The organism is Mucilaginibacter sp. (genome assembly GCF_041088075.1).
Classification (GTDB): domain Bacteria; phylum Bacteroidota; class Bacteroidia; order Sphingobacteriales; family Sphingobacteriaceae; genus Mucilaginibacter_A.
The window spans coordinates 1-46150 of record NZ_JBGCVY010000029.1; the positions used below are offsets into that span (position 1 = coordinate 1).

Consider the following 46150-nt stretch of genomic DNA (forward strand, 5'->3'; position numbering starts at 1 on the left):
TTCTTTTGCTTCCATGGGAGGAAGAATAATAATTCTTTCCTTTTCAAGGAGATTATCTAAGTATGTTTTTGGAGATTCTGTAGCTTCTATCATAAGCTAATAAATTTAGTAATAATCCCATCTTCGTCAACTATATATCCAAAATAATCTAATAAAAACTTAAAAGTAATTTCTTTTTCGATTGTTGTTGCAGATTGGATGATTGCATAAACATTCATTTTACCAGTAGAACTATCCCAATAGTTCTTTTTCATAACTTGATGTCTACCACATAGTGCTTGCCACTGTTCTGAATTAGTTAAATCCGATTCAGGGTTTATTGAATGAGGCGTTTTATGATCTGGAGTTAATTTAACTTTTCCTCCTCCAATAGGATCAGTTTCGCCTTCTTTTAATAGACATAGTTTTCCGTCTTCTTTCCATTCACAGCAAAAGTTTGCTTTAGTTAAGACTTCCTGCCAAGCTAATTTAGTTGGACTTACTCTTTTACCGGCTTGTACTCTTTTATCAGAAGAAGTCATCAGATATTCTTCGACTCTTAACCAACCCCTATTCCTCCAAGAAAGAATAGTATATCCTTCATCTGTTCTTAATTCTGATAATCTTTGGTGCCAATTTTCCGGTTGTTTACCAGTAACAGGGTCTATTGCAACTTCGAGAATCTGTTCTCGTGTTATAATTTTACCTATATTATCAAGGAATAAAGCTTCTATTCGTTGTTTAATTGAAGATTGATTATACTTCTTTTCAACCTTTCCATAAACCTTGTCAAAATGATTTTTTTCGTTTGCTTTACTCATTGATACTTCTTTTATCAATCCAATTTCAGCACCGCCATAAACGCCGATTGCGGGATTTCCACATTACCAACCTGGCGCATCCGTTTTTTACCTTTTTTCTGCTTTTCCAACAATTTCCGTTTACGGGAAATATCGCCGCCGTAACATTTTGCAGTTACATCTTTTCGTAAAGCTTTTACGGTTTCGCGGGCGATGATTTTGGCGCCGATAGAAGCCTGAACAATGATTTCAAACTGCTGGCGCGGAATCAGTTCTTTCAGTTTTTCGCAAATCTTCTTGCCAAAATCATAAGAATTGCTGCGGTGGATTAAGGAAGACAAGGCATCAACCGGTTCGCCGTTTAAGCGGATATCCAAACGCACCAAATCTGATTGACGGTAACCAATTTGCGTGTAATCAAAAGAAGCATAACCTTTCGAAATCGTTTTCAGCTTATCGTAAAAATCAAAAACAATTTCGCCCATTGGCAGCTCAAAAATCAGTTCCACACGATCGGCAGTCAGGTAAGATTGATTGACAATCGTACCGCGTTTTTGGATGCAAAGCGACATCACCGGGCCAACAAACTCGGATTTGGTAATGATATTGGCTTTAATGTATGGTTCTTCCACAAAATCCAACTTGCTTGGATCGGGCAAATCAGAAGGATTATGAACGTGCAGTTCTTCACCTTTCGTAGTAAAAGCTAAGTAAGAAACGTTGGGAACAGTGGTGATTACCGTCATGTCAAACTCGCGCTCCAAGCGTTCCTGTATAATTTCCATGTGCAACATGCCCAAGAAACCGCAACGGAAACCAAAGCCTAAAGCCGCAGATGATTCCGGTTCGAAAACCAGCGAAGCATCGTTTAACTGCAGTTTGGCCATGCTTTCACGCAGCTCTTCAAACTCGTCTGTATCAACCGGGTAAATGCCCGCAAAAACCATCGGTTTTACTTCTTCAAAACCTTGTATTCCGGTTGCGCATGGGCGGTCAACGGTGGTAATTGTATCGCCCACTTTAACTTCGCGTGCTTCTTTTATGCCCGAAATTATGTAGCCTACGTCGCCGGTTTTGATGACGGCTTTTGGCAACTGGTTCAGCTTTAACGTGCCAACTTCATCTGCAAAATATTGCTTTTCGGTTGCCACAAATTTCACTTTATCGCCTTTGCGGATTTCGCCGTTCACCACTTTAAAATAAGCGATGATGCCGCGGAAAGAATTAAAAACCGAATCAAAAATTAACGCTTGCAAAGGCGCATCCGGGTCGCCAACCGGCGGCGGAACACGTTTTACAATCGCTTCCAGAATCTCGTGCACGCCCAAACCTGTTTTGCCGGATGCCGCCAGAATATCTTCGCGTTTGCAGCCGATTAAATCCACAATCTGGTCTTTCACTTCTTCGGGCATAGCGCCAGGCAAATCCATTTTGTTGAGGACCGGGATAATTTCCAGGTCATTTTCTAACGCCAGGTATAAGTTAGAAATGGTTTGCGCCTGGATGCCTTGTGACGCGTCCACAATCAGCAGCGCGCCTTCGCAGGCAGCGATGGAACGCGAAACTTCGTACGAAAAATCAACGTGGCCGGGCGTGTCAATCAAGTTCAAAACGTAGGGCTGGCCGTCCAAAATATAATCCATTTGGATGGCATGGCTTTTTATCGTGATGCCGCGTTCGCGTTCCAAATCCATATCGTCAAGCAGTTGCGCCTGCGATTCGCGTTGCGTAATGGTGTGCGTATATTCGAGCAAACGATCGGCCAGCGTACTTTTGCCGTGGTCTATATGTGCGATAATGCAGAAATTGCGGATGTGCTTCATTTGAACCGCAAAAATAGCGTTTTAAAGGCACAATTGTTGGGTATAATTTTGGCGGATTTTAACTCAGGAAAATGAAAAGTTTTACAGCAGAATTTAGGGGCGGACTGGAACATATTTTACACGAAAAATTAGGCGGTAAAAGCAGCATCCACGAAATTGTGGAAGTTACGGGTGGCAGCATCAACGAAGTTTACCGCTTGCAATCGGCGGCTGGATTTTTTATTTTAAAGCTGAACAGCGCGCAACAATTCCCCAAAATGTTTGAACTCGAGGCCGAAGGTTTGGAAGCCATCCGCAAAACAAAAACGGTTGCTGTGCCGGAAGTAATTGCAACCGGGCATTTTGCTTACCAAAGTTATTTGTTGTTAGAATACATAGAAACCGGAACGAAAACACCGGCAGCGATGCAATTATTAGGTTCGCAACTGGCGCAAATGCACCAAAATACGGCGGAAGGTTTTGGTTTTGAAAACGACAATTACATGGGTTCGTTGCCGCAATCCAACAAAAAACATTCAAGCTGGCAATCGTTTTTTATAGAAGAACGCTTAAAACCGATGGTAAAGTTAGCTTTTGATGCTTCTTTTATCGACCAAAAATTGGTGTCGGATTTTGAAAACCTGTACCAAAAGCTGGGCGGGTTTTTTGAGGAAGAAAAGCCAGCTTTAATTCATGGTGATTTGTGGGGCAGCAATTATTTGATCGGCAGCGAAGGCAAACCTTATTTAATTGATCCGGCCGTCAGTTACGGTTTTCGCGAGTTCGATCTGGCCATGACGCATCTTTTCGGAGGTTTCAGCACTGATTTTTACAAGGCTTATCAGGAAAAATTTCCTTTGCAAAAAGGCTGGCAACAACGTGTGGATTTGTGGAATCTGTATCCGTTGTTGCTGCATTTGAATTTGTTTGGAACGGGCTATTTGGGGCAGGTGAGGAGTGCGGTGAGGAAGTTTATTTAATCTTCAAAATACAACTCCAACGCTTCCTGTAAATTGGCTAAAGCTTCTTCTTTTGTTTCGCCAAAACTGGAAACTTCAACATTTAAACATTTGGCTACATAAAATTTACCTTCTTTCCAGACGATGTTTCCTAGCTCAACCGTTTTCATTGTTTTTTTATTTGAAAGTACTGATTTTACTGTAAAGTTCAAGTAATTGCTATTTCTTTTAACAAAAATAATTTTCGTTTTAATATTGTTGCTAAATTTCTTATCATTGCTTGATGCAGCAAAACCCGCAACTCGACCTCGCCAATAACTTTGTACAGCATACCAACCGCAATATTTTTTTGACGGGAAAAGCCGGAACGGGCAAAACCACGTTCTTGCACCAATTGAAAAAAACGTCGCACAAACGGATGGCCGTAGTGGCACCAACCGGTGTAGCGGCCATCAATGCTGGCGGCGTTACCATTCATTCGCTTTTTCAGTTGCCGTTCGGGCCGTACCTCCCGCAGGAAAACAAACAACAACAATACAACCGGCAGTTTAACCGCGAAAAGGTCAATCTTATCCAAAGTCTGGATTTGTTGGTAATTGACGAGATCAGCATGGTACGTGCCGATGTTTTGGATGCGATGGACGAAGTGCTGCGCCGTTACCGCAACCGTTCCAAACCTTTTGGTGGCGTGCAATTGCTGATGATCGGCGATTTGCACCAGCTTTCGCCCGTAGCGAAAAACGAAGAATGGCAATTGCTGAAACCGCATTACGATACGTTGTATTTTTTCAGCAGCAAGGCTTTAAAGCAAACGCCGCTGGTAAACATCGAACTGAAACACATTTACCGTCAGGCCGATACTGTTTTTATCGGCCTTTTAAACGCCATCCGCGAAAACCGGATTACAAAGCAGGTTTTGACAGATTTAAACCAGCGCCACATTCCTGATTTTAAGCCCAATGAGCAGGAAGGCTACATCACTTTAACCACACACAACAATTCGGCACAATATTTAAACGCCAGCAAACTGGCCGAAATCAAAGAACCGGTACACCAATTTAAAGCTGTAATTCAGGGCGAATTTCCTGAGTTTTCTTATCCGACCGTTTTGGATTTGGAACTGAAAATCGGTGCACAAGTAATGTTTGTGAAGAATGACAGTTCGCGAGAAAAGCTTTTTTACAACGGCAAAATTGGAAAAGTGGCGCGGGTGGAAGATGAAACAATTTTTGTAAAATGCCCGGGCGAAGAAGATGAAATTTTAGTGGGCCCGGTGGTTTGGCAAAACATCAAATACGCTTTAAACCCAACCACAAAAGAAGTAGAAGAAACCATCATCGGCAGTTTTACGCAATATCCGCTGCGGCTGGCCTGGGCGATAACGATCCATAAAAGCCAGGGTTTAACGTTTGAAAAAGCCATTATTGATGCGCAGGATGCTTTTGCGCATGGCCAGGTTTATGTGGCTTTAAGCAGATGTAAAACGCTGGAAGGCATGGTTTTAAGCAAGCCGCTGAAAGGGGAAAGCGTGATTACCGACCGTACGATTGCGACTTACACCATCGAAAGTGAACGCAATGTGCCGACAGAAAGTGTTTTATCGGAAGCCAAAAAAGTTTTCCAGGAAACGTTGCTGCGCGAGTTGTTTGATTTCGGACAGATCAAGTTCCGCTATTTTGCACTTTTAAAACTCGCTGAAGAAAACGACAATTTATTGGCCGGAAAATTTGCGCAAACTTTGCACGAATTGAAAGTTATAGCCGAAAAAGAAATTTACCTTATTGCCGATAAATTTCAGCAGCAATTAAACCAATTGTTGCAACAGCCGCTTTTGCCAGAAGAACACCCCGAATTGCAGGAACGCGTGAAAAAAGCCGCCGCTTATTTTGTGTCGAAGCTGGAGCAGATGCTTCTTTTACCACTAAAAAATTGGGTTGTTGAGACAGATAACAAAGCCGTCCGAAAAAGCGTGCAAGGCGCGTTAAATGCTTTAAAACAGGAAGTTGCGGTTAAATTTATGGTGATAAAAGAAGCATCTGAAAAAAGTTTTAACGCGCTGGCTTATCTTCAGCACAAAGCCAACGCGGCTATTGATTTAAGTTTGGCTTCGGAAAAAGCAGCTTCTCCACAAAACAAAACAGAAACCGAGGCGGAAAAATTAGCTTATCCTGATTTGCACAGTGCTTTGCGCAATTGGCGAAACCGTTTGGCTGAGGAAAATAACATTCCGGCTTATGTTATTTTTCACCAAAAAGCACTGGACGATTTGGTGAAATATCTGCCTTCAACTTTAAAAGAATTGGAAAGCATTAAAGGTATCGGCCCGGCCAAAGTAAAAAAATACGGCGAAGAAATTTTAAGTTATATTGATGCTTTTTGCAAAAACAAGAATATTGAAAGGCAACCGATAGACCTTACAGTTCCGAAAGAAAAAACCAAAACGGCAACCAGTCAGGTTTCTTTTGAGCTTTTCCAATCCGGTAAAACCATTGTCGAAATTGCCGCAGAACGTAATCTTGCTTTAACAACAATTGAAGGGCATTTATTGTATTTTGTTAATTTGGACGAACTGGAGCTTACACAGATTTTCCCAAAGGAAATTTTAGATCAGGTTCAGCTTTACCTTAGCACAAACAAACCAGAAAATTTAACAGAAGCTAAAAATGCTTTAGGCGATGCCGTTTCTTACAGTGCCATTCGTGCAGTTGTTAAGCAGGAAAATTATCAGTTTCCGCAGAAAGCAAGCGCTGATTAGTTTTCGCTTGCCGATGCCAAATAATCCAACTCGCTTAGATCTTTTACGCAACCAAAACCAATTACATCGGCCACCACTTTGCCGTCGGTAACTTCTACAGCGCGTTTCAATTTATCGGCGCCAAACTTTTGCTGGATAGCGTACATCGTTTTGCGCGCTTTTTCGCCCTGGTTTACATCTTCAAACAGGCTGTACATCATTTTGCCGGTGTTTACAAAATCGGTTACCATCACCCGCAAACCGCTGATTTGATCATTAAAAATCGGTGCCGATTGCGTGGTTTCTTCAAAACGCGCAATCCTTTTTTTGATCATCCGCATCAAACTGATAGCATCCTGGATCGGAATGCTGATCGAAAACCCATCGTCCCAACGGCTGTCATCTACATACTTCACCGTAAAAGCAATGTTTTTGCAATAGAAATTGTGGTGTACCATGCGCCTTTCCAGCGTACTGCAAAGCGTTAAAAACAATTGTTCGATGTACTCCGGGTTGCTTCTTTTATCGGCAGAAATTTGGCGCATCGCCTGCATCCCTTTATAATCGCTTACCGACATGCCGGTTTCCACGAAATTCAATTTGTAATGCCAGTACAAACCTTCAATACTTTTAAAAACCGCTTTCAGCCTTTCGGGCGGCGTGTAGCGCATTTGCAGCGGCGTGGCAATACCGGCGCGCTCCAAACGGTAAACCATGTTTTTGCCAATCCCAGGCAAATCCGACAGTTTTAGCGCGCCCAATTTATCATCAATATTTTGTGCGGTGATAATTTGCAAGCCATCAAAACCACCCATGTCCGAACCTAATTTGGCCAAAAAAGCGTTTGGCGCAATGCCGATGGAACAGGTGAGCCAGTCGCCAACTTCCCGCTTAATATCTTCCTTTATTTTTTGTGCGATAAAAACAGTATCGGGATAAACCATTTGGTAATTGGTGAGGTTTACGATTGCTTCATCAATACTTTTCGGGATCACTTCCGGGCAATAGTGCTTTAAAACATTGATGATTTTGGTGTGGTATTGCCGGTAACGGTTCGGGTTGCTTTCCAGCGGGATCAGTTCCGGGCAAATTTTCATCGCTTCGTTTAAACGCATCCCGGTTTTTACGCCCATTCTTTTTGCCTCCACCGAAAGCGCAATGGCAAAACCAAACTTCCCGGTGTAAACGCAAACCGCAACCGGCCTTCCGCGCAGCCAGTAATTGTCCTGCTGTTCGCACCGGGCAAAAAAGCTGTTCATATCTACAAACAGAACGCGCGGTTCGGTTTGTACTTTGATGGAGTTGAGGTTCATAGCCACAAAAATGCTAAATAAATTAGCATTTGCAAGGCTAAAACCAAATAAACTTATCCACAATTTTTAGCTTTTTTTGATTGGGAAAGTTTAAAAAGGAGGAACATGAGGTGATAGTTATCCCGGAAAATTAAGTTTTAACTGCAAATTCAAAGAGCCGTAGGCTCGGCCAATTTTGTAGGAATGGGTTTTTAACCCGTTCAAATAAAAAGTGCAAACTTCACCATGCTTCTTTTACCACCCTAAAATCATCAAACAAAAATCCGGTTGCCCGAATAATTTTCGCGGAACTCTTTCGGTGTGCAAACCTTCTTCTTTTTGAAAATCCGATTAAAGTGCGAAATGTTGTTGAAGCCGCATTTGTAGGCAATTTCGGCAATGGTTTGCGTGGTGTCAATCAGCATCCGCGAAGCATGGCCCAAACGGATCTCGTTCAAACTGTCAATAAAAGTGATGCCCGTGCGTTTTTTAATAAAGCGGCTGAAAGAAGCTTCGGGCATGTTGGCAATTTTCGCCACTTCGGCCAAACTGATTTCGCGGTTAAAATTGGTGTTCATGTATTCAAACACTTTTTCGATGCGGCGGCTGTTATAATGCGATTTTTCGTTGTTAAAAGCAGCATCCGACAACGTTTGCATGTTTTTGGAAGTGGAAAGGTCGTGCAAAATAGACAGCAGTTCGAGCACAGAATCAAAACCGCTTTTCTGGCTCAGTTCCATAATCCGTGGTTTTAGCCGTTGAATGGTGCTTTTAGAAAACAAAATGCCGCGCTGCGAACGCTCCAACATGTTACGGATAAAACTTAGCTGGTTCTTTTTCAGGAGTTTATCGTCAAAAAGGTCTCGGTGGAACTGAATTGTTACCTCGGTAATTTCTTCGCTTTCGCATTGGTGCGTAAACCAGGCATGGTATTGGTTCGGGCCGATAAAAACCAGTTCCAAATCGTCAATCACTTCGATGTGGTCGCCCACAATGCGTTTGGCGCCTTTCGCATTCAGGATCAGGTTCAGTTCGTATTCTTCGTGGTAATGGAGCGGAAAATCGAACCTTTTTTTCACCCTGGAAAACATCGTAAAACAATCGCTTTGGGTAAGCGGCGTTATTTCCCGGATAACATTTGTCTGCATGTAATATTTGCTGTAAACTTAAATCTTTAGGTTTGGCTGCTTATAAAATCTTAAAGATAACGTTAAAATAGTATTAACCATATACGGGCGCATTTTTACGATAGTTGCACCAGTTTTACATTTATCGTTATAGAATGTTAAAAAAGCATTATCAAAGCCAATGCTTAAACAATAATTTTGAACCGGATAGTGTCAGAAGAAACCCAACCAATTTAACCCCAAAACCCAATGATAAATAAACTACAAAAAGTGTTGGCTGTCAGCTTATTGTTGGCCGCAATAACCGGTTTAACCACTTTACAGGCACAAAATATTTTGCCTGTTGATAAAGCTGCCACCCAGGAAACCAAAATGTTGTACAGCAACATGCAAAAACTGGCACAGTCAAAAGTGATTTTTGGCCACCAGGACGATTTGGCTTACGGCGTGGGCTGGGCCTACGAAAAAGGCCGGTCGGACGTTAAAAGCACGGTAGGCGCTTATCCGGGGGTTTACGGTTGGGAGTTGGGGCATCTGGAATTAGACAGCGCAAAAAACCTCGACGGCGTTCCTTTCAACAACATAATTTCATACGTAAAAGAAGTATATGCGCGTGGTGGCATCAACGAGTTTAGCTGGCATTTTAACGATCCGGTTACGGGCGCAACGGCCTGGAGCACACCAACTTCAACCGTAAAACAGATTATTCCGGGCGGCGGTCATCATGCCGCCTTTGTAAAATATTTAGACAAATTTGCCGCTTTTGCCAGCCAGTTGAAAGGCCCGAAAGGCGAGATGATCCCCGTGATTTTCCGCCCGTTCCATGAGCATACCGGCAGTTGGTTTTGGTGGGGAAACAAAGAATGTACGCCCGAAGAATACATCGCATTATGGCGTTTTACCGTTGATTACCTGCGCAATACCAAAAAACTGCACAACCTACTAATCGGCTATTCTGCTGCCGGTTATACCACCGAACAAGAATATTTGGAGCGTTATCCCGGCGATGCTTATGTAGATATCATCGGTTTTGATGCGTACATGGACAAAGACGCCGATTACTTTAAAAAAGACCTGGAAAACAAGTACCAAATCCTGGAAAAAGTAGCTACCGAACACCATAAAATTTCGGCCCTGACCGAAGTGGGCTACCAGGGAATCCCTGACCCAAACTGGTGGACGCAGGTTTTGCTTCCAATTATCACCAAATACAAAACGGCGTATATACTTACCTGGCGCAATTGGAAAACCGAACATTATTTTGCGCCTTATCCCGGCCAGGTCAGCGTTGCCGATTTTAAAAAGTTTTATGCTGATCCGCACATCATTTTCCAGGATAAATTATCGCATTCCATCTACACCCAAAAACTTTAAAAACGGATGTACGATCTGAAACCTTTTGAACAGGAACTGGAAAATATCTTAAACTTTTGGATAGATTATACGCCCGACAAGCAGCACGGCGGCTTTTACGGAAAAATTGATCACGACAACAAAGTTTATCCCGAAGCGCCAAAAGGCTCGGTTTTAAATGCACGCATTTTATGGAGTTTTTCGGCGGCTTATCTTCAAAACCCAAATCCAATTTATTTGGAAATGGCGAAGCGGAGTTACGATTATATCCATGCTTCTTTTATAGATAAAAAATTCGGCGGCGTTTACTGGACGGTAGATTTTCAGGGAAACCCGTTAGATACCAAAAAGCAGGTTTACGCTTTGGCATTCACGATTTACGGCTTATCGGAATATTATAAAATCAGCAAAGATGAAAATGTGCTTCTTTTAGCACAACAAATTTTTGCTGCTATTGAAAAGTACAGCTTCGACCCAAAAAACGGCGGCTACCTCGAAGCTTTCGCACAAAATTGGGAAGAGTTGCCCGACTTGCGTTTGAGCGAAAAAGATGCCAACGAGAAAAAAACCATGAACACGCATTTGCATGTTTTGGAAGCCTACACCAATTTGTACCGCGTTTGGCCGGATGGGTTTTTGAAGCAGCAGATCCGCGGGTTGATCCATGATTTTTTGGAACACATGATCAACCCAAAAACAAACCGTTTGATTTTGTTTTTGGATGAAAACTGGCAACCAAAATCTAACATTATTTCTTACGGTCATGATATTGAAGCTTCCTGGTTATTGCTCGAAGCCGCCGAAGTGTTGGAAGACGACATGCTTCTTTTACGGGTAAAAAATAAGTGTGTTGAAATGGCGCGATCGGCTTCAACCGGTTTAGACCGGGACGGTTCCATGTATTACGAGTACGAACCGGAAAAGGGCCATTTATGCAAAGACCGCCATTGGTGGGTGCAGGCCGAAGCGATGGTTGGTTTTTTAAACGCCTGGCAATTGACCGGCGGGCAAGCTTTTTTTGAGCAGTTTGAAAGCGTTTGGAAATACATTCAAACTTATATTATTGATGCGGAGAACGGCGAGTGGGTTTGGGGAATCCGGGACGACCAAAGCTTGATGCCCGGCGAAGACAAAGCCGGCTTGTGGAAATGTCCGTACCATAATTCGCGGGCATTGCTGGAAGTGATTTATCGTTTACAAAAAGTTGCCTGATAAACTAAAAGCCTGTTTAAAATTATGTTCTTTGCTATTTTGGCTAAAGCCAATAAACCTTATACATCACCACGGCCTAAAGGCCGTGGCAACTTATAAACTCTGCTTTTTGTTCCTCGAAACAAACTTGTTCGATAATATCAAATTATCTGTTGGCAAGCTAATGTATTAAATGCTACTTTAAAAGTTGTTTAAATTTTTTTCTGGCCTTTTTTGGCTGATGCTTCTTTTACCCTATAAAAATCAGTGCCAGTATCAGCTTAAACAAATCAAAAACCAGGCAACACCAATTTTTAGGCGGTAAAAGAAGCATGGTGTAAAGCACGAAAAGATAAGTCTAAACATGTTCTTAAATTGCCACGGCCTTTAGGCCGTGGACAAAGCGCACAAACAGCGGGCTTTAGCCAAAAACTAAAATTACAAGCCGTTAAATTTGTTGGCCTAAAAGAAGCATGAAAAACCGTTCCGATAAATTGAAACAAGCCCTAACTAAATTAGTATTTTAGCTGTACCAAATTTTGTTATGGCCGATTTACCAAACCCGCGTTTTATTGCACATTTCGACCTCGATTCGTTTTTTGTAAGCGTTGAGCGGTTGAAAAACAGTGCTTTAATTGGCAAGCCGGTTATCGTTGGCGGTTCTACCGATCGCGGCGTTGTTGCGGCTTGCAGTTACGAAACCCGTGTTTTTGGTGTGCATAGCGCGATGCCGATCCGGCAGGCTCGAAAGTTATGTCCGCAGGCAATTTCTGTCCGTGGCGATTTTGAAAGCTACAGCCATTATTCCCGTTTGGTTACTTCCATTATCCGTGAACGCGTTCCGGTTTTAGAAAAAGCCAGCATTGATGAGTTTTATATGGATTTGACCGGCATGGACCGCTTTTTCGGTTGCAGCCAGTTCACCAAAGAACTGAAACAAACGGTGGTGCGGGAAACCGGTTTGCCCATTTCCTACGCGCTGGCATCCAACAAGTTGATCTCCAAAATTGCCACCAACGAAGTAAAGCCCGACGGACAAATTGAAGTAAAACACGGTCAGGAAAAGCAGTATTTATCAACTTTAAAAATTGAACGAATGCCCGGCATTGGCGAAAAAACCGCAGTTCAGCTTCGGCAAATGGGTTTTTTTACGTTGAAAGATTTAAGCGAATCCAACCCGGCGTTGATGGAAATGCGGTTTGGAAAAGGCGGCCTGGATTTGATCCGCCGCGCCAGCGGCATTGATGATTCGCCGGTAGTGCCGTATTCGGAACGCAAAAGCATCAGCACCGAAAATACGTTTGAAAGCGATGTTTTAAACGCGGATTTCCTGCTGACCGAACTGGTGCGCATGACTTCCAAAATTGCATTTTTACTTCGGCAGCAAAAAAAACTGAGTGGCTGCGTTACCGTCAAAATCCGTTATTCGGATTTCTCGACAGAAACTAAACAAACCGTAATTGCATACACGGCGGCAGACCATGTAATTTTAGCGGCGGCCAAAGAAATATTTCACAAAGCGTATAAACCCAATTTACAAGTCCGGCTGATTGGGGTGAAATTGAGCCATTTGATCCAGGGCGAATACCAGTTGGACCTGTTTTCCGGCGCAACCGAAAACCGCAAGTTGTACGATGCGATGGATCAAATCCGCAACCGTTTTGGCGAAGGTTCCGTTGTCCGCGCCATTACTTTGGATAAATTGTAGAAGTGGCTTTCACAAAAATCCCCTAATCAAAATAAAAACTAAAGGTAGGCCGATGCTTCTTTTATGCCTGCTTTTTTGGTGTCGAAATTCAGCTTAAATTCCAATTCAAAAAAAATGTTGGTAAAAGAAGCAAAAGCCTTAACCTGTTTAAAAATAGTTCGTACAAGGAAACATAACCTGGTTTTTTACAACAAGTAATTAATGCAAAAGATATGGATCCAAACCAATACTGCACGGTTTTAAATGTGGCCAACGTTATCAGCACCAACATTTTGGGCTTAACTTTTTGGGGCGCATCGGTCGAGTTTATCACCAAAGACGACCACAAATCTGTCGGCATTGTTTATTTTTTAAACAAGGACGAAGCATTGGATTTTAGGACCGGGAACAGGTTTTTGCGGTAGAAACATCAGCTTGATTGGTTCAGCAAGTACTTCTTTTACAACCCATTTTTTAGTTGATAAAAGAAGCATCCATTTTTTTACTTCTTCCAGGGCCATCGGCAGAACACAAAGCTATATTTGGTGTTGAAGCTGTAAAAAATCCCTGTTGACATGCAAAACCCAAGTTTAATTAACATTGCCGCAAAAAGTGAACATCCTTTACAAGTTAAACGTTTCGGTTACGGAACGATGCGCCTTACCGGAGAAGGCGTTTATGGCGAACCGCCCAACCGGCCCGAAGCTTTACAAATATTAAAGCAAGCCATCAGCAGTGGCATTAATTTTATTGATACGGCCGATTATTATGGCGAAGATGTTACCAACCGTTTAATTGCCGAAGCTTTGTACCCTTACCCGCAGGACTTGGTGATTTGTACCAAAGTTGGCGGTGCCCGCAAGCCGGATAAAAGCTGGGTTACCTACAACAAACCCGAAAATTTGCGCAGCAGCATTGATAAAAACCTGCAAACGTTAAAGATGGAGCAAATTACGTTGGTACATTTTAGGGTGATGCCGGGCAGCGAAGTTCCGTTTAAAGAATCCATGGATGCGATGTTTGAAATGCAAAAGGAAGGAAAAATTTTGCACGTCGGTGTAAGCAACGTAAGTCCGGAAGAATTAGAAACTGCTTTAACTATGGGCGATATTGCCACGGTTGAAAACATGTTTGGTTACGGCCAACGAACAACACAAACATCGCATTACGGAGAAAACCGTGGCGGAGAAGAAGTGTTGGCGTTGTGCGAAGAGAACGAAATACCGCTGATCCCTTACTTTTCGCTGTTTACTTCGATGCCTAAAAAGGATGAAAAAATAGCAGCCATCGCCCAAAAATATGGTGCTACGGCAGCGCAGGTTAATTTGGCCTGGTTGTTACATTACTCGCCCTGGATTTTGCCCATCCCCGGCACCTCTTCGTTAAAACATTTTGAAGAAAATTTAAAAGCAAGGGATTTAGTGCTGACTCAGGAAGATATGGATTTTTTGGGATAGCAATTTTTAGGTGTTAAAAGAAGCATTGCTTTTTGAAAAATTACAAAGCCGCATAGTGCAAACTGATGCGGCTTTTTTGTGCACTCGATAGGAATCGAACCTATATCATGAGAACCGGAATCTCACATTCTATCCATTGAACTACGAGTGCGGGGTGGCAAATATATCAATTTGAACAATGATTTCGGAATGGATTGTTTGAAAAATAGTTTTTTTGCCGAAAATTTCCAAGCATAAATTTTACGGTTTTCAGTTGTTTTCCTACTGAAAATGCTAACTTCCAACTTCTTTTAACAGTTAAAATATCAGATTGAACATGCTCAACCGTCGTAAATTTTTAACCGGTACGCTTGGTGCTTCCGGCGTACTTTTAAGTGCCAAGGTCATCGGAAAAACTGTGGTAAAAGAAGCACCGGCCGCCAATTACCCCATCGTTGTTTCCACTTGGGATTTTGGAATTCCGGCCAATCAGGAAGCCTGGAAAACCCTTTCTAAAGGTGGCCGCGCTTTGGATGCGGTGGAAGCAGGCGTTAAAATCCCGGAAGCCGACCCACACAACCATACCGTTGGCGCGGCCGGTTACCCAGACCGCGACGGCCACGTTACTTTAGACGCCTGTATCATGGACGAAAAAGGAAACTGCGGCGCTGTGGCTGCGATGGAATACATTGACCATCCAATTTCGGTTGCGCGGATGGTGATGGAAAAAACGCCGCACGTGTTGTTGGTGGGCGAAGGCGCAACACAGTTTGCGATGGAAAACGGCTTTAAAAAGAAGGTTTTGCTTACTGCAGAATCTGAAAAAGCTTGGAAAGAGTGGTTGAAAACGGCTGATTATAAACCAGAAATCAATATCGAAAACAAACTTTATTCGCCCAAAAAACTGCCTGGAAACCAATATAACCACGATACCATCGGGATGCTGGCCTTGGATGCGGCCGGAAATATTTCGGGTGCCTGCACTACAAGTGGCATGGCTTGGAAAATGCACGGCAGGGTAGGCGATAGCCCGATTATTGGTGCCGGATTGTTTGTGGACAACGAAGTCGGTGGCGCAACTTCTACCGGCGTAGGTGAGGAGGTGATCCGAAACGTGGGCAGTTTTTTGGTAGTGGAGTTGATGCGCCAGGGCTACAAACCAGAGGATGCCTGCAAAGAAGCCGTAAACCGGATCATCAAAAAGAAACCGGAACTGGCCAAAACGCTGCAAGTTGGTTTTTTGGCCATCAACAAAAAAGGCGAATATGGTGCTTATGCCATCCAAAAAGGGTTTTCTTTTGCGGTTTGCAATGCCGAAAAGCAGGATTTGCTGATCAAAGGGAAAAGCGTTTTTTAATCGGCAAAAATGGTCAAGATCGAGATTTGTGCCGGTTCGCTCCGTTCAGCTTTGAATGCCCAGCAAGGCGGTGCGTACCGCGTAGAGTTGTGCGATAATTTGAAAGAAGGCGGAACGACGCCATCTTTTGGAATGCTTCTTTTAGCAAGGAAAAATCTCAACATAAAATTATTTCCAATCATCAGGCCACGTGGCGGCGATTTCTTTTATACTGATTTGGAGTTTGAAGTGATGAAAGCTGATGTAGAACAATGCCGGGATTTGGGTTGTGATGGCGTTGTTTTTGGCATCCTGAAAAAAGACGGCAGCGTTGACGTAGAACGTTGTTTGGAACTAAAACAAGCCGCCGGAAATTTGGGTACCACTTTTCACCGGGCTTTTGACCGTTGCCGGGATCCTTTTACAGCGTTGGAAGAAATTATTGAACTGGGTTTTGAGCGCATTTTGACTTCGGGCATGGAAAATAGTGCGGTAAAAGGAGCATCGCTGATTTCAAAATTGGTTGAACAGGCAAAAGGCAGGATTTCGGTTATGCCCGGCGCTGGCATTCGCCCGGAAAATTTAAAACACTTGATCGAATTGACGGGCGCAACCGAATTTCATACTTCTGCAAAAGGCGTTTTTAAAAGTGAAATGATTTTTACAGATGTTAAAACAGGCAGTTATGAGGAAGAATTTTTGATCGAACAGACCAATGTTGATGTGGTGAAAAAGTTGGTTAAAATTGCGGGAAGCATAATTTAGATACTGTTTTTACCGGCATAAAAACAGTATGCCAATAAAATTCCTACTCCAATTTTTAGGTGATAAAAGAAGCATCAAATTTTATCCGCATCATCAGCTTTTTGAAAAAACAGTAATAAAAACAAAAAGCTCCTGGTGTTTATTCCGGGAGCTTTTTGCTTTTGTTGTTTGCTTTTATCGCTTTTTATGATGCTTCTTTTATCGGATAAAAATCAGTGGCTTTTTTTCAACCAAAATATAAACTCCAATTTTTATAGGCTAAAAGAAGCATCAGGTCTTAGTGCAGCATAATTATCTTCAACCACAATTGTTGGTTGCCTTTTATCAAATTTAAAAATAAGTTTTTCATGTGCCTGCAAAAACACAAAAGCCAGCCTGAATTTCAAGCCGGCTTTTGTGATAAATAAAAACTATTTTAAATTTTCGGTTAAACCAATTTTATTGTGCGTCCCACCAAATCCTGCCTTTGGTATCTTGGGCAGTAGTGCCATAAGCCGGGTCTTTAGTCATCATCGCCTTGATCGCGGTGCTGTAATTTGCCGAATTCTGGTTGGAGCCGGTACTTAGGTCCAAAGAATTCCTGCGCGGAAGCAATAGGTTTTGCTTGCCGTCCCATAAACTTTCTAAGTAAGCAATGGTCGAACCATCGCCAATCCTGTTTGGTTGCCCGGCACGTACATCTTCAAACTGAGGATAACCGGTACGTTTCCACATTGCCCAAGCTTCGTCTGGCTCTGTCAAAAAGTTTACCCAAGCTTGAGAGTAAATGCTTGGCAAGCCTTTGTAAGGAAGCGTAGTTGCAAAATTACCGATGGTTACAGTGGTTGCATTAGGCACATTGGTAGCAACGGCCATAGTTTTATATTGGTCAAAAGATGCCTGCACGCCCAAATTAAACCACTGCACTGCAGATTTGCCTAAACCATTGCCGCCTTTTTCTGCAATTTCTGCCATCATAAAACAAGTTTCGGCATAGGTTAAATAAGGTGTCCTCATTTTGATGGTACTGCCATCTACATAAGATTCATCGTCGTGCATCAAATCTTTGGAAGACCTGGCATCAAAACCGCCGAAACCACCGTTTTTTACAAACAACCTACTTTGAATGGCGGATAAAAAGCCCAGAGTTTGCGTGCCCGAACCACCTGAAACGGTAAAAGTTTTAAAACGGTCGCCGCCGGTAGAACCAAAGCTTGTATTGGCCGAAGCAGGAAAAGCGTGTTTGCCCCAATAACGATTGTTGGGGTTGGTTACATCATTTTCGGGTTGCAACAAAGCTGCCTGGGTTGTAGCATCGCCGGTTTGTTTTACGGTTACATAGTTCTTGTAGTTTGTACCGAAATCATTTTGGCGAACCATAAAAGCTAATCTTGGATCGTTTGTTGATTTTAGAAATTGTACAAAAGGATAAGCGGCATTGTAAGCAAACAGGATCACGTTGATGTCATCCACATTATTGTTCCAATCGCGGGTTTGATTATATCCGAAAGAACCGTCATTGGAAGAAATGACATTGCCGGCAAAGTTATTGGCCACATCTGCCAAAACACTTGCTAATTGTGCAGGATCTCGTTTTTCATAACGCTGAGCAATTTTAATACGCAAGGTGTTGGCAAAAGACAACCATTTTCCATAATCACCGCTGTAAAAAAGGTCCTGGTTGTTGATGGCAATTTGTGCTGTACTGCTTTTTAACAAAGTAGCTGCATCTTTTAATTTTTGATCGAAAGTTTTGTACAAAGTATAATCGAAATCATAAGTTGGCAACGGATATTGAACAACATTAAAGGCTTGGTTATAAGGAAGCGCGCCGAAAATATCCGCAACTTTCCAGGCTTGATAAGTATCAATAATTAAACATATTGCTTTTAAACCCTGATAAGTTGCCGACTGTCCTTCCGATAAAGAGTTAATCTTATCAATAATGCGGTGCATATCTCTTCCGTTTCCGTTAAAATAATCGTTGTAATAAGGAAAGCCGGGATTAGGCCCGATCGTTTTTGAAGGATCCCAGTAGGTGCGGGCCAAGGCAACTGCATCTGCACCTTCCGGGACAACGTATTGCATATAGGTCATGGTCGTACCGTATTTCTGAAAAGTATTATTACGGGAATTCAGGTTAAAATCAACCGTGGCGCCTGTAAACAAAAATTCAGGATTGGCATCACTTAACGTTTTAGGATTGGTATTGATATCTACCAAATCTTTTTTACAGGATTGGCTCAGCAACGTCAATGCGATTAATCCGATTATATATTTATTTGTCTTTTTCATCTTTATAAAATCTTAATGCTATAAGGAAATATTTAAACTCACAGAATAATTCCTGTAGAAAGGGACACCGCCGGTTATATACGGCCTGAAAGGGTCATTGCTTTGAAGGGATTCAGGGTTTTGGTCACCGCTCAGGGTTTTATATAAGTAAGCAATATTACGGGCAGATACACTTAAGCGGGCACCTTTTAAACCGATTTTATTAATCAAAGGTGCTGGCAACCTGTAACCTAAGCTAATTTCGCGCAGCATGATCCAGGAGTTTTTGGATACCGATTCATTTGCATTAAGATTTGTTCCGTAACCGTAAAAAGTATTGTAATACAAGGAAGCTTTCCAAGGCTCAACCAAACCTTGATTGTACGCATCCCTGAAAGTCATACCGGCAATGCTGACACCTGGTTTAAGCGGACTTGTTTGGCCTGCATCAAAAACAGCGTTAGGTATTACGCCGTCATACCTGGTTTGCCCGGTGTAAGAATCAATGCGTGCTACGCCTCCATGCGCCTGATCACGGAACTGCAAAGAGTTTAGTGTTGTTCCCTGTCCGGTTGCATAACCATAAGCTTCAGAATAAACATCACCGCCAAAGCGGCTATCAACCTGCGTAAAAAGACTGAAATTTTTGTAACGCAAAGTGGTACTGATCCCACCAACTAAATTAGGTTCTACCTTGCCTATATTGATCCGTTTTTGTGCATCCGTATAATCAGGATTGACCAGATTGTAATCCTGCATATCGTATTTTACTGCCGGATTGGTGTTGGTATAGCGGCTGCCAACTTGTATAATAGGTAAGCCAGTTGCCGGATCAATTTTTGACGATGCCCCTGTTTCTGATGTCAATACACCAAAAGCGCCGCCTTCATAGGCGTAAACATTTGCTCCATCATAGCCTCCGCTCAGTTCCCATTCTTTTATACCGTCTGCTAATTTAATAATCTTGCTTTTGTTATGCGCCATGTTTATTGCAAAGTTCAGGTTCCAGTCTTTACTACGGATTGGGGTAACGTTAACCAAAAGTTCTATACCCTGGTTCTGAATATTGCCCGCATTCAGGAAACTTCTGCTGTAACCGGTTTCGATTACGCCCGGAACATAAAGCAACTGGTTAAAAGTATTGGTTTTATAATAGGCAAAATCAACATTTACCAATTCTTTGAATAATCCAAAGTTGGTGCCCAACTCTATCGAACGCTGTTTTTGAGGCTTTAAATTCAGGTTTTGTTTAATATCTGCGTTCACTTGAATGGCACTGCCTACCGATTGATTGTTTTGGTTAATGATTGTACTTGGCGCGTAACCAATCCCGGTGGCATACGGGCCTGCAACTCCTGCATTGCCTACATAAGCCAATGAGGCCCTCAACCTTCCGCTTGACAACCAAGTTGGCAAGGATGGTTTTAAATGGTCATAAAAAGAGTACGACACGTTTACCGATGGATAAAACACAGCGTAATTATTAGCTCCCGGCACACTGGTTGGATAGGTTAAAGTAGATAGCCAATCGTTACGTCCGGTTATTTCGAGGTTTAAATATTCTTTATAATTTAAGTTTAAATCTCCGCCCAAGCCAATAGTCCGCATAGATGGCTTTTGTGCACCTGGGTAATCACTATACGGAGGTACATTGTAATTATAATAATATTGAGTAGTAAGCGTATTAACAGAGTTTCCAAGGAAGAACTGGTTCGGCACGGCCAGGCCGCCATTGGTACTTGCGCCCCAGTTTTCTGCCAAACCATTTCCGTAAATCTCATTTAATATCCTAAAATCAATGTTTAAATCGTTGTTTAAAACCTTTTTAGCCGCATGTGCCATAAACAACAAAGTATAGTCGGTAGAATAAGAACCGCCAGAATCATAATAACCTCCTACGTTATTTTTGTCGTTGCCGTAGTTTTTAGTTTCCCGAAAAGCTTTCTGAAAGTTGATGTTTGCCCGTCCCGAAAAATCTAACCAGGGAGCTACCTGTGCCTTTAATTGTGCATAGCCCAGGAAAGAATTTTCATTGTTGCTGAAATGATTTTTATCAAAAACAGAGAATGCAGATGTTACACTATTTAAGTTACCAAAAACGCCGGCACTGTTGATCGAGTTATCGGCATTTCGGTAAGTGGCTTTCCAATCATTATAATTTAGGTTACGGGGCAAATAATAAGTATTGAAAGCTAAATTTGATCCGCCGCCATAAGCATATCTTCCCTGATTATAATAGTTGGATGTTACCGTATTTGCATAGTTGATCCCGATTTCGGTAGAAAACACTTTGTTCAGTTCGCCGCCAACTTTAATGGCAAAAGCATTTCTTTTTAAGCTGTTGTTTGGCAATATCCCATCGCTTGAGTTATTGGAGTAAGATAAACGATAATTAAACTTATCGTTTGCACCGCTTAAAGCCAAGTTGTTGTTGATATAATTCCCGTTCTGATAAAATATTTTCCAGTTGTCTGGCTGCGGCGAATAAGGTGCTTTCCGGGAATGGTCATAAATTACCGGGTGCAAACTGCCGTCCATAACCGGGCCCCAACTGCCTACCGTATTGGCCTGCGAACCATCCGGGGCAAAATTACCTTCCCGGGTAAGCGCACTGCCCTGGCCGTAAACATTTTGAAAAGCCATCGGGCTTTTGTAAATGTTAGAGGTTTGGTAAGTTGAGCCGAACTCAATGCCCAAGCCCTGACCGGACCTTCCCCTTTTGGTGGTGATCACAATTGCGCCGTTTAACCCACGCGAGCCATAAAGTGAAGTAGCTGCTGCACCTTTTAATACCGTAATAGATTCATAATCATCCGGGTTTAAGTTCTTCAATTGTGAACCACTGTCCGTGTCATCTGCATTTACAATATTATTTTGAAGCACGTTTCCGTCTATTACAAAAATTGGTTGGTTATTGGCCTGGCCAGGGCTTGAACCCAAAACTTTTGCACCCCTGATCTGGATAAAAGGCGAAGTTTGGATACCCGCAGCGCTCATCACATTAATGTTTACACCTGCAACTTTACCTTGCAAACCAGTAATTGGGTTGACGGTATTGGTCCGGGTAATATCTTCGCCTTTTACTGTTGTGGCAGAATAGCCCAGGTTTTTGTCGGCTTTATTGATGCCCAAAGCCGTCGTGATTGTTATTTCCTTTAAAGCCTGCCCGTTTTCGGCCATCGTCAGGTTGATCGTGGTTCTATTGCCTACTGCCACTTCCTGTGTTTTAAAGCCGATAAAAGAAAAGCGCAAGGTGGCATCAGTGCCTACCCTAATTTCATAAGTGCCATCAGGAGAGGTGGAAACGCCGTTCTTTCCGTTAACTTCAATAATACTGACACCCGGCAAAGGTTGGCCCTGGACGTCTTTTACGGTACCGTTTACGGTTTTTCGGTTTTGGGCATACCCGAGTGAGCAGCTTAGGATTGCCAAAAAAATAAGTAATTGTTTTTTCATTTTCAGTTCATATTAGTTAAGGTTAAAAATTAAGCACGTGTTAAATAACTTCGGTTAAGGTTTATTTTGGCCTGTTTAAATTTTGTTCAATATATTTTCTATGCTTCTTTTATCACATAAAAATCATTGGCCTATTGTACTTTTTGTACCGTAAAAGCATTTAAAAATAAAAATTTACAGGCATACACGCAGCCTGGTAAATTTTATGATGGACATTTAAACACGATATTGTTTTCTATGCTTCTTGTATCACCTAAAAAAACATTAAACAAATAAAAATTTTAAACAGGCTTTAGGGCCTGTTTAAAATTTACTTAATAAGGTTTAGAATACTTCTTTTATCACCTAAAAACTGGTGAATAATTGGTTTTTAATTTATTTGTGCCAATGCAAGCACTGATTTTATAGGGGTAAAAGAAGTATTGCCTTTTTTTCATAAATAAATTCAAAATGAACCTAAAGGTTTAGTTTTTCACTTTTAAATCCCACCATAACCGGGTGCCGCCATTATCTGGCCCGTTTAATAAGGTAGCCGCTTTTGTAACCTCGGCCTTGTTGTTATTGTATTCATCCTGTGAAAAAGGAAGCCTGCGGATAAAATCAGTGGTGCTGATGGTGCCCTGGCTGTTGTTAACCACAACCGGCATCAAAACAGGGTAATTAGTCCTTCTGAATTCGGCCCAAGCCTCTTCGCCATCCGGCCACAAGCCCAGCCATTTTTGGGTAATGATGCGTTCCAGTTTTTGCTGGTACGTTGCCCCGTCGTCCCACTTAATCGTAATCTTGCTTAAATAAGGCGATCCGGCAGGTACGTTGTTGGTTGCGCTGGCAAGGTCTGTATAGGGTGCTTCTGTACTGGTTGCATCATTTGCATAATTGCCCAAACTTCCGCTAACCCCGTTAAGATCAAACGAAAGGGCAATCCCTTCATTATAAAAACCGGAAGGGGCACCGCCCATGTTCCATCCGCGTAAAGCACCTTCGGCCTTTAAGAAAGAAACTTCAGAAGCTGCCATCAATTGGATTGGTGTACTGGCATTGGTGTTGCCAAAATTTAATAAACTGGCATCTGCATATTGTGTTGTAGAAGTGATGGCAACGCCGTTACGGATACCGCGGAACTGGCCGGCACCATTAGGTTTAAAATAAACAGGAAGCCTTGGGTCGTTAAAACCTTTAAGGTAGCATTCCATTGGTGCGCCCATGTTGATGTCTGTGTATTCATAGGTGATAGACCAAAGCGAATTGGTGAAAGTAACACCGTTGTACTGGTGTACAAAAGCATTATCACTATTTGTTGTCAATAAGCCGTTCGGATCGTTTACGGCCTCTTCTCCTTTGGTTTTTGCCAAAGACGGATTGACCATGGCGATACGGATAGCCAAACGAAGTTTTAAAGAATTGGCAAATTTGAGCCACTGCTTGTAATCTCCGTTGTAAACCAAATCATAAGGCTGGAATGGCTTTACGCCCGGATTGGCTTTAACGTATTGGGTCAGCGTTTTTATGGCAAAATCAAGCTCGGTAAAAAAAGTATTGTAAATTGCTTCCTGGCTGTCATAAGGCGTGGTAAACCCGCCTTTTCCAAAAGAGTTATAAGGCATAGGGCCATAAACATCGGTAACGCGGTGCATACCTTCCACTTTAAGGATATTGGCGATGGCCAGATAATCAGGTGAAGTTGTTGCAGCTCTCTTACTTACCTGTAGCCAGTTTGACATGATATTTTGATAGCCAACATTAAAAGGTGCAGTGTTCCATCCCGGTACAAGCCCGTAATTGGTATTGTTTACCCCGCCGTTAAATGGGTCGCCGGACATCATAAAGCCGGAATAAATATCTCCGTTTAAATTCTGCTGTAGCTGGTACAAATAGTTGGTGGTGCTGAAAATAGAAAGCTGCATTGGTACCATAAACGTGCCTAAGCCTTCGCCATCAATTTTAAGCAGCGAATCTGTGGCATTATACCTGTTGGTGTTATACTTTTCAAAATCCTTGGTACAGGAAGTTTGAAATAAAACAGCACTGATGACCAATAGTACCGGCCAGTATTTTATGGGTGAATTTTTTGTTTTCATGTTATCTTTAATTTAAATCAATGGTTAAAAACGGGCACTTATTTTGAAACCAATACTGCGGATGGTAGGAAGGTTAAACACATCAAGCCCTTGCAAACCATTGGCGGTAGATAAGGCAACATCCGGGTCAAAAGGGGCATTGTTCTTTATCATCCACAAATTCCTGCCGATGACAGAAAGGCCAACATTTTTAATTTTATTGTTTAGATAAGTGCCGGGCAAGGTGTAGCCAAAAACCAATTCGCGCAAACGGATATTGGTAGCGCTGTAAACGTATTCTGAGGCAATGGCATTACGGCCGCCAACAGTTGTATAATACAATTGCGGATCTACTTTTTTGCCATTAACCACAACACCACCGTTATCACGAGCCTTACCGGATGCTTCAGAAACGCCATACTGGTCAAGCACTGCCTGTGTCAACGAAACAACCTGGCCTCCAAACCTTCCGTCTACCAAAAAGCTCAACCTAAAGTTTTTGTAATTGAACTCGTTTTGAAAACCGGCTAAAAAATTAGGGTTGTAGTTTCCTATTTTAGTATAGTCTGATGATTTTACAGGATTGCCATTGGCATCTGTTATATAGTTTCCGTTTGCATCTTTTTCTGCTGCATTGGCATACATATCACCGTAAGAGCCGCCTTTTTGTACCCGTAGGTTAAACACGTCCGAAGAAAGGTTTACATAATCTAATGAGGTATTGGCTTTGGTATAAGGATCGGTATATTCCAGTACATCCAAAACCTTGTTTCTGTTCAATGAAAAGTTTACACTTGGCCTCCAGCTAAAAGCCCCAAATTTAGCAGTATAAGCCAGGGTAGCTTCGATACCTTTGTTCATCAAATTACCACCGTTAAAATAGTAACTGCTGTAACCGGTTGATGGGCTTACGCTGATTTGATAAATTTGATTGGTACTAAAAGATTTGTACAAGTTTACGGTCAGGTTTAAATTGTCATTTAAAAAACGGCTGTCTAACCCAAGTTCGTATGATCTCGTTTTTTCTGGTTTTAACGTAGCAAACGGTGCTGCACCTATAGCATTTGTTGTTCCGTTATTGATAGCATACGTCGGGTTGGTGGCATAAGCAATCGAACTACCGTTACCTACATTGGTAATGTTTGCCCTTATTTTTGCAAATGAAATCAGTTCAGGTAGTTTAAATAGTTGGCTTAAAACAGCATTCAGCCCCACAGCCGGATAAAAGAAATGGTCTTTGTTGGTAAAAGCCAAGCTCGAATCCCAATCATTACGGCCGGTTATATCTAAAAATATTTTATTGTCATAACCTAAGGTTGCTGTACCAAATGCAGATTGTATCTGGCGCCTGTCTGCATATTGCGTTGGGTGTACACGTACATAATCAATATTGGATATCGAAAACACGTTGGCAAAATTTAACAAGTTGCCGTCTGTAACAGAACCCTGTGTTTGGTTATTTTGGAAACTGCCGCCCAAATTTGCAGTCAGTGTAAATTTATCAGATAGTTTTTTATCAAAACTTGCAATCACGTCAGCATAAGTTTGCGTTATACCGCTTGGGTTATAAGTGTACCCGCCCTTGGCACCGGTCAATGTATTAATGGTTGAGGCATAGCGTTGGGCTTCATAAACATCAGTGGTACGGTCAACTTTTAACCTTCCCTGTATGTTCAGCCAGTCGGTAATGGTGTATTTTGCACTGATGGTTCCCAGCAAACGGCTCAAACGGTCCTGATTTGTGTTGCGGTTTACAATCCAATACGGGTTTTGCGTGGCAATATCGCTGATGGTGTATGGCCAGTTTTGGGTGTTTAATTGTCTTGCCGGATCATAAACCTCGAAGTTATTTTTGTACTGGTTAAAATCAACCCCTCTTGGAAAAAGGTACAAAGGCACAATTGGATTGTAATAAAAACCCTGGTAAGGCCTGTTGTTTACATTTTGTGAAATATAATTGGCAGAAACATCTAAAGACAGTTTATTTTTAAAAAATTGGCTTGAGTTGCGTACCGTAAAATTGTACTTGTCCAGTTTGTTATTTGGGATGATACCGTTAGAGTTGGTATTTTCAAAAGAAAAATAAGTTTGATTGGTTTCTGTACCGGTTTGTACCGACAAAGCATTGATCAAAGTCCTGCCGGTATTGTAAAACGACTTAGGGTCAAACGTACTTGGGGAACTTAATTTACTGCCCCAGCTAAAAGGGGAATTTACTACTGGTTTCCCGTTCTCGTCCACCGTTGTTTCACCATAGGTATTTTGCTGCTTTGGTATCAAAAACGGGTTTTCAAAGGTTGTATTGGATGAAAAATTGACCGTTGTTTTTCCTGCCAAACCTTTTTTAGTCGTGATTAAAATTACCCCATTGGCACCCTGGCTGCCGTACAATGCTGCCGAAGATGAACCCGGAAGTACCGTAATACTTTCAACATCGTCCGGGTTAAGGTTTTCAATGGCATCGCCTCTGTCCTGTCCGCCAAACACACCACCAATTTGTCCGCTGTTGTTGCGCGGCATCGGGATACCATCAATTACATACAACGCATTGTTATCGCCGTTGATAGATTTGTTTCCACGTAAAACTACTTTGGTCGAGCCGCCAACACCGGTAGAACTCCGGGTGATTTGCGCACCGGCCACTTTACCCGATAAACTGTTCACCAAACTGGCATCCGGTACGTTCGTCAGTTCGTTGCCGCTTACTGTTTGCACGCCATAGGTTAATGACCGGGCTTCCCTTCTGATACCTAAAGCCGTTACCACAACTTCGGTCAGGTTATTCGTAGCAGGTACAAGGCGGATGGTAAGGGCAGTTTTTCCTGCAACCGGCACTTCCTGGTTTTGGTAACCGATATACGATAATACCAAAACTGCGTTTTCGGGCGCAGTAATAACAAACGCACCATTAATATCGGTTGATACACCGGCAGTTCCATTCTTCACTTTTACCGAAACACCAATTAATGGCTGGCCTTTTTCGTCTAATACTTTACCGGAAACCCTGATGTCTGCAGCCTGAGCCGTTAACCGGGTCGGTTCAACCGCAGTGGGTTTTAAAGCCGCGGGATGTGTATAAATGCCGGCTGAAGCATCCAGGTTAAAAATTAACACAGATGCAAAAGTTGCTGTTAAACATAGCTTTGGAAAGCCGTGTTTTACAGTAGTACCAAATAGGTATTTACTGATTTTCATAAATAATAGGTTTAAATTAAAAACTATGGCCTGCCCGAAAGCAGGGGACTGTTGGCAAAGTAGTATAGGTTATCTTGAGGATGAGGTTCGCCCCTCAGGATTATAAGTAGTTTTTTTTCATCATATGCAATTATTTAGTTTAAGTAGTGATACGAAAGTTAAAAATGAATGGATGCACTGCCTTTCTATTTTTTAGTTTCAGGCTCGACCAAATTTTATATGGTAAAAGAAGCATCGCCACATCAAATCAAAAAAATAGGTTAAACAGCTTAACTCAAAATACACGCTATAATTGCTTGATTGGTGTTTTTTAAGTGCCGACTAAGGAAGCAATTAAATTTTAAACTTCCTACTTCTTTTTAAAATATTTAAAAAGTTTTCTGTTTATCGGTTTAATGTTCTAAATATGTAAAATATTAAACCTAAAACATGACCGCCCATAGCATAGAAATTTTACTTAATTATAGTGAAGCCATCAAATGCCTGTATTACAACGAGGTATTGACCAGTGCCGACATTAGCAACTACACCGGCAAAAGCATCCCGCATACCATCAAAGTGCTGAACGAACTGATCAAAGAAGGTTATGTGGCCGAAAAAGGCTTTGCCAGTTCGAGCGGCGGACGCAAGCCTTTGAATTATTCGCTCGTTGCAGATACCCATTATCTGCTTTCGGTAGCGCTGGATCAGTTCTCGGCACAAATGGTGGTGGTGGACATGAACAACAATTTTGTAAGCAATGTTGCCCGTTACGAGTTTGACATCCATCTTCTGCAGGCCGAAACTTTTGTTGATGACCTAAAAAACTTTCTGGAAAATTGCGGCCTATCCAAAAACAATATCCTCGGTATCGGCTTGACCATGCCGGGTTTTGTGGATACCGATGCCGGAATAAATTACACTTTTTTAAAGGTTGAGGGCCAGACTTTGGTGGAATACATCGAGCAAAATATTTCTATCCCGGTTTTTTTGGACAATGATTCTACCGCTATTGCCTTGGCCGAGCAAAAGTTTGGCGTGGCGGCACATATTAAAAACGTGATGGTGCTGAACTTAGGCTGGGGGATTGGTTTGGGGATGATTTTGAACGATAAAATTTTCAGGGGAAACAACGGTTTGGCGGGAGAGTTCAGTCATATCCCGCTGTTTAAAAACGGTAAGCTTTGCATTTGCGGCAAACACGGTTGTTTGGAAACGGAAGCTTCTTTAATTGCCGTAACAGCCACTGCAAAAGAAGGCATCCGGCAGGGGCAAATTACCAGCCTGGCCAATTACAAAGAGGTTGACGCGGATGTGATTATTACCGAAGCGATCAAAGGCGATGTGTTTTCTGTGAAACTGATTTCGGAAGCGGCTTATCATGTGGGCGAAGGTTTAGCAATTTTGATCCACTTGATGAACCCCGGCGCGATCGTTTTGAGCGGTAAAGGAAGCGTTGTCGGGAAATTATGGCTCGCTCCAATCCAACAAGCCATCAACGAACATTGCATCCCGATGCTGACCAATTATACCGAATTTATCATTTCCAACTTAAACACCAAAGCACAGTTGATTGGCGGTGCGGCGCTGGTGGTCGAAAATTTTGGCAAAAAGCTGGCAGATAAAATGGCCGCCATAGAAGAAAATGCTTTTGTAAGTTAATTTTTTTTGAACTTGCAGGATGATAAAAACCAGACAGTAAAAAATTATTTTTGAAAAAATGTTAACCGTTGTACCATCACCAAAAAAAGAGTGCTAAAAGAAGCATTGTGCTTCCATAAAAATTACCCATTATTTTAACCTGAACTGTATTGCAAACCTCAACCAAACAAACAAAGCCCGGATTTTTAAAAACAGCAATCGTTGCAGCCTGCATCCGGGCGGTGGCCCATACTGTTTTTATCACTGTTTTTTTAGTGTCGGCAGCAAAGGCACAAGCTTCTTACGAATTAAATTCTGGTTGGAAATGTGCGCCGGTTGCGGAAGTCAAAACCGACGGAAAAGCTTTATCGCAACCCAATGCTTCCACCCAAAACTGGATGCCGGCCACCGTTCCCGGCACCGTTTTGACCACACTTTTAAACAACCAAAAAGTGCCCGATCCTTTTTACGGGATGAACAACGAGCGCATCAAAGACATTTACCAAACCGGCAGGGATTATTATACTTATTGGTTTGTAAAGGATTTTGAAGAAGCGGCACCGGCAAACGGCAACCAGGTTTATCTAAACTTTCGCGGCGTTAATTACAGTTGTGAGGTTTTTTTGAACGGAAAAAAAGTAAACCCGAAAACACATGTCGGCATGTTTTTGCGGGAGAGTTATAACATCAGTTCGTTCCTCAATAAAAATGGAAAAAACCGGTTGGCGGTGCTGGTTTATCCGCCGGACCCGGTGGGCAACCCAAACGGCGGGCAAGGCGGCGACGGCCGGATTGCCAAAGGTGTTGGCCTGCAATATACGGCCGGTTGGGATTGGATTGCCCCGATGCGCGACCGCAACACCGGCATTTGGGATAAAGTTACCATCGAAAAAACGGGAGCGGTTAACGTACTCAATCCGCGTGTAATTACCGTGGTTCCGGGAATTCGAAAAGTTTCAGGAAATCAACAACCAGCCATTATCAAAGCTTCTGCCGAATTGCAAAACGCCGAAAATCATGTGGTAAAAGGAGTATTGCAGTTTACGCTGGATGGAAACACGGTTTCTAAAAACGTAACACTTCCGGCAAATTCAACGCAGGAAGTTGCCGTTCCAAATCTCACCTTAAAAAACCCGAAATTGTGGTGGCCGCATGGTTACGGTTCGCAGAATTTATACAATTCAAAAATCCAGTTTTTGGTGGGAAACAAGGTTTCCGATCAGGAAAACGTTTCTGTTGGCATACGCGAAATTACCACAAGTTGGAATGCAGAAACGCAAAGCCGGCAAGTGGAAGTAAACGGGCAAAAAATATTTATCAAAGGCGGCAACTGGATTATCTCGGATGCCATGCTTCGTTTTTCGGATGCGCGCTACGATGCGGAAATCCGTTTTCACCGCGATATGAACCTCAATTTAATCCGGGTTTGGGGCGGTGCTTTGGTAGAAAGGCCGGACTTTTATCGGGCTTGCGATAAATATGGCTTGTTGGTTTTCCAGGATTTCTGGATTTCAGGCGATGCCAATGGCAAATGGACAGATCCGATGAAAGCAGACGATCAATGGACACGGCGAAAATATCCTGACGACCACGCTTTGTACTTAAAATCAGTAGCAGATCAGATTAAATTAGTGCGTAACCACGCTTCGTTGGCTATTTGGTGCGGCGGAAATGAAATTACGCCACCGGAAGATATTTTGCTTGCTGTCCGCGATTCTATCTTGCCAAAACTCGATAACACGCGCTGGTTTGTGGACTATTCCAACTCCGATAAAATGTCGTTGAACACGTTGGGCGGCAATGGCGACGGCCCTTACGGCATTCAGGATATTGCCACTTTTTGGCAGCAAAAAACATACCCTTTCAATTCAGAAATTGGTTCAGTTGGTTTAGGCGATTACGAATCGCTGCAACGTTTCATCCCCGAAAAAAACTTAATTGCACCGGTTTATTCGGCACAACCCAATGCCAGCAAAGTAGATTCGGTTTGGGATTACCACAAATACATTGGTTACGATGCTTTTATCGATCCTTACGGAAAAGCGAAAGATGCACGGGATTTTGCCAACAAAGCCCAGTTAGTTAATTACGATCAGTACCGTGGCTTGATGGAAGGTTTTAGTTCGCATATGTGGAGCTGGTACACGGGAACGATCATCTGGAAAACCCAAAACCCATGGACGGCCATGCGCGGCCAGATGTACGATTATTACCTCGACCCAAACGCCTGTTTGTACGGTTTGCATAGTGGCAGCGAGCCTTTACATCCGATGTACAATCCGGTTACGGGCATGGTTTCCATCGTAAACAATACTTTTGAAACCAAACGCGATTTGATGCTGACCGTTAAAACCATCAATATGAATGGGGAAGAAGGTATGCTTACACAGGTTTTTGTAGAAGTGCTGCCTTCCTCGGTCAAAGGTTTTTTGCCGGTAAAAACAGTAGTGGAAAAGCGTGCGCGGGAAAAAGGCGTGTTTTTATGCCTGCAAATTTTCGACAAAAACAAGCAGAAATTGAGCGAGAATATTTACTGGATAAAAGATGGATCGGGCAATTATTCGGGCTTACAGGAAATGGCGGCATCGCAACTGCAAACTTTGGCACAAAAACTAAGCGATGGCAAAATTGAAGTAACGCTAACGAACCCGGCAAAAGCGCCGCTGGCTTTTTTTAACCGATTATCATTAGTAGATCCGGCAACGCACAAACGGGTTTTGCCGGTTTTTTATTCAGATAATTACATTTCGGTTTTGCCCGGCAATCAGAAAAAGGTAATGTTGGAATATCAGCCTAAAACCGGCGAACCAATACCGCAGCTTTCCATCAGCGGCTGGAACTTTCCTGAGAAGTTAATTACGATAAAATAAGAGCTTGTTTAAATTTATGAAGTTGTTTAAACTTTTAACTGCCATTATCATATTATTTGTTTTTTTGATAAAAGGACACACCCCTAACCCCTCTCGAGAGGGGAAATATAGCGCCTACCTTTTTAACGATAGAAAAGTAGCAAACTGTGCTTCCCCTCTCGAGAGGGGTTAGGGGTGTGTTTCGCTTCTATCTATTAAAAAGCATAAATACCTGAACAAAAAGTTTAAACAACTTTTATATAAGAAAAAATGCCAATGCTTCTTTTACCACATAAAAATTGGTAGCTGCATCAAATTTTTAAAAACCAAAACTAAATGTTGCCCAATTTTTATAGGGTAAAAGAAGCATTGCAATTGATTGACTAGATTTAAAACAAACCCGAAGCATAGATCAACCTAAACACAAAAAACAATAAGTATGGCCCGTTTAAATTTGTTGGAAGAAACCCGGTACGAAAAGCTGCCGGTTACGGTTTATCCCGATGCTTCTTTTGCCTCCAAAAAAGTGGCAAAAAGGATAGCCGACCTGATTGCGGATAAAAATTCAAAAGGCGAAAAAACAATCCTGGGTTTGGCCACCGGTGCCACGCCGGTTAAAGTTTATGCCGAACTGGTGCGGCTGCACCGCGAAGAAGGTTTAAGTTTTGCCAATGTGATCACTTTCAACCTGGACGAATATTTCCCGATGAAACCAACGGCAGCGCAAAGCTACGTTACGTTTATGAACGAGCATTTGTTCAACCATATTGACATCCCGAAGGAAAACATCCACATCCCAGACGGCACGTTGCCGCAGGAAGAGGTGGCCGCTTTTTGTTTGGAATACGAAAAAAAGATTAGCAGTTACGGCGGGCTGGATTTGCAGATTCTGGGTATCGGCCGTACGGGCCACATTGGTTTTAACGAGCCGGGTTCGGCGCCAAATTCGGGCACGCGTTTGGTTACTTTAGATGATTTGACACGCCGCGATGCTTCCCATGATTTTGGCGGAAAAGAAAACGTTCCGGTAAAAGCCATCACGATGGGCATCGGCACGATTTTTAAAGCGCGCGAAATTATTTTGATGGCCTGGAACTACAAAAAAGCTTCGATCATCAAAAAAGCGGTGGAAGGCGAAATTTCTTCTGATGTGCCGGCCACTTATCTGCAACTATCTGAAAACGTAGAGTTTGTATTGGACGAAGAAGCTGCGGCCCAACTGACCCGTTTTAACACGCCCTGGCTGGTGAAAGATTGTGTTTGGACGGAAAGGCTCATCAAAAAAGCGGTGATCTGGCTGGCCACAACGGTAAACAAACCGGTTTTGAAACTGACGGAAGAAGATTACAACAACCACGGCATGGCGCAGTTGGCCACCGAAAAAGGCCCGGTTTACAACATCAACATTGATATTTTTAACCAGGTGCAACACACCATTACCGGCTGGCCGGGCGGCAAACCCAATGCAGACGACAGCCAGCGGCCGGAACGTGCAGAACCGGCCAAAAAACGGGTCATCGTGTTTTCGCCGCACCCGGACGATGATGTGATTTCAGTCGGTGGCACGTTTATCCGTTTAGTTGATCAGGGCCACGATGTACACGTGGCTTATCAAACTTCCGGCAACAACGCCGTTTGGGACGACGACGCGCTGCGCTTTATTGAATTTGCTATTGATTTTGCCAAAAGTCAGCATCAGGAAACCTCGCAGCTGGAAAATTTATACAATTCTATGCGCGAATTTTCTCAGCATAAACAACCCAACGAAGACGATCCGCAGGAACTAAAAACGGTAAAAGGGTTGATCCGCAAAGGCGAAGCGATTGCCGGTGCGCGTTTTGCCGGCGTGCCGGATGACCATATCCATTTTATGGATTTGCCTTTTTATGATCGTTCTAAAATCCAGAAAAACGTGAGTTATGAGGACGATATCAAAGAAACCATGGCCTTACTGGGCGCGATAAAACCGCACCAGATTTTTGCTGCCGGGGATTTTGCCGATCCGCATGGCACGCATAAAATCTGTTTTGACATTATCATAGAAGCTTTAAGGCGTTTGAAAGATGAAAGCTGGACGAAAGACTGCTGGATTTGGCTGTACCGCGGAGCCTGGCACGAGTTTGAAACCTACGAAATCGAGATGGCCGTTCCGCTTTCCCCGCAGGAAGTGATCCGAAAACGTTTGGCTATTTACAAACACCAGTCGCAAAAAGATTTACCGGTTTTTCCGGGCGATGACGCACGCGAATTTTGGGTGCGGGCGGAAGACCGCAACCGCGAAACGGCCTGCGCTTACGATAAACTGGGCATGGCCGAATATGAAGCGATAGAAGCTTTTGTAAGGTACAAGTTAAATTAGTAATTTTCGCTGTCATTCCGACCGCAGGGAGAAATCTTCTTTCAACCAAAATTATGCTGCTTTGAAGAAGATTTCTCCCTGCGGTCGAAATGACAAACTCAAACCTAAAACCTAAAAATGAAAAGAAGCACTTTTATCCAACAAGCCGGTTTGTTAACGGGCGGGCTGTTTTTAAACCAATCGGTTTTTGCCGCCGAAGAATTTGTAAGCCACCGCCCTGCTTTAGGCAAACGCAATTTCACCAGCAAAGCGGTAGAGGCTGCCATAACAGAGTTCAAAGCCAAAGTAAAAGACAAAGAACTGGCTTGGCTTTTTGAAAACTGTTTCCCCAATACTTTGGACACCACTGTATTTTATGCGGTAAAAGAAGCACGGCCGGACACTTACGTCATCACCGGCGATATTGATGCGATGTGGCTGCGCGACAGTTGTGCCCAGGTTTGGCCTTATCTGCCTTTCATCAAAAAAGACGAACAACTGCGAAATTTGATTGCAGGCGTGATCAGGCGGCAGGCGCATTGTGTTTTAGAAGACCCATACGCCAACGCTTTTTATAAGGACGATACCAAAATAAGCGATTGGAAAACCGACCGCACCAATATGAAGCCCGGCATCCACGAGCGTAAATACGAAATTGATTCGCTTTGTTACCCCATCCGTTTGGCGCACCGATATTGGAAAGAAACCGGCGACACCAAGCCTTTTAACGCCGAGTGGAAAAGCTCCATCGCACTGATTTTGCAAACTTTTAAAGAGCAGCAGCGCAAAAACGGCAAAGGGCCGTACCATTTTCAGCGGCAAACTACCGCGCCAACCGATACCTTGCCGATGGGTGGCTACGGTTTCCCGGTAAAACCAAACGGACTGATCTGCTCGATGTTCCGCCCGAGCGATGATGCCACGATATTTCCCTTCCTCGTTCCGTCCAACTTTTTTGCCGTTGTCAGCCTGAAACAAGCCGCCGAAATGGTGAATGCTGTTTTTAAGGATGAAAAATTGACCTCGGATTTAAAAGCTTTGGCCACAGAAGTAGAACAGGCTTTGCAAAAACACGCTATCGTTCAGCACCCCGAATTCGGAAAGATTTACGCTTTTGAGGTAGATGGTTTTGGCAACCACAATTTGATGGACGATGCCAACATCCCGAGTTTGCTGGCTTTGCCTTACCTCAATGCCGTTCCGGTTTCTGATCCGATTTATCAAAACACGCGGAAGTTTGTTTTATCTGCCAGCAACCCTTATTTCTACAAAGGAAAAGCGGCAGAAGGGATAGGCGGGCCGCACGTAGGCAAAGACGGCATGATTTGGCCGCTCAGTATTATTGCGCGGGGATTAACAAGTACCAACGATGCGGAGATCAAACATTGCATCCAAATGCTTAAAACTACGCACGCCGGGACTGGTTTTATGCACGAATCTTTTAACCAGGACAACCCGGCCAATTTTACCCGGAGCTGGTTTGCCTGGGCCAATACCATTTTCGGCGAGTTTTTGTGGGAAACCTATCAGCAAAAACCACAATTGTTAAACAGTTAGGTTGATGGAAAAGTCTGGCTATTTTACTGGCTCTGCTGCTGTTCCGCACAATTTTTTTATTCATTCTAATGTGTTTAAGGAACCGTGATTTTGAACAGGCACCAATTTTTATGGCATAAAAGAAGCATTTTGCTTTTTGTTTTTTTGCTGCTGATCAGTCTTGAACTTAAAGCCCAAAACAGTTTTAAAGGATTGGAAGTGCTTTTCTCCACTCCAAAAAATTATGTTGTTCAGCATACTGATGATGTATTGAAAATGGATGGGAACTTGGAAGAAAGCGACTGGCAGAAAACTGCTTGGACCGAAGATTTTGTAGATATTGAAGGCGCAAAAAAGCCGCTTCCAAAATTGCAAACGCAGGTAAAAATGCTGTGGAACGATTCTACTTTGTTTATCGCCGCAAAATTGCAGGAACCGCAGCTTTGGGCCACGCAAACGCACCACGATGATATTATTTACAAGGACAATGATTTTGAAGTTTTTATTGATCCCGACAACAACACGCACCAGTATTTTGAGATTGAAATCAACCAGTTCAATAAAATTTTCGACCTTTTTATGCCAAAACCTTATCGAAATGGGGGCAATGCTTTGATTGGCTGGGACGTGGAAGGCTTGCAAACAGGCGTAAAACTGGACGGAACATTGAACCAGCCGCAGGACGAAGACAAAAGCTGGACGGTGGAAATGGCCATTCCGCTGAAATCTTTGCGGATGGGTTTTTCATTAATAAAGCCTAAAGAAGGAACGTTATGGCGCATCAATTTTTCGCGGGTGGAATGGGACACGAAAATCAGCAACGGAAAAAACGAGAAGCTGAAAAACGCCGCCGGAAAAGATTTGCCCGAGCACAATTGGGTTTGGTCGCCGCAGGGCGTTATCAACATGCACTACCCGGAGCGCTGGGGATATTTGCAGTTTTCGCGCAAAGCTGATGCTGTTTTTACCCTATCTTTTTCGGAGTTGCAAAAGCAGTATTTATGGCTGGTTTATTACCGGCAAAAACAGTATCTGCAAAAAAACGGAAAGTATGCCGCAACCCTGGCCGAACTGCATTTGGAGCCGATTGCGAAGATTGGGGAGCGGGAAAGCTTGTTGCAAATGGATGCTTCGGGCAGGCAATTTACGGCTACAGTTAAGGCAGAAGGAAGCGTGGCCATCAGCATAAACGATGAAGGATTGATTGAAACGATAAAAACGAAACCATGAGCAACCGCAGGAATTTTGTAAAATCGGGTTTACTGGCCGGCTTGTCTGCCGCAGTTTTGCCCGCAGCATCCAATGCCGAAATGCTTCTTTTAGCACCTAAAAAAGGGTGGAAGCATTGGGTTTGGACGAACCCGAACCTGAAAGATACAGAGCAGGAACTGGCCGAACGTTACCAGAAATATTATGAGGCAGGCATCCGCGGGATGTTTTTTGAGAACGACAGCGAAAAGCACTTCCGCGCAGCGAAAGCCCAGAAACTGGAAGCGCACCGCTGGATATGGACGATGAACCGCGGCGAAAAACCGTTGCTGGAAGCGCACCCGGAATGGTATGCGGTGAATCGGAAGGGCGAATCCTGTGCCGATCATCCGCCTTACGTCAATTATTACCGCTGGCTTTGCCCCTCGCGCGAGGAGGTGAAGCAATACCTCGAAAACGATTATGCCAACGCTTTGAAAAAGGATTATGTAGATGGCATCCACTTGGATTACGTGCGTTTTTGCGACGTGATTTTACCGGTGAATTTGTGGGACAATTACAAAATTGTGCAAACCAGCGAGCTGCCCGAATACGATTATTGCTATTGCAAAGTTTGCAAAGCCGCTTACAAAACCGAACATGGGATTGATATTGATACGGTGCAGTTTCCGGAAGCAAGCCCGTCGTGGCGTTTGTTCCGTTACCAGCGTGTAAATAAAGTGGTTGAAAGGTTGACGAAAGTGGCCAACACTTACAAAAAATCCATAACGGCGGCCGTTTTCCCAACGCCGGACATTGCCCACCGAAACGTAAAACAGGACTGGGTAAACTGGAACATCAGCGGTGTTTGTCCGATGATTTACCATGGTTTTTACAAAGAAAACGTGGCCTGGATTGGGCAGGCCGTTGCCGAAGGCATAAAAGCTTTGAACGGAAAGTTTCCGTTGTATGCCGGTTTGTACATGCCTGATTTTAAAAACGACGGCGAGGTGCAGCAGGGCATCGAAAACGCGCTGAACAACGGCGCGGCCGGCATTTCGCTTTTTGGCCATGTTTCGGATGGTGTTTTGGCTGTGCTGAAAACTGCTTCGGAAAAAATTGCTTATCGTAAAACCTAAATCCTGTGTTTTGATGCTTCTTTTATCTACCTAAATATGGTAACGAGACACACCTCTAGCCCTTTCGAGAGTAACAATGGGACAAGGGTAATTTATTGACGCGACAAATACGTTATTTTTGAAAAATGCAAAACCATTTCAACCTTATTTCGTATTTTCGTTATTTAATTAAATAGCCGTTTATTTGTGCAATCCTATTATCACCGAGATTGTACAGGTTATTTAATTTGCTGATCATAATAATAGAAATAATGGCAACACCAATCAAGGCAACCCCTGTATTATCTGGTAATGCTTCTAAACGTTTTAATGCTTTATTAGCATCTAAAAAAAACAATCGCACTTCTCCGGAAGAGAAACAAAGGATAAAAAACCTTGTAGAAAAAGTATTATCTAAAAAATAAGATAGTTGACTTTATCAGATTTTAAATTTGTTCCATTAACAGCTAAAATTGACGTTCAGGAGTTTGATTGCGGCGAACCAGACATTACCAACTTTTTAAAAGAAGATGCCTTTAATTATCAAAACCAGTTAATGGCAAACACTTATTTATTTATAGGCGACGATAATTATATCGTCGCCTATTTTTGTATATCTAATGATTGCGTGGTAGATAAAGGAGAGGATAAAGGGTTTACAAAAACTATATTTAACAGGTTGCACAGAAGAACAAAAATTCCAAACACAAAAAGGATAAAACAATATCCGGCTATAAAAGTAGGTCGTTTAGGAGTTGCTGTTAAATATCAAGGAACAGGCATTGCTTATGAATTAATGGATTTTATTAAGGGTTTTTCTATTGAATCTCAAAAGTCGGCATGTAGGTTTCTGCTATTAGACGCGCTTAATAAAGAACGACAAATAAAATATTACACAAGTAACCGCTTCGAGTTTTTACTTGATAACGACGAAAATGAAGTAACGAGAATTATGTATTACGATATGATGTAATTTACAATCTTTGATGAAGCGCAAATACCTAAATGCTTCTTTTACCAACCTAAAAATGATGAACAAAACCAAACACCTCAACCGCCACATCCTGTTCCTGCTTTTAACAGCCGCATTTCATCAGGTAGTGCAGGCGCAGCACATGCTTCTTTTACCGGCAAAAAATCAGCATGAACTGACGAAATATGTAGACCAGTATATCGGCACGGGTTTCCACGGGCATGTTTTTGTGGGCGCCAATGTGCCTTTTGGTGCGGTGCAGTTGGGTCCGGCCAACTTGTCGGAAGGCTGGGACTGGTGTTCGGGCTACCATATTTCTGATTCTACCATCGTTGGTTTTCAGCATACGCATTTAAGCGGAACGGGCATTGGCGACCTGGGCGATATTTCTTTGATGCCTACAACCGGCCCGGTCATCGTGCGAAAAGGCAATGTAAAAAACATGCAAAGTGGTTACGTTTCGCTGTTTAGCCATCGGGATGAAACTGTCCGTCCGGGTTACTATGCCGTAAAGCTGAAACGTTATAACATCGGTGTTAAACTAACTGCTACCGAACGTGTTGGCTTCCATGAATACACTTTCCCAAAAAGCAACGACGCCCATATTTTGATTGATCTGCAGGAAGGGATCGGCTGGGACAGGCCAGTTGAAACCTCAATCCAACAAGTCAATGCAACCACCATAACAGGCTACCGTTTTTCTACCGGCTGGGCCAAAGACCAGCGTATTTATTTTGCGGCCGTTTTCTCCAAACCCATCAAAAACTTCTCGGTTTACGATAGCTTGACAGCTAAAACCGGAACCGCATTGACCGGCAAAAAAGTAAAAGGCGTTTTAAGTTTTGTTACTGCAGAAGGTGAAAAAGTGCTGGTAAAAGTAGGCATCTCGCCGGTGAGTGTAGGGAATGCGATGATGAATATCCGGGCAGAAATCCCCGGCTGGAACTTTAACCAGGTTGTGGCAGAAGCCGACAGGAAATGGAACGAACAGCTTGAAAAAGTAACGATAAAAACAGCATCCGAAACCCAGAAAAAAGTTTTTTATACCGCGCTTTTTCACACCATGATTGCGCCTTCGATCTTTAATGATCATAACGGCGATTACTGGGGAACGGATAAAAAAGTACATCCAAAAGCAGCGTTCACCAACCTCACCACATTTTCTTTGTGGGATACGTACCGCGCCTTAAACCCGCTTTACACCCTGATCCAGCCCGAAAAAGTAAGCGACATAATCAACACCATGCTGGCCATTTACCAGCAGCAGGGCAAGTTGCCGGTTTGGCATTTGATGGGCAACGAAACCAACACGATGGTGGGCTACAGTGCTGTGCCGGTAGTTGCCGATGCTTATTTAAAAGGCTTTAAAGGTTTTGATGCAAACCTGGCTTTTGAAGCGGTAAAAGCAAGTGCGATGCGCAACGACCGCGGTTTAAAGTTTGTAAAAAAATTAGGTTTTATCCCGGCGGATAGCACGGCAGAATCGGTGGCAATGGGTTTGGAATACAGCATTGATGATTCGGGGATTGCAGCAATGGCCAGGAAAATGGGCAAAACCGAGGACGAACAATACTTCAGCAAGCGCGCACAAAATTACCACAACTACTTCGACCCAAAAACCCATTTTATGCGGGCCAGGTTGAATGAAAACCAGTTTCGCACGCCTTTCAGCCCGTTTGAATCGCGCCATGAAGTTGGGGATTATACCGAAGGAAACGCCTGGCAATACACCTGGCTGGTGCCGCAGGACGTAAAAGGCTTGATTGCTTTGCAAGGCGGCGAAAAGCCATTTACCCAAAAACTGGATTCGCTTTTTGTGGCGCAAGGCGATATGGGCAAAGAAAAATCACCGGATATTTCGGGTTTGATCGGGCAATATGCGCACGGAAACGAACCTTCGCACCACATCACTTATTTGTATGCTTACGCCGGCCAGCCTTGGAAAACAGCCGAAAAAGTCCGTTTCGTGATGCAAAATTTTTATACCGATAAACCCGATGGCATTATTGGCAATGAAGATGTTGGGCAGATGTCGGCCTGGTATGTTCTGTCGGCCATTGGTTTTTACCAGGTTGACCCGACAAGCGGTGTTTACGTTTTTGGCAGCCCGCTTTTTAACGAATCTACGTTGAAATTAGCGGCAGGAAAAACGCTGCACGTCATCGCCAAAAACAACAGCGCGCAAAATATCTATATCCAAAATGCTTCTTTTAACGGCAAAAAGTTTACGCACAGTTTCATCACTTACCAAGAACTGGCGCAAGGCGGGGATTTGGTTTTTGAAATGGGCAGCAAACCCAGTGCAAGCTGGGGAATAGCGATGGGCGACCGGCCGTAGGGTTTTGTTGAGATTGAAATTTTCTTCTGGCTTTCTTTTTAGTTGATGCTTCTTTTATCACCTAAAAAATGCCGGCCATTGTTTTTGATTTATTAATTTCAGAAAAGCACCAATTTTTGCCCGGTAAAAGAAGCATGGCATTTTTTATGTAAATTAAAACGGAACCCTAAAAGTTTAAACAGCTTCCAAAGGAGAAAAAGATAGGTTTTCTTTTTTAAATCAGAATTTCAATACAAAGTCAAAACCCATGTTAACATATAAAGAAGCCCAACAACTCATTGCCAACTTGGCCAAATCTTTCGGACAAGAAACTTTATCTTTAGATCAAGCTTTTGAAAGGGTTTTGGCCGAACCGATTTTTGCTGACCGCGATTATCCGCCTTTTAACCGCGCCACGATGGATGGTTACGCCATCAATTTTAAAGATTGGGAAAGCGGCACCAAAAATTATGCGGTAAAAGAAGTAGTGTTCGCCGGGCAGCGTTACCAGCAGGAAATTTCGTCGGGCGAGTGTTATAAAATCATGACTGGTGCTGCCGTTCCGCCAAATGCCAACGTGGTGATTCAGCGGGAAAAAGCGGTTGAGGCAAACGGACAAGTTTCTTTTGAAATCGAAAACCTCAAACCTTTTCTCAACATCGCCCGAAAAGGAGAAGATATTCAAGCTGAAACTTGCATCATTGATCAACACACAACTTGTTCTGCGGCCGTAATCGCGCTGCTGGCTTCGGTTGGAAAAGTGGAAGTTAAGGTGGAAAAACTGCCAAAAGTTGCGTTGTTTACCACCGGCGATGAAGTGGTAGAACCTGGCCAGCCGGTTTCTGATATCCAGATCCGCAACAGCAACCAATATTTGCTGAAAAGTTTGTTGCAGGAATGGCAGATCAAACCAACAATTTACAAGCACATTTCAGACAATAAAGAGCAACTGAAACAGGAAATCAGCGCAGCTTTAACTTCGGATATAATTATTTTATGCGGAGGCGTTTCTGCCGGTGATGCGGATTACGTTCCTGAAATTTTGGAAAGTTTAGGCGTGAAGAAACTGTTCCATAAAGTAAAAATCAAGCCCGGAAAGCCAATTTGGTGCGGAACTTTGCCTTCCGGCGGAATGGTTTTTGCTTTGCCTGGCAATCCGTTTTCCTGTCATGTTACCTTCAAATTATTTGTGGAACATTATTTAAAAGCCTGTTTTGGTTTGCCCGAAAAAGAATGGCCAATGCTTCTTTTATCGGCACAAAAACCGAAGAAAACGGAGTTTGACGAATTTGTACCGGGCATTGTAGATCAAGTAGTTACGCCAATTTTGTTCAACAGTTCCGGCGATGTTAAAGCGGCTTTAACGGCTAATGCGATTGCTATTCATCCTGCGGGAAAAGGAGATTTACAGGCGGGAGATTTGATTTCATTTCTTTCGGTTTAAAACAACAATTCGTTGTATATTTGTTAATATAACCACGGTGATAAAAGAATCAGGACCAGTTGGATGCTTCTTTTACCGGGTAAAAATCATTGAACGTGCTGAACGATCCATACGGAAGAAAATTTAAAACATTGCGGGTTAGCTTGTTAAACACTTGCAACCTCAATTGTTTTTACTGTACGATGGGTTCTGAAGAGGAAATCAACTACGATCATCGCCCGCAAAAACCGGCTGCTTTTTTTGCCCAACTCATTTCCCGCCTGCACCATCAGCTTGATCTGGAAACCATCCGTTTAACCGGCGGCGAACCTTTGCTTTACCGCGAACTTCCCGAATTGATCCGCAGTTTAAATGAGATCGGCATCCCAAAAATCAGCATGACGAGCAATGGTTATTTGTTGGCTCGCCAGGCTGCGGCTTTAAAAGCTGCCGGTTTGCAAGCCATTAATGTTTCTTTAGATGCGGTTGATGAGCTTTCTTTTTACAAAATGGCTAAACGGAAACACCTTGATCGCGTATTAAACGGGATCGAAACGGCGTTGGATTTAGGCATCGAAATAAAGCTGAACGCGGTGATTATGAAGGGAATGAACGAAGAGCAGGTTATTCCTTTGGTGGATTATGCTTTCGGTAAAAACATTCCGGTCCGTTTTTTGGAAGTGATGTCAATGGGGCATTTGCACCACGAATCTGATAAATATTTGTTCTCGCAACAGCAATTGCTGGATCAGGTTGCTACTAAATATAATTTTAAACGTTTGCCCCGAAAAGCTTCTGCCACAGCTAATTACTGGCAAACTGCTGATGGAAATACGTTCGGTATCATTGCCAACAACAGCGAGCCTTTTTGCTCGGATTGCAGCCGATTGCGGTTGGATGCCGAAGGAAATATGTACGGTTGTTTAAGTTCCAACCATCCGATTGCGTTGGATGCGGAAGACAGCGATTATTTGTTGCAGGAAAAATTGCAGCAAGCCATGAGCCAAAAGCAGTTGCACCATTTTATCGGCAGCGAACTGAGCATGTTGCAAATTGGCGGTTAATGCTTCTTTTATCACCTAAAAATCAATATGAACATAGAAGTTTTTGCTGTTTTGAAAGATTATTTCGATAAAGAATTTCAATTGCAAAGCAGCGCGAAAAATATTGCAGAATTAAAACAACAATTAGCGGCACAAAACCCGGAAGCAGCAAACGTGCTGGAACTTTGCCGGTTTGCTGTCCGCGATGAATTTGTTGACCAAAATTATCCCATCACTATCCATGATACCATCAGCATTATCCCGCCCAGCAGTGGCGGTTGACCTTAAGCTTTTATCCGCCGAACCTTTGGATTTGGTGGGATTGCTGTCGAAATCGCATCACCCGGAAGCCGGTGCCATCGTTTTGTTTAGCGGTGAAGTGCGCGACAACGACCCGCAAACGGACGTAGCTTATTTGGAATATGAAGCGCAGGAAGCCATGGCAACGAAATCAATACGGCAGATTTTGGAAGATGCCTGCCAGAAATGGCCTTTAAACATTGCATTGGCGCAACACAGAACAGGGAAAGTTGGCATTTCAGAATCGGCAGTGGTGGTAATTACCGCATCGCCGCACCGGGCAGAAGCTTATTCGGCCAACCGTTATATTATTGACCGCATTAAACACGAAGCGCCAATTTGGAAGTGCGAATATTTTAAGGATGGCACGAAGGAATGGGGCGGAAACTGTAACTGCCAAAAAATAACCGGCGATGCAAACAAGCATATTTACGAGTGGACGGAGGAGAAAAAGTAGTTATTTAGTTACCGATTGTGTGAGTTTGAAAAATATTTTCCCATACCAATTTTTCCGGGTCTAATTTTTTGTATCTGCCAGCTTTAATATCGGCGATGCCTTGTTCTATCGCTTCTATATTTTTAGGGTTGTTAAAAAAGAGCCTTCGCTGATGCGTTCCGTTTTCCGCAGTTCAAAAGTTTCCTTTTTTCCCCGCTGGATCACAATCCGTTCTTTTTCAGCCAGGTCTAAATATTTTTTTAAATTTCCCCTTAATTCACTCGGGCTAATTACGATCATAATTTGTTGTTGAAGTACGCCTTGATGTACAAATATACTTGTTTTTGTTTATGTAGATTTGAGCATCTTTTAGATTGAAACTAAATGGACAATACTTCTTTTACCGGCAAAAAACCAACTATCACTATTGAATATTGCCCGAAATGCCACTGGCTTTTGCGCGCCGCGTACATGGCGCAAGAGTTGTTGACGACATTTGAAGATGATTTGCACGGCGTTTTACTGCACCCAAGCGAAGTTGCCGGCCGTTATTCGATTTTTGTTGATGATAATTTGATTTTTGACCGTAAAAGAGAAGGCCGTTTCCCCGAAATTAAAGAGTTGAAGCAGTTGGTGCGCGACAAAGTGAACCCGAAAAAAAGTTTAGGGCATTCGGATAAAAAGTAAAAATAGAAGTTAGTTAAGCCAGTTCACAAAAAAACCGGCATAAAAGAAGCATCATACTTCTTTTATGCCGGTCAATATTCATTTTTTACGCCCTTCTGATCACACCCAGGATTAAAGCAATGACTGCGATTACCAGCAAAACGTGGATAATACCGCCAGATACGTGGAATGCAAATACGCCCAATGCCCAGCCAATAACCAGGATTACGGCAATGATGTACAATAATGATCTCATGATAAATTGATTTTATTGATAAAATGGTTTAAATAATTACCATCAGAAATAAGAAATACAGGAAAATGTTTGGCCTGCTTCTAAAAAAAGCGGACAAGAAACTTACACTTAATTTATTTAATTAACTCAAGTTGCGTGTTAAAAAGATAAAGAAGTAAGCATCAAAAGAAGGAACTTTGGTTTACCACAACTAAAGGACCCATGATGATGCTTACCAAGGATAAAATTATAGGAATATTTTGTTTTATAGATGATTTGTTGAAAACGGGCAATCATTACGAAGACAGCCGCAGGCAGGTAAGCGACAGTGAAATCATTACAACAGCAGTCGTTTCCTCATTATACTTCGGAGGACATCAGGATAAGGCAAGGCAGTTTATGAAGATGACAGGCATGATACCGGGAATGCTGGACAAAAGCCGTTTTAACCGCAGGTTACATGCGGTAGCTGAATTGATCTACAACTTATTCATGCAAGTTGGTTATTATTTCAAGTATGTCAGTTGTGAGATGAGCTATGTGCTGGATTCGTTTCCGGTTGCGGTGTGCGATAATATCCGGATCGCGAATTCTAAAATATTACAAGGCAAGCAGTGGCATGGCAGGCAGAGCAGCATGCGGCGTTACTTTTATGGGGTAAAAGTACAGTTGCTGGTTACCAAAGA

At 42.9% G+C, this 46150-nt stretch carries 34 protein-coding genes, 1 tRNA gene and 1 pseudogene; 24 read left to right on the forward strand and 12 right to left on the reverse strand.

The annotated features are described in order from the left end of the window. Positions 1-89: 89 nt before the first annotated feature. Together V5804_RS06595 and lepA are read right to left on the reverse strand one after the other, a co-directional pair. Positions 90-800: a hypothetical protein gene (locus V5804_RS06595; RefSeq protein ID WP_369590586.1), complete on the reverse strand. Its 711-nt coding sequence runs from the start codon at positions 798-800 to the stop codon at positions 90-92. 14 nt (positions 801-814) lie between these two features. Further along, positions 815-2602 (reverse strand): translation elongation factor 4, encoded by a 1788-nt coding sequence (gene lepA / locus V5804_RS06600; RefSeq protein ID WP_369590587.1) that lies wholly within the window; start codon positions 2600-2602, stop codon positions 815-817. A gap of 71 nt (positions 2603-2673) precedes the next feature. Here lepA and V5804_RS06605 point away from each other — a divergent pair, with 71 nt between their 5' ends. Further along, positions 2674-3561: a fructosamine kinase family protein gene (locus V5804_RS06605; RefSeq protein ID WP_369590588.1), complete on the forward strand. Its 888-nt coding sequence runs from the start codon at positions 2674-2676 to the stop codon at positions 3559-3561. Here the strand turns inward: V5804_RS06605 and V5804_RS06610 are convergent. Next, positions 3558-3710 carry a type II toxin-antitoxin system HicB family antitoxin gene (locus V5804_RS06610; protein WP_369590589.1) on the reverse strand — a complete coding sequence of 51 codons (153 nt, stop codon included), beginning with the start codon at positions 3708-3710 and terminating at the stop codon, positions 3558-3560. The two genes, V5804_RS06605 and V5804_RS06610, sit on opposite strands and share 4 nt — an antisense overlap. A gap of 113 nt (positions 3711-3823) precedes the next feature. On the opposite strand from V5804_RS06610, the gene V5804_RS06615 reads away from it, so the two are divergent. Beyond that, on the forward strand, positions 3824-6295 hold the full coding sequence (locus V5804_RS06615; protein WP_369590590.1) for an HRDC domain-containing protein: 2472 nt from the start codon (positions 3824-3826) through the stop codon (positions 6293-6295). On the opposite strand, the gene V5804_RS06620 is transcribed toward V5804_RS06615, so the two are convergent. After that, positions 6292-7587: a DNA polymerase IV gene (locus V5804_RS06620; RefSeq protein ID WP_369590591.1), complete on the reverse strand. Its 1296-nt coding sequence runs from the start codon at positions 7585-7587 to the stop codon at positions 6292-6294. The two genes, V5804_RS06615 and V5804_RS06620, sit on opposite strands and share 4 nt — an antisense overlap. Positions 7588-7838: 251 nt before the next feature. Beyond that, on the reverse strand, positions 7839-8714 hold the full coding sequence (locus V5804_RS06625) for an AraC family transcriptional regulator (RefSeq protein ID WP_369590592.1): 876 nt from the start codon (positions 8712-8714) through the stop codon (positions 7839-7841). A gap of 228 nt (positions 8715-8942) precedes the next feature. Here V5804_RS06625 and V5804_RS06630 point away from each other — a divergent pair, with 228 nt between their 5' ends. The 5 genes from V5804_RS06630 to V5804_RS06650 all read left to right on the forward strand — a co-directional run bounded on the left by V5804_RS06630 (position 8943) and on the right by V5804_RS06650 (position 14381). Then, a complete protein-coding gene (locus V5804_RS06630) occupies positions 8943-10067 on the forward strand; it encodes a glycoside hydrolase family 26 protein (RefSeq protein ID WP_369590593.1) in 1125 nt (374 codons plus the stop codon). A 6-nt stretch (positions 10068-10073) separates the two neighbouring features. Beyond that, positions 10074-11258, forward strand: a complete 1185-nt coding sequence (locus V5804_RS06635; RefSeq protein WP_369590594.1) for an AGE family epimerase/isomerase — start codon at positions 10074-10076, stop codon at positions 11256-11258. 523 nt (positions 11259-11781) lie between these two features. Continuing rightward, positions 11782-12945, forward strand: a complete 1164-nt coding sequence (dinB, locus tag V5804_RS06640) for a DNA polymerase IV (RefSeq protein ID WP_369590595.1) — start codon at positions 11782-11784, stop codon at positions 12943-12945. A 212-nt stretch (positions 12946-13157) separates the two neighbouring features. After that, positions 13158-13349 carry a hypothetical protein gene (locus tag V5804_RS06645; RefSeq protein ID WP_369590596.1) on the forward strand — a complete coding sequence of 64 codons (192 nt, stop codon included), beginning with the start codon at positions 13158-13160 and terminating at the stop codon, positions 13347-13349. A 150-nt stretch (positions 13350-13499) separates the two neighbouring features. Beyond that, positions 13500-14381, forward strand: a complete 882-nt coding sequence (locus V5804_RS06650; RefSeq protein ID WP_369590597.1) for an aldo/keto reductase — start codon at positions 13500-13502, stop codon at positions 14379-14381. A gap of 79 nt (positions 14382-14460) precedes the next feature. Here V5804_RS06650 and V5804_RS06655 read toward each other — a convergent pair. Then, a tRNA-Arg gene (locus V5804_RS06655) sits at positions 14461-14532 on the reverse strand. Positions 14533-14697: 165 nt separating this feature from the next. Between V5804_RS06655 and V5804_RS06660 the strand changes: the two genes are divergently transcribed. After that, positions 14698-15717: a N(4)-(beta-N-acetylglucosaminyl)-L-asparaginase gene (locus V5804_RS06660; protein ID WP_369590598.1), complete on the forward strand. Its 1020-nt coding sequence runs from the start codon at positions 14698-14700 to the stop codon at positions 15715-15717. A gap of 9 nt (positions 15718-15726) precedes the next feature. After that, complete coding sequence (locus V5804_RS06665) at positions 15727-16461, forward strand: copper homeostasis protein CutC (RefSeq protein ID WP_369590599.1); 735 nt, start codon at positions 15727-15729, stop codon at positions 16459-16461. A 438-nt stretch (positions 16462-16899) separates the two neighbouring features. Here the strand turns inward: V5804_RS06665 and V5804_RS06670 are convergent, their stop codons facing one another. The 4 genes from V5804_RS06670 to V5804_RS06685 form a co-directional block, all read right to left on the reverse strand. Then, positions 16900-18735 carry a SusD/RagB family nutrient-binding outer membrane lipoprotein gene (locus V5804_RS06670; protein WP_369590600.1) on the reverse strand — a complete coding sequence of 612 codons (1836 nt, stop codon included), beginning with the start codon at positions 18733-18735 and terminating at the stop codon, positions 16900-16902. Between the two features lie 18 nt (positions 18736-18753). After that, complete coding sequence (locus V5804_RS06675; RefSeq protein ID WP_369590601.1) at positions 18754-22146, reverse strand: SusC/RagA family TonB-linked outer membrane protein; 3393 nt, start codon at positions 22144-22146, stop codon at positions 18754-18756. A gap of 488 nt (positions 22147-22634) precedes the next feature. Further along, on the reverse strand, positions 22635-24248 hold the full coding sequence (locus tag V5804_RS06680; protein ID WP_369590602.1) for a RagB/SusD family nutrient uptake outer membrane protein: 1614 nt from the start codon (positions 24246-24248) through the stop codon (positions 22635-22637). A 24-nt stretch (positions 24249-24272) separates the two neighbouring features. Then, a complete protein-coding gene (locus tag V5804_RS06685) occupies positions 24273-27422 on the reverse strand; it encodes a SusC/RagA family TonB-linked outer membrane protein (protein ID WP_369590603.1) in 3150 nt (1049 codons plus the stop codon). A 429-nt stretch (positions 27423-27851) separates the two neighbouring features. Here V5804_RS06685 and V5804_RS06690 point away from each other — a divergent pair, with 429 nt between their 5' ends. The 13 genes from V5804_RS06690 to V5804_RS06750 all read left to right on the forward strand — a co-directional run bounded on the left by V5804_RS06690 (position 27852) and on the right by V5804_RS06750 (position 44584). Continuing rightward, positions 27852-29063 carry an ROK family protein gene (locus tag V5804_RS06690; protein WP_369590604.1) on the forward strand — a complete coding sequence of 404 codons (1212 nt, stop codon included), beginning with the start codon at positions 27852-27854 and terminating at the stop codon, positions 29061-29063. A 149-nt stretch (positions 29064-29212) separates the two neighbouring features. After that, entirely contained in the window at positions 29213-31912 is a 2700-nt protein-coding gene (locus V5804_RS06695) for a glycoside hydrolase family 2 TIM barrel-domain containing protein (RefSeq protein ID WP_369590605.1), read from the forward strand. A 418-nt stretch (positions 31913-32330) separates the two neighbouring features. Further along, on the forward strand, positions 32331-34250 hold the full coding sequence (gene nagB, locus V5804_RS06700; protein WP_369590606.1) for a glucosamine-6-phosphate deaminase: 1920 nt from the start codon (positions 32331-32333) through the stop codon (positions 34248-34250). Positions 34251-34367: 117 nt separating this feature from the next. After that, positions 34368-35786 (forward strand): glycoside hydrolase family 125 protein, encoded by a 1419-nt coding sequence (locus tag V5804_RS06705; RefSeq protein ID WP_369590607.1) that lies wholly within the window; start codon positions 34368-34370, stop codon positions 35784-35786. Between the two features lie 129 nt (positions 35787-35915). Next, positions 35916-36995, forward strand: a complete 1080-nt coding sequence (locus V5804_RS06710; RefSeq protein ID WP_369590608.1) for a carbohydrate-binding family 9-like protein — start codon at positions 35916-35918, stop codon at positions 36993-36995. Then, on the forward strand, positions 36992-38092 hold the full coding sequence (locus tag V5804_RS06715; RefSeq protein WP_369590609.1) for a family 10 glycosylhydrolase: 1101 nt from the start codon (positions 36992-36994) through the stop codon (positions 38090-38092). Before V5804_RS06710 ends, V5804_RS06715 begins: the two co-directional genes overlap by 4 nt. A gap of 251 nt (positions 38093-38343) precedes the next feature. Then, positions 38344-38496: a hypothetical protein gene (locus tag V5804_RS06720; RefSeq protein WP_369590610.1), complete on the forward strand. Its 153-nt coding sequence runs from the start codon at positions 38344-38346 to the stop codon at positions 38494-38496. Positions 38497-38501: 5 nt separating this feature from the next. Beyond that, a complete protein-coding gene (locus tag V5804_RS06725; RefSeq protein ID WP_369590611.1) occupies positions 38502-39044 on the forward strand; it encodes a hypothetical protein in 543 nt (180 codons plus the stop codon). Positions 39045-39057: 13 nt separating this feature from the next. Further along, positions 39058-41382: a GH92 family glycosyl hydrolase gene (locus tag V5804_RS06730; protein WP_369590612.1), complete on the forward strand. Its 2325-nt coding sequence runs from the start codon at positions 39058-39060 to the stop codon at positions 41380-41382. 247 nt (positions 41383-41629) lie between these two features. Beyond that, positions 41630-42805: a molybdopterin molybdotransferase MoeA gene (locus V5804_RS06735; RefSeq protein WP_369590613.1), complete on the forward strand. Its 1176-nt coding sequence runs from the start codon at positions 41630-41632 to the stop codon at positions 42803-42805. A gap of 95 nt (positions 42806-42900) precedes the next feature. Beyond that, positions 42901-43848 (forward strand): GTP 3',8-cyclase MoaA, encoded by a 948-nt coding sequence (locus tag V5804_RS06740; RefSeq protein ID WP_369590614.1) that lies wholly within the window; start codon positions 42901-42903, stop codon positions 43846-43848. A 27-nt stretch (positions 43849-43875) separates the two neighbouring features. Continuing rightward, positions 43876-44109, forward strand: coding sequence for a MoaD/ThiS family protein (locus tag V5804_RS06745; protein WP_369590615.1), 234 nt, complete (start codon positions 43876-43878; stop codon positions 44107-44109). Then, positions 44069-44584: a molybdenum cofactor biosynthesis protein MoaE gene (locus V5804_RS06750; RefSeq protein WP_369590616.1), complete on the forward strand. Its 516-nt coding sequence runs from the start codon at positions 44069-44071 to the stop codon at positions 44582-44584. The genes V5804_RS06745 and V5804_RS06750 overlap by 41 nt, the downstream gene beginning before the upstream one ends. 114 nt (positions 44585-44698) lie before the next feature. Here V5804_RS06750 and V5804_RS06755 read toward each other — a convergent pair whose 3' ends face one another. Further along, positions 44699-44863: a hypothetical protein gene (locus V5804_RS06755; protein ID WP_369590617.1), complete on the reverse strand. Its 165-nt coding sequence runs from the start codon at positions 44861-44863 to the stop codon at positions 44699-44701. Positions 44864-44947: 84 nt separating this feature from the next. On the opposite strand from V5804_RS06755, the gene V5804_RS06760 reads away from it, so the two are divergent. Continuing rightward, on the forward strand, positions 44948-45250 hold the full coding sequence (locus tag V5804_RS06760) for a SelT/SelW/SelH family protein (RefSeq protein ID WP_369590618.1): 303 nt from the start codon (positions 44948-44950) through the stop codon (positions 45248-45250). A gap of 85 nt (positions 45251-45335) precedes the next feature. Here V5804_RS06760 and V5804_RS06765 read toward each other — a convergent pair whose 3' ends face one another. Then, positions 45336-45485: a lmo0937 family membrane protein gene (locus V5804_RS06765; protein ID WP_369590619.1), complete on the reverse strand. Its 150-nt coding sequence runs from the start codon at positions 45483-45485 to the stop codon at positions 45336-45338. Between the two features lie 201 nt (positions 45486-45686). Between V5804_RS06765 and V5804_RS06770 the strand changes: the two are divergent. Further along, positions 45687-46150 (forward strand): annotated as a pseudogene (locus V5804_RS06770) (IS982 family transposase); the annotation flags it as partial.

Bases quoted from the DNA above. Each gene is read 5' to 3' on its own strand.
- V5804_RS06650 (WP_369590597.1), top strand. From the start codon at position 13,500: ATGCAAAACCCAAGTTTAATTAACATTGCCGCAAAAAGTGAACATCCT.
- V5804_RS06670 (WP_369590600.1), bottom strand. From the start codon at position 18,735: ATGAAAAAGACAAATAAATATATAATCGGATTAATCGCATTGACGTTG.
- V5804_RS06690 (WP_369590604.1), top strand. From the start codon at position 27,852: ATGACCGCCCATAGCATAGAAATTTTACTTAATTATAGTGAAGCCATC.
- V5804_RS06595 (WP_369590586.1), bottom strand. From the start codon at position 800: ATGAGTAAAGCAAACGAAAAAAATCATTTTGACAAGGTTTATGGAAAG.
- V5804_RS06665 (WP_369590599.1), top strand. From the start codon at position 15,727: ATGGTCAAGATCGAGATTTGTGCCGGTTCGCTCCGTTCAGCTTTGAAT.
- V5804_RS06685 (WP_369590603.1), bottom strand. From the start codon at position 27,422: ATGAAAATCAGTAAATACCTATTTGGTACTACTGTAAAACACGGCTTT.
- nagB (WP_369590606.1), top strand. From the start codon at position 32,331: ATGGCCCGTTTAAATTTGTTGGAAGAAACCCGGTACGAAAAGCTGCCG.
- V5804_RS06720 (WP_369590610.1), top strand. From the start codon at position 38,344: ATGGCAACACCAATCAAGGCAACCCCTGTATTATCTGGTAATGCTTCT.
- V5804_RS06735 (WP_369590613.1), top strand. From the start codon at position 41,630: ATGTTAACATATAAAGAAGCCCAACAACTCATTGCCAACTTGGCCAAA.
- V5804_RS06730 (WP_369590612.1), top strand. From the start codon at position 39,058: ATGAAGCGCAAATACCTAAATGCTTCTTTTACCAACCTAAAAATGATG.
- V5804_RS06610 (WP_369590589.1), bottom strand. From the start codon at position 3,710: ATGAAAACGGTTGAGCTAGGAAACATCGTCTGGAAAGAAGGTAAATTT.
- V5804_RS06715 (WP_369590609.1), top strand. From the start codon at position 36,992: ATGAGCAACCGCAGGAATTTTGTAAAATCGGGTTTACTGGCCGGCTTG.
- V5804_RS06705 (WP_369590607.1), top strand. From the start codon at position 34,368: ATGAAAAGAAGCACTTTTATCCAACAAGCCGGTTTGTTAACGGGCGGG.
- V5804_RS06745 (WP_369590615.1), top strand. From the start codon at position 43,876: ATGAACATAGAAGTTTTTGCTGTTTTGAAAGATTATTTCGATAAAGAA.
- V5804_RS06765 (WP_369590619.1), bottom strand. From the start codon at position 45,485: ATGAGATCATTATTGTACATCATTGCCGTAATCCTGGTTATTGGCTGG.
- V5804_RS06630 (WP_369590593.1), top strand. From the start codon at position 8,943: ATGATAAATAAACTACAAAAAGTGTTGGCTGTCAGCTTATTGTTGGCC.
- V5804_RS06660 (WP_369590598.1), top strand. From the start codon at position 14,698: ATGCTCAACCGTCGTAAATTTTTAACCGGTACGCTTGGTGCTTCCGGC.
- V5804_RS06680 (WP_369590602.1), bottom strand. From the start codon at position 24,248: ATGAAAACAAAAAATTCACCCATAAAATACTGGCCGGTACTATTGGTC.
- V5804_RS06625 (WP_369590592.1), bottom strand. From the start codon at position 8,714: ATGCAGACAAATGTTATCCGGGAAATAACGCCGCTTACCCAAAGCGAT.
- V5804_RS06615 (WP_369590590.1), top strand. From the start codon at position 3,824: ATGCAGCAAAACCCGCAACTCGACCTCGCCAATAACTTTGTACAGCAT.
- V5804_RS06605 (WP_369590588.1), top strand. From the start codon at position 2,674: ATGAAAAGTTTTACAGCAGAATTTAGGGGCGGACTGGAACATATTTTA.
- V5804_RS06620 (WP_369590591.1), bottom strand. From the start codon at position 7,587: ATGAACCTCAACTCCATCAAAGTACAAACCGAACCGCGCGTTCTGTTT.
- V5804_RS06635 (WP_369590594.1), top strand. From the start codon at position 10,074: ATGTACGATCTGAAACCTTTTGAACAGGAACTGGAAAATATCTTAAAC.
- V5804_RS06755 (WP_369590617.1), bottom strand. From the start codon at position 44,863: ATGATCGTAATTAGCCCGAGTGAATTAAGGGGAAATTTAAAAAAATAT.
- lepA (WP_369590587.1), bottom strand. From the start codon at position 2,602: ATGAAGCACATCCGCAATTTCTGCATTATCGCACATATAGACCACGGC.
- V5804_RS06645 (WP_369590596.1), top strand. From the start codon at position 13,158: ATGGATCCAAACCAATACTGCACGGTTTTAAATGTGGCCAACGTTATC.
- V5804_RS06760 (WP_369590618.1), top strand. From the start codon at position 44,948: ATGGACAATACTTCTTTTACCGGCAAAAAACCAACTATCACTATTGAA.
- dinB (WP_369590595.1), top strand. From the start codon at position 11,782: ATGGCCGATTTACCAAACCCGCGTTTTATTGCACATTTCGACCTCGAT.
- V5804_RS06750 (WP_369590616.1), top strand. From the start codon at position 44,069: ATGATACCATCAGCATTATCCCGCCCAGCAGTGGCGGTTGACCTTAAG.